Source organism: Pseudanabaena sp. PCC 9330 (assembly GCF_055795045.1).
Map to the genome: position 1 here is coordinate 1 of NZ_JAYFES010000096.1, position 52,906 is coordinate 52,906.

General features: G+C 58.0%; 56 protein-coding genes. 16 read left to right on the forward strand and 40 right to left on the reverse strand.

Annotated features, from left to right (window positions below; all coding sequences use genetic code 11):
- Positions 1-434, forward strand: a 434-nt coding sequence (locus AC0QKW_RS10180; RefSeq protein WP_473150956.1) for a photosynthetic reaction center family protein, incomplete at its 5' end; no start/stop codon positions are given.
- A 345-nt stretch (positions 435-779) separates the two neighbouring features.
- Here the strand turns inward: AC0QKW_RS10180 and AC0QKW_RS10185 are convergent.
- The 9 genes from AC0QKW_RS10185 to AC0QKW_RS10225 form a co-directional block, all read right to left on the reverse strand.
- Positions 780-2,345: a mercuric reductase gene (locus AC0QKW_RS10185; protein WP_473150957.1), complete on the reverse strand. Its 1,566-nt coding sequence runs from the start codon at positions 2,343-2,345 to the stop codon at positions 780-782.
- A 206-nt stretch (positions 2,346-2,551) separates the two neighbouring features.
- Positions 2,552-3,226 (reverse strand): response regulator transcription factor, encoded by a 675-nt coding sequence (locus tag AC0QKW_RS10190; RefSeq protein ID WP_473150958.1) that lies wholly within the window; start codon positions 3,224-3,226, stop codon positions 2,552-2,554.
- 34 nt (positions 3,227-3,260) lie between these two features.
- On the reverse strand, positions 3,261-3,650 hold the full coding sequence (locus tag AC0QKW_RS10195; protein WP_473150959.1) for an ATP-binding protein: 390 nt from the start codon (positions 3,648-3,650) through the stop codon (positions 3,261-3,263).
- Between the two features lie 108 nt (positions 3,651-3,758).
- Positions 3,759-4,325 (reverse strand): hypothetical protein, encoded by a 567-nt coding sequence (locus tag AC0QKW_RS10200; protein ID WP_473150960.1) that lies wholly within the window; start codon positions 4,323-4,325, stop codon positions 3,759-3,761.
- Between the two features lie 215 nt (positions 4,326-4,540).
- Positions 4,541-5,713 (reverse strand): molybdopterin-synthase adenylyltransferase MoeB, encoded by a 1,173-nt coding sequence (gene moeB, locus AC0QKW_RS10205; protein WP_473150961.1) that lies wholly within the window; start codon positions 5,711-5,713, stop codon positions 4,541-4,543.
- Positions 5,714-5,782: 69 nt separating this feature from the next.
- Positions 5,783-6,301 carry a M67 family metallopeptidase gene (locus AC0QKW_RS10210; protein WP_473150962.1) on the reverse strand — a complete coding sequence of 173 codons (519 nt, stop codon included), beginning with the start codon at positions 6,299-6,301 and terminating at the stop codon, positions 5,783-5,785.
- A 45-nt stretch (positions 6,302-6,346) separates the two neighbouring features.
- Positions 6,347-8,002, reverse strand: coding sequence for a TolC family protein (locus AC0QKW_RS10215; protein WP_473150963.1), 1,656 nt, complete (start codon positions 8,000-8,002; stop codon positions 6,347-6,349).
- Between the two features lie 203 nt (positions 8,003-8,205).
- Positions 8,206-9,615 (reverse strand): TIGR03279 family radical SAM protein, encoded by a 1,410-nt coding sequence (locus tag AC0QKW_RS10220; RefSeq protein WP_473150964.1) that lies wholly within the window; start codon positions 9,613-9,615, stop codon positions 8,206-8,208.
- Positions 9,616-9,657: 42 nt separating this feature from the next.
- Positions 9,658-10,584 carry an undecaprenyl-diphosphate phosphatase gene (locus AC0QKW_RS10225; RefSeq protein WP_473150965.1) on the reverse strand — a complete coding sequence of 309 codons (927 nt, stop codon included), beginning with the start codon at positions 10,582-10,584 and terminating at the stop codon, positions 9,658-9,660.
- A gap of 389 nt (positions 10,585-10,973) precedes the next feature.
- Here AC0QKW_RS10225 and AC0QKW_RS10230 point away from each other — a divergent pair, with 389 nt between their 5' ends.
- From AC0QKW_RS10230 to AC0QKW_RS10240, 3 genes are all read left to right on the forward strand, one after another.
- Positions 10,974-11,681, forward strand: a complete 708-nt coding sequence (locus AC0QKW_RS10230) for a DUF3120 domain-containing protein (RefSeq protein WP_473150966.1) — start codon at positions 10,974-10,976, stop codon at positions 11,679-11,681.
- A 136-nt stretch (positions 11,682-11,817) separates the two neighbouring features.
- The gene (locus AC0QKW_RS10235; RefSeq protein WP_473150967.1) at positions 11,818-12,807 is read left to right on the forward strand and encodes an FHA domain-containing protein; all 990 of its coding nucleotides are present in this window, start codon (positions 11,818-11,820) and stop codon (positions 12,805-12,807) included.
- Positions 12,808-12,845: 38 nt separating this feature from the next.
- On the forward strand, positions 12,846-13,817 hold the full coding sequence (locus tag AC0QKW_RS10240) for a YhjD/YihY/BrkB family envelope integrity protein (RefSeq protein WP_473150968.1): 972 nt from the start codon (positions 12,846-12,848) through the stop codon (positions 13,815-13,817).
- 65 nt (positions 13,818-13,882) lie between these two features.
- Here the strand turns inward: AC0QKW_RS10240 and AC0QKW_RS10245 are convergent, their stop codons facing one another.
- Complete coding sequence (locus AC0QKW_RS10245; protein ID WP_473150969.1) at positions 13,883-14,347, reverse strand: hypothetical protein; 465 nt, start codon at positions 14,345-14,347, stop codon at positions 13,883-13,885.
- Between the two features lie 230 nt (positions 14,348-14,577).
- Between AC0QKW_RS10245 and AC0QKW_RS10250 the strand changes: the two genes are divergently transcribed.
- Entirely contained in the window at positions 14,578-15,534 is a 957-nt protein-coding gene (locus AC0QKW_RS10250; protein ID WP_473150970.1) for a PRC-barrel domain-containing protein, read from the forward strand.
- Between the two features lie 193 nt (positions 15,535-15,727).
- On the opposite strand, the gene AC0QKW_RS10255 is transcribed toward AC0QKW_RS10250, so the two are convergent.
- The 6 genes from AC0QKW_RS10255 to AC0QKW_RS10280 all read right to left on the reverse strand — a co-directional run bounded on the left by AC0QKW_RS10255 (position 15,728) and on the right by AC0QKW_RS10280 (position 19,382).
- Entirely contained in the window at positions 15,728-16,036 is a 309-nt protein-coding gene (locus AC0QKW_RS10255; RefSeq protein ID WP_473150971.1) for a DUF3181 family protein, read from the reverse strand.
- A 17-nt stretch (positions 16,037-16,053) separates the two neighbouring features.
- The gene (locus AC0QKW_RS10260; protein WP_473150972.1) at positions 16,054-16,335 is read right to left on the reverse strand and encodes a 2TM domain-containing protein; all 282 of its coding nucleotides are present in this window, start codon (positions 16,333-16,335) and stop codon (positions 16,054-16,056) included.
- A gap of 29 nt (positions 16,336-16,364) precedes the next feature.
- Positions 16,365-16,883, reverse strand: a complete 519-nt coding sequence (locus tag AC0QKW_RS10265; RefSeq protein ID WP_473150973.1) for a TrmH family RNA methyltransferase — start codon at positions 16,881-16,883, stop codon at positions 16,365-16,367.
- 325 nt (positions 16,884-17,208) lie between these two features.
- Positions 17,209-17,856, reverse strand: coding sequence for a DUF3386 domain-containing protein (locus tag AC0QKW_RS10270; RefSeq protein WP_473150974.1), 648 nt, complete (start codon positions 17,854-17,856; stop codon positions 17,209-17,211).
- A 498-nt stretch (positions 17,857-18,354) separates the two neighbouring features.
- Entirely contained in the window at positions 18,355-18,591 is a 237-nt protein-coding gene (locus AC0QKW_RS10275; RefSeq protein WP_473150975.1) for a CDGSH iron-sulfur domain-containing protein, read from the reverse strand.
- Positions 18,592-18,665: 74 nt separating this feature from the next.
- The gene (locus AC0QKW_RS10280; RefSeq protein WP_473150976.1) at positions 18,666-19,382 is read right to left on the reverse strand and encodes a pirin family protein; all 717 of its coding nucleotides are present in this window, start codon (positions 19,380-19,382) and stop codon (positions 18,666-18,668) included.
- 346 nt (positions 19,383-19,728) lie between these two features.
- Here AC0QKW_RS10280 and AC0QKW_RS10285 point away from each other — a divergent pair, with 346 nt between their 5' ends.
- On the forward strand, positions 19,729-20,607 hold the full coding sequence (locus tag AC0QKW_RS10285) for a LysR family transcriptional regulator (protein ID WP_473150977.1): 879 nt from the start codon (positions 19,729-19,731) through the stop codon (positions 20,605-20,607).
- A gap of 5 nt (positions 20,608-20,612) precedes the next feature.
- Here the strand turns inward: AC0QKW_RS10285 and AC0QKW_RS10290 are convergent, their stop codons facing one another.
- Positions 20,613-22,823: a lytic transglycosylase domain-containing protein gene (locus AC0QKW_RS10290; RefSeq protein WP_473150978.1), complete on the reverse strand. Its 2,211-nt coding sequence runs from the start codon at positions 22,821-22,823 to the stop codon at positions 20,613-20,615.
- 277 nt (positions 22,824-23,100) lie between these two features.
- Between AC0QKW_RS10290 and AC0QKW_RS10295 the strand changes: the two genes are divergently transcribed.
- The 4 genes from AC0QKW_RS10295 to AC0QKW_RS10310 all read left to right on the forward strand — a co-directional run bounded on the left by AC0QKW_RS10295 (position 23,101) and on the right by AC0QKW_RS10310 (position 28,019).
- The gene (locus tag AC0QKW_RS10295) at positions 23,101-24,579 is read left to right on the forward strand and encodes a leucyl aminopeptidase (RefSeq protein WP_473150979.1); all 1,479 of its coding nucleotides are present in this window, start codon (positions 23,101-23,103) and stop codon (positions 24,577-24,579) included.
- 157 nt (positions 24,580-24,736) lie between these two features.
- Complete coding sequence (locus tag AC0QKW_RS10300; protein ID WP_473150980.1) at positions 24,737-25,051, forward strand: RNA recognition motif domain-containing protein; 315 nt, start codon at positions 24,737-24,739, stop codon at positions 25,049-25,051.
- A 194-nt stretch (positions 25,052-25,245) separates the two neighbouring features.
- Complete coding sequence (locus AC0QKW_RS10305) at positions 25,246-26,727, forward strand: YcjF family protein (protein ID WP_473150981.1); 1,482 nt, start codon at positions 25,246-25,248, stop codon at positions 26,725-26,727.
- Positions 26,728-27,047: 320 nt separating this feature from the next.
- Complete coding sequence (locus AC0QKW_RS10310; RefSeq protein ID WP_473150982.1) at positions 27,048-28,019, forward strand: SDR family NAD(P)-dependent oxidoreductase; 972 nt, start codon at positions 27,048-27,050, stop codon at positions 28,017-28,019.
- Between the two features lie 277 nt (positions 28,020-28,296).
- On the opposite strand, the gene AC0QKW_RS10315 is transcribed toward AC0QKW_RS10310, so the two are convergent.
- The 6 genes from AC0QKW_RS10315 to AC0QKW_RS10340 all read right to left on the reverse strand — a co-directional run bounded on the left by AC0QKW_RS10315 (position 28,297) and on the right by AC0QKW_RS10340 (position 32,761).
- Entirely contained in the window at positions 28,297-28,530 is a 234-nt protein-coding gene (locus tag AC0QKW_RS10315; protein WP_473150983.1) for a CP12 domain-containing protein, read from the reverse strand.
- Positions 28,531-28,705: 175 nt separating this feature from the next.
- A complete protein-coding gene (locus AC0QKW_RS10320; protein WP_473150984.1) occupies positions 28,706-29,332 on the reverse strand; it encodes a ribonuclease D in 627 nt (208 codons plus the stop codon).
- Between the two features lie 7 nt (positions 29,333-29,339).
- On the reverse strand, positions 29,340-29,837 hold the full coding sequence (locus AC0QKW_RS10325; RefSeq protein ID WP_473150985.1) for a DUF29 domain-containing protein: 498 nt from the start codon (positions 29,835-29,837) through the stop codon (positions 29,340-29,342).
- A gap of 74 nt (positions 29,838-29,911) precedes the next feature.
- Positions 29,912-31,156 carry a tryptophan synthase subunit beta gene (trpB, locus tag AC0QKW_RS10330; protein WP_473150986.1) on the reverse strand — a complete coding sequence of 415 codons (1,245 nt, stop codon included), beginning with the start codon at positions 31,154-31,156 and terminating at the stop codon, positions 29,912-29,914.
- A gap of 62 nt (positions 31,157-31,218) precedes the next feature.
- The gene (locus AC0QKW_RS10335) at positions 31,219-31,743 is read right to left on the reverse strand and encodes a gamma-glutamylcyclotransferase (RefSeq protein ID WP_473150987.1); all 525 of its coding nucleotides are present in this window, start codon (positions 31,741-31,743) and stop codon (positions 31,219-31,221) included.
- 253 nt (positions 31,744-31,996) lie between these two features.
- Positions 31,997-32,761 carry an SDR family NAD(P)-dependent oxidoreductase gene (locus AC0QKW_RS10340; RefSeq protein WP_473150988.1) on the reverse strand — a complete coding sequence of 255 codons (765 nt, stop codon included), beginning with the start codon at positions 32,759-32,761 and terminating at the stop codon, positions 31,997-31,999.
- A 182-nt stretch (positions 32,762-32,943) separates the two neighbouring features.
- Here AC0QKW_RS10340 and AC0QKW_RS10345 point away from each other — a divergent pair, with 182 nt between their 5' ends.
- Both AC0QKW_RS10345 and AC0QKW_RS10350 read left to right on the forward strand, forming a co-directional pair.
- Positions 32,944-33,156, forward strand: coding sequence for a high light inducible protein (locus AC0QKW_RS10345; protein ID WP_473150989.1), 213 nt, complete (start codon positions 32,944-32,946; stop codon positions 33,154-33,156).
- Positions 33,157-33,321: 165 nt separating this feature from the next.
- On the forward strand, positions 33,322-33,465 hold the full coding sequence (locus AC0QKW_RS10350) for a high light inducible protein (RefSeq protein WP_473150990.1): 144 nt from the start codon (positions 33,322-33,324) through the stop codon (positions 33,463-33,465).
- 259 nt (positions 33,466-33,724) lie between these two features.
- Here AC0QKW_RS10350 and AC0QKW_RS10355 read toward each other — a convergent pair whose 3' ends face one another.
- Positions 33,725-34,054, reverse strand: coding sequence for a hypothetical protein (locus AC0QKW_RS10355; RefSeq protein ID WP_473150991.1), 330 nt, complete (start codon positions 34,052-34,054; stop codon positions 33,725-33,727).
- 348 nt (positions 34,055-34,402) lie between these two features.
- Positions 34,403-35,362 carry an orange carotenoid-binding protein gene (locus tag AC0QKW_RS10360; protein ID WP_473150992.1) on the reverse strand — a complete coding sequence of 320 codons (960 nt, stop codon included), beginning with the start codon at positions 35,360-35,362 and terminating at the stop codon, positions 34,403-34,405.
- A gap of 338 nt (positions 35,363-35,700) precedes the next feature.
- Here AC0QKW_RS10360 and AC0QKW_RS10365 point away from each other — a divergent pair, with 338 nt between their 5' ends.
- Both AC0QKW_RS10365 and serS read left to right on the forward strand, forming a co-directional pair.
- Positions 35,701-35,940 (forward strand): NifU family protein, encoded by a 240-nt coding sequence (locus AC0QKW_RS10365; protein ID WP_430710925.1) that lies wholly within the window; start codon positions 35,701-35,703, stop codon positions 35,938-35,940.
- Positions 35,941-36,207: 267 nt separating this feature from the next.
- The gene (serS, locus tag AC0QKW_RS10370; RefSeq protein WP_473150993.1) at positions 36,208-37,485 is read left to right on the forward strand and encodes a serine--tRNA ligase; all 1,278 of its coding nucleotides are present in this window, start codon (positions 36,208-36,210) and stop codon (positions 37,483-37,485) included.
- A 4-nt stretch (positions 37,486-37,489) separates the two neighbouring features.
- Here serS and AC0QKW_RS10375 read toward each other — a convergent pair whose 3' ends face one another.
- The 13 genes from AC0QKW_RS10375 to AC0QKW_RS10435 form a co-directional block, all read right to left on the reverse strand.
- A complete protein-coding gene (locus tag AC0QKW_RS10375) occupies positions 37,490-37,906 on the reverse strand; it encodes a hypothetical protein (RefSeq protein ID WP_473150994.1) in 417 nt (138 codons plus the stop codon).
- A 125-nt stretch (positions 37,907-38,031) separates the two neighbouring features.
- The gene (locus AC0QKW_RS10380; RefSeq protein WP_473150995.1) at positions 38,032-38,418 is read right to left on the reverse strand and encodes a DUF2358 domain-containing protein; all 387 of its coding nucleotides are present in this window, start codon (positions 38,416-38,418) and stop codon (positions 38,032-38,034) included.
- A 510-nt stretch (positions 38,419-38,928) separates the two neighbouring features.
- Positions 38,929-40,251 carry a DUF58 domain-containing protein gene (locus AC0QKW_RS10385; RefSeq protein ID WP_473150996.1) on the reverse strand — a complete coding sequence of 441 codons (1,323 nt, stop codon included), beginning with the start codon at positions 40,249-40,251 and terminating at the stop codon, positions 38,929-38,931.
- The gene (locus tag AC0QKW_RS10390) at positions 40,251-41,225 is read right to left on the reverse strand and encodes an AAA family ATPase (RefSeq protein WP_473150997.1); all 975 of its coding nucleotides are present in this window, start codon (positions 41,223-41,225) and stop codon (positions 40,251-40,253) included. The genes AC0QKW_RS10385 and AC0QKW_RS10390 overlap by 1 nt, the downstream gene beginning before the upstream one ends.
- Positions 41,218-42,393, reverse strand: coding sequence for a DUF4350 domain-containing protein (locus AC0QKW_RS10395; RefSeq protein WP_473151010.1), 1,176 nt, complete (start codon positions 42,391-42,393; stop codon positions 41,218-41,220). Before AC0QKW_RS10395 ends, AC0QKW_RS10390 begins: the two co-directional genes overlap by 8 nt.
- Positions 42,393-42,980, reverse strand: coding sequence for a DUF4129 domain-containing protein (locus AC0QKW_RS10400; RefSeq protein ID WP_473150998.1), 588 nt, complete (start codon positions 42,978-42,980; stop codon positions 42,393-42,395). The genes AC0QKW_RS10395 and AC0QKW_RS10400 overlap by 1 nt, the downstream gene beginning before the upstream one ends.
- Positions 42,981-43,078: 98 nt before the next feature.
- Complete coding sequence (locus AC0QKW_RS10405; protein WP_473150999.1) at positions 43,079-43,552, reverse strand: hypothetical protein; 474 nt, start codon at positions 43,550-43,552, stop codon at positions 43,079-43,081.
- Positions 43,553-43,778: 226 nt separating this feature from the next.
- Positions 43,779-44,402 carry a sigma-70 family RNA polymerase sigma factor gene (locus tag AC0QKW_RS10410; protein WP_473151000.1) on the reverse strand — a complete coding sequence of 208 codons (624 nt, stop codon included), beginning with the start codon at positions 44,400-44,402 and terminating at the stop codon, positions 43,779-43,781.
- Positions 44,395-44,703, reverse strand: a complete 309-nt coding sequence (locus tag AC0QKW_RS10415; protein ID WP_473151001.1) for a hypothetical protein — start codon at positions 44,701-44,703, stop codon at positions 44,395-44,397. The genes AC0QKW_RS10410 and AC0QKW_RS10415 overlap by 8 nt, the downstream gene beginning before the upstream one ends.
- Before the next feature lie 205 nt (positions 44,704-44,908).
- Positions 44,909-45,142 (reverse strand): NfeD family protein, encoded by a 234-nt coding sequence (locus tag AC0QKW_RS10420; RefSeq protein ID WP_473151002.1) that lies wholly within the window; start codon positions 45,140-45,142, stop codon positions 44,909-44,911.
- 393 nt (positions 45,143-45,535) lie between these two features.
- Positions 45,536-46,771 (reverse strand): SpoIID/LytB domain-containing protein, encoded by a 1,236-nt coding sequence (locus tag AC0QKW_RS10425; RefSeq protein WP_473151003.1) that lies wholly within the window; start codon positions 46,769-46,771, stop codon positions 45,536-45,538.
- Between the two features lie 242 nt (positions 46,772-47,013).
- Entirely contained in the window at positions 47,014-47,685 is a 672-nt protein-coding gene (locus AC0QKW_RS10430) for a hypothetical protein (RefSeq protein ID WP_473151004.1), read from the reverse strand.
- 92 nt (positions 47,686-47,777) lie between these two features.
- Entirely contained in the window at positions 47,778-48,203 is a 426-nt protein-coding gene (locus AC0QKW_RS10435; RefSeq protein ID WP_473151005.1) for a nuclear transport factor 2 family protein, read from the reverse strand.
- 105 nt (positions 48,204-48,308) lie between these two features.
- Here AC0QKW_RS10435 and AC0QKW_RS10440 point away from each other — a divergent pair, with 105 nt between their 5' ends.
- The gene (locus AC0QKW_RS10440) at positions 48,309-49,214 is read left to right on the forward strand and encodes an ABC transporter ATP-binding protein (RefSeq protein ID WP_473151006.1); all 906 of its coding nucleotides are present in this window, start codon (positions 48,309-48,311) and stop codon (positions 49,212-49,214) included.
- Positions 49,215-49,228: 14 nt separating this feature from the next.
- On the opposite strand, the gene AC0QKW_RS10445 is transcribed toward AC0QKW_RS10440, so the two are convergent.
- Positions 49,229-50,428, reverse strand: a complete 1,200-nt coding sequence (locus AC0QKW_RS10445) for an MFS transporter (RefSeq protein ID WP_473151007.1) — start codon at positions 50,426-50,428, stop codon at positions 49,229-49,231.
- Between the two features lie 24 nt (positions 50,429-50,452).
- Complete coding sequence (locus AC0QKW_RS10450) at positions 50,453-51,742, reverse strand: glycosyltransferase family protein (protein WP_473151008.1); 1,290 nt, start codon at positions 51,740-51,742, stop codon at positions 50,453-50,455.
- 506 nt (positions 51,743-52,248) lie between these two features.
- Between AC0QKW_RS10450 and AC0QKW_RS10455 the strand changes: the two genes are divergently transcribed.
- Positions 52,249-52,659, forward strand: coding sequence for a hypothetical protein (locus AC0QKW_RS10455; protein WP_473151009.1), 411 nt, complete (start codon positions 52,249-52,251; stop codon positions 52,657-52,659).
- Positions 52,660-52,906: the final 247 nt, after the last annotated feature.

Here is a 52,906-nt window from a genome sequence, read left to right on the forward strand (position 1 = left end):
TGGTGACCTCTTCGCTAGTGCGTGAGACCACCGAGACCGAGTCTCAGAACTACGGCTACAAGTTTGGCCAAGAAGAAGAGACCTACAACATCGTTGCAGCCCACGGCTACTTCGGTCGGTTGATCTTCCAATACGCCAGCTTCAACAACAGCCGCTCTCTGCACTTCTTCTTGGGTGCGTGGCCTGTGATTGGCATCTGGTTTACGTCGTTGGGCATCAGCACCATGGCGTTCAACCTGAATGGGTTCAACTTCAACCAGTCCATCCTTGACTCTCAGGGTCGAGTGATTGGCACCTGGGCTGACGTCATCAACCGGGCCAATCTGGGTATGGAAGTAATGCACGAGCGCAATGCTCACAACTTCCCCCTCGACCTGGCATCTGCCGGTGAGGCGACCCCTGTGGTATTGCAGGCTCCTGCAATAGTCGGCTAGGTGATGAACGGTGTGGGCGAGGTTTGCACCTCGCCCATCTTGTAACGAGGTCGAAGTAGAGTTGACGGAAAAATTGGCGCGTATTGGATAGCGTCTTGTTTGTTAGACCAGCGCTCGATCGCCCATCGCTGCTCATTAAGGTCGGGTTTAGCGCTAGCGGCAGGTCACTACCGGCATAGCCCAACTGGCCTTGAACGGTGCTGCTTAAACACCTGAAGAAAGTTCAGGCGGGGCCGTTGCAGACGTAGCTGATGCCAGAGCTCTCAGTAAGCTTGATTGCCTATTGTGGGACAGAGGGCAAATCGTCGGATAGCAGCAACAACCGGAAATGCATCAACGCTGCTGCTAGCTAAATTTAGTCAGTAGCTTTAGCAGCGATTTTGTGCGTGGGGTCAGCAGGGTACGGCGGTAGGCATCGGCGGCTTTTTTAATCGCCTCGGCCTGGGTCGGGTAGGGGTGAATTACCCCGCTGATGGCGCTTAGACCCTGCCCTGTGACCATCGCTAGAGTAATCTCGCTAATCATCTCTCCAGCATGGCGGGCAACGATAGTGGCTCCCAAAATCTTGTCGGAGCCTTTTTTGTGGAGAATTTTTAAAAACCCTTCGCTTTCACCGTCGACTAAGGCGCGATCGACGGTCGAAAATGGAATCTCAATGGTGTCTGTTTCAATGCCCTTCTGCTTAGCCTCGTGGTCATACAGACCCACATGGGCAATTTCGGGGTCGGTATAGGTCACCCAAGGCATCACCAGGTTGCTGAGCTTGCTACGGCCCAGACCAAAGGGTGAAAACAGGGCGTTTTTAATCACAATGCGGGCGGCAGCATCGGCAGCGTGGGTAAACTTCCAATCCATGCAGATGTCGCCGGCGGCAAAGATGTTGGGGTTGGTGGTTTGCAGATGGTCATTGATTACCACGCCCCGGCGACGATCGTACTCGACCCTGACGGCTTCTAGATTTAACCCATCGACGTTGGGCACTCGGCCTGCTCCCACCAAAATCTCATCGACTTCGACAGTCTGGATGTCTGAGGTAGAGCCGTTCTGGGGGTCATGCTGGCGGTAGTGCAGCCGTTTGCCCATGTCTGTGGTTTCGACCTGCTCAAGCTGGGCATCGAGCACCAGATGGAGCTGTTCTTTAAGCAACTGCCGTTGTACGACCTCGGCCGCCGCCGCATCTTCACGGTTGAGCAGGTGGCCGTGGTTGTGCAACAGCGTTACCTCACTGCCCAAGCGGTGAAAGGCTTGGGCCAGCTCACAGCCAATGGGGCCGCCGCCAATCACAGCCAGACGGCGGGGCCGCTCGGTGAGAGAAAAAACGGTTTCATTGGTGAGGAATCTGGCCTCGGCCAGCCCCGGCACCGAGGGCCGATGGGCGCGAGCGCCAGTGGCGATCACGGCTTTTTTGAAGAGTAGGCGCTGCTCTCCCACCTGCACCGTTGCGTCATCGACAAAGCGGGCCTCACCCAAAAATACATCAATGCCCAAGTTGCTGAAGCGCTCTACCGAGTCGTGGTGGCTGATGTCGGCGCGAATTTGGCGCATGCGATCCATCACGGCAGCAAAGTCAACCTCAATCGACTCTGGCGGCTGGATGCCGAAGGGGGCGGTCGCGCGCATGTCGGCCACCACCCGCGATGAGCGAATCACGCATTTTGAGGGCACGCAGCCCACGTTGAGACAGTCGCCTCCCATCAGGCTTTTTTCGACTAGGGCGACCTTGAGGCCCAGGTCGAGACCCGCTGCCCCAGCCGCCACCACCAGGCCCGCCGTCCCGGCTCCAATGACCACCAGGTCGTAGCGCGGGGCGGGGCGGGGGTTCACCCAGTCTGGCGGGTGAACGTAAGCTTGTAAGGTTTGGTTGGGGCCAGTGAGCGGCACCAGGGCGGGTTCGAGGGAGCGGGGTGTCATAGGTTGGGAGACGTAAGGGTTGGTGGTACAGTGTGCTGCAATGTATACCGGAGGCGGCGAGCGATCGCCAGGATGACAGCAGCAGTGGCGAGTAGCCCTAAACTATGAAACAGGCCCTAGGTGATCTGGCCTGGGGGAATGTTGGACTGACTACCAAGATTGGCAACATTGCCCGTCAAAGCGCCGAGGTAAACATACCTAATGTTCTACTCCCGCAACACGTACCCTACTCCCCGCACCGTCTGAATCAACCGCTTCTCCTCTCCGGCCTCTAGCTTCAGCCGCAGATAGCGGACGTAGACCTCAATGATGTTAGAGTCGCCCATAAAATCATAGCCCCAGACTTCTTCGAGAATGCGATCGCGGGTAAGCACCTGGCGTGCATTGGTCATCAGATAGTCGAGCAGGTCAAATTCTTTTGCTGTCAGCTCAATGGCGCGCTGGTTGCGGCTCACCTGGCGGCTTTTGCGGTCTAGCACCAGGTCGGCATAGACAAGTTGCTCGGCTTCCTGAGGGTGGAGATGGCGCAGGTGAGCCCGCACCCGAGCCATCAGTTCTTCCAGGCTAAAGGGTTTGACCACGTAGTCATTGGCCCCAGAGTCTAGCCCCTCGACCCGATCGCTGATCTCATCCCTGGCCGTCAGCAAAATCACTGGCGTATTCGATCCCGTCTGGCGCAGGCGACGGCACACTTCCACTCCGCTCAGCCCCGGCATCATCCAATCGACGATGATCAGGTCAGGCAGCTGATCACGGGCGGCCATCAGCCCAGAAAGACCATCGTGAGCCACGTTGACCTCGTAGCCCTCATAGGTGAGTTCAAGCTGCACAAACTGGGCCAGCTTGACTTCGTCTTCAACCATCAAAATCCGAGCGCTCATAGTGGTTCTCCTAGTATTGGTGCTCAGGGGGTAACTAGATTGGCAGGCTCATGGTGAATGCGCCGCCCTGGTGGGGTTTTGATCTTAGACTCACTTGGCCTGCCACCGTCTCTACCCGCGATCGCACGAGAGTCAGCCCAAGCCCGTTGCCGCCGGAGCGGTTTCTATCCATCCGGTAAACGAGGTCAAACGCCGCCGCCTGGAACGCTACCGGAATACCCTTCCCGTGGTCATAAACCTGGACCAGGGCCAGGGATACACCATTGCAACGACAAAGCCAAAACGATCTCTCAGGGAAACCCCCACAATTCAGGAGCCACCCTCTAAACCTAACAACCCCACCTGAGAAATTGCTGATAAAGCCTAAAGGCGGCCTCTCAAGTTCATGACTGAGTCGATCGTGCTTATCGGCGCGATCGCGCAATCACTATCGGTCGCAGAGGAACCTCGTTTACCCGTCTTTTCGACGTTCAACCGGCCGCTGAGCACCGCCGCATCAATCCAGAACGTGAAGACTGACCCTATCTCTGAACTAAGGCTCTAGCCGGGCTTGCAAAGCAGGCAGATCGTCTTTGAGAAAGACGGCCATACGGCCCAGGTAGGCGGTACCAGCGCGATCGTAGGCAATCTCTTGCCAGTAGGCAAAGCGATCGCCCTCTCGCACCTCCCCCCGCAGTACCACATTTTGCCCCGGCGCGGGTCTAGCCCCCCGAGCCGGGTAGCGCATTAGCACCATCGCCTGACGGTAGTCGTTAAAGATTTCTTGACCATAGATGGCGCGGAGCGACTCATTGAGGCGATCGCTCGTAATCGGGTTGGCGTGGTCAGCAATGCTAAAGCGCTCGGTGCGAATCTGGCGGCGGTTTTCGTCAGGGCTGACCCCACTGATAGGGAAAACCGACGCTTGAAAGGTGAACCGCTGGCCAGGAGCCACCAGCCGATTAATCGTTAGGCGTTCGTTGGCGACAGGGCGCAAAGTAGGGTTGTTGCGAAACCAGGTTTCAGCCAGGGTCACGGTTTGCCCTGGAATGGCTCTGGCAGGGCAAACAATCAGTAGACTGGCGGCGATCGCCCCGCCCAGATAGCAACACCACTTCATCGACACCATCTCCCAAGAAACCCGTGCCCGATGATAGCAACTGTAGCGACCGGCAACTCACCTGAGCCCAGTTCTTTTAGGGGCTTTAACCGATCAATAGGGTTGAACGCCCCTGCCAACGTCAAATGCCCCGATGGCATCATGTCCATTGGGGCATTTGGCGAGAGGGTGAGCAGTCTAACTGGAGCGGATGGGGGCAGTGTCGACCCTAGGGTCTAATACTCGGGTACAGACGCATCGACCTCTTGGCTCCAGGCGGTGATACCGCCTTTGACGTTGGTGCCCTCAACGCCGTGCTGCTTGAGAATGCTTAGCGCCTTGGCCGATCGCCCTCCCATTTTGCAGTGCACGATCAAGCGATGGCCGTTGAGCAGCGATTTGACCTTCTCCACACCGTCGCCGTTTTCGATATCGGGCAGAGGCACCAGCACCGAACCAGGAATGCGGGCAATTTCGTACTCGTTGGGGTTGCGCACATCGAGCAACAGCACGTCGTCGGCACCGCTGTCGAGCACCTGCTTGAGCTCGGTCACAGTCATCTCGGCAAGACCGGCCTTTTCCTTTTCAGCTTCCATCTGGGCTTGGGGAATGCCGCAAAATTCTTCGTAGTCGATCAGTTTTTCAATCACAGGGCGCACCGGGTTGGGGCGCAGCTTGAGTTCTCTAAAGGTCATATCCAGGGCGTTGTAGAGCAGCAGACGACCGCTGAGAGTCTTGCCTGTACCCAAAATCACCTTGATGGTCTCGTTGGCCTGGATCACGCCGATAATGCCCGGCAGCACCCCCAGCACACCGCCCTCGGCGCAGGAGGGCACCAGACCCGGCGGCGGCGGCTCGGGGTAGAGGTCGCGGTAGTTGGGGCCATCCTGGTAGTTGAACACCGTGGCCTGGCCCTCAAAGCGAAAGATCGAGCCGTAGACGTTGGGCTTGCCTAGCAGCACACAGGCGTCGTTGACCAGGTAGCGGGTAGGAAAGTTGTCAGTGCCGTCTACCACCACGTCGTAGGGCTCAAAAATACCCAGGGCATTCTCGGCGCTGAGGCGAGTTTCGTAGAGATCGACCTGGCAGTGGGGGTTGATTTCAAGAATGCGGCTCTTGGCCGACTCGATCTTGGGCTTGCCCACCCACGACTCGCTGTGGATCACCTGACGGTGCAGGTTGGACTGATCGACGATATCAAAGTCGACGATGCCAATGCGGCCAATGCCAGCGGCAGCCAGATACAGCAGCAGGGGCGAGCCCAGCCCTCCGGTACCTACACAGAGCACGCTGGCGGCCTTGAGCCGTTTTTGCCCATCGAGGCCCACTTCCGGCAAAATAATGTGGCGGGAGTAGCGCTCGTACTCCTCCTTGTTGAGCTGAATGTCGTCCAGGTTTGGGTTGAGCATGGCCTCGGCAGAGAAACTGTGGCGGTGAAAACAAAAACCGGCCAGGCCGGTTTTTCACATCATTTCAGCTTAGGACAAGAATGGGGCTTTGTTGGCGGATGATCCAATCATTTTCACAGGCTCATGCTGGAACTGCTGCTGGTTGTCAAGCTGCCAGCTTTTCAGCTCCACAACCTGTCCTTGCGATACAGAGGCAATCACGTAGGAGTAGACGGGCCAGGCGAGGCGGCGATCGCACTCCGACGGCACCGCCGGATGGTCAGGGTGGGAGTGGTAAATGCCAATGATCTCCAGACCCTGTTCTCGGGCTGACTTTTGCACCCGCAGCAGATCGGCAGAGTCAATGGCATAGCGATCGCGATCGCTATGCCCATCCCCTTGTCCGCCACCATCTAGCCCCCCAGGTTCCCAGGCATTCTCCATAGCCACCACGGCCACCACCTGCCGATGGTCTTCTTGGGCCTCAGCCTGAGCTCCTGCAAAAACACGCTGCCCCACCAACAGCCCGCAGCACTCGCTGGGGTACTGGTCTACGGCAGCCTGGGCAATGGTCTGCCAATGCTCGAAGCTCAGGTAGAGGCCTGCCATGGTGGAATTTAGAGGAGAGCCTATAGACTTGCTGCGATCGCGGCCCTAGGGCAGTTCAGCGGTGGCGAGGTTGCTAACCTCGCGCTCTAGCTGGGCCAGCGCCCGGTTGTAGTTGAGCACCGCCGAGACCAGGTTGCCCTGGGCCTCAGCCAGTTCTCGGGTGGCGGTGAGCACATCGATCTGGGTGCCCACCCCGGCATTAAAGCGCAGGTTGGCCAACTCCAGCGCCTCTTCGGCCTGGTTGACCGCCACCGAAGCGGTATTGATGTTGGCCTGGTTGGCCACTAGAGTGTAGTAGGCCTCTTCAACCCGCACCCGGATGTCGTTGCGGACACTCTCAAACTCGACCTCGTCAGTCTGAATGTCTATCTCGCTCTGGGCTGCCCTGGCCCTGGCGGCACCGCCATCAAACCACCGCCAGGTCATTTGTGCCCCGACCGAAAAGCCATCGTTAATATTGCCCGTGGACAGTCCGGCTGGAGCCGTGAGCAGGGTTTGGGCATCGTACTGGGCAAACAGCCCTAGGCTAGGCCGCACCTGAGACAGCTGAATCTGCCGCTGCGAGTCGTTTATCTGTCGTTCAACCAAAAACTGCTCTAACTCAGCCCGATTTTGAAAGGCGAGCACAATGCTCTCCTCTAGGGAAAGGGGCCAGCTACCAGCAATGCCCACCGCCAGGGTGGTGAGATCGATCGACGGCGGTACATTCAGCCGACGGGCCAGTTGCCGCTGAGAAATTTGCCGCTGGCTGGTGGCCTGGGTCAGCGTTTGGCGGGCATTGGCCACCTGCACCTCGGCCCTTAGCACATCAAAGCGAGTGCCTACGCCCACCTCTTCGCGCAGCTGGGTGTCGCGCAGGTTGCGCTCGGCTTCGTTCAAAAACGCCTGGTTGATGCGAATTTGCTCGATCGCCTCCTGCACAGCGTAATAGTCGGTGATGGTGGCCAGACGCAGCTCTTCGCGGGTTTGCTCGACCTGTAGCTCTGCCACGCGCAGCTGGTCTTCTGCCGCGCGAATGCGGGCCGATCGCTCTCCAGAAAGGCCCAAATCATAGTTGGCACTGACCCCAGCGCTGAGGCGAGTGGCATTATTACTCAGGCCAGCACCGCCAGCGGTCTGATTGGTGTTTTCTAGGGTCGCATTGAGATTTGCCGTGGGCAAAAGCAGGGCTTGCTCGGCTCGCAATCCTTCCTGGCTGCGCTCTAGCTGCAATAGAGCAAGACGCAGCTGCTCGCTGTTGCGGTAGGCCAGATCAATCGCCGTTGCCAACGATAAAGGCTGAGTGCCCAAAATTTCCACTTCTTCTGGGCGGGTGGGCAACAGCAGCGGATTGGGGCTCGGCGTCAGGTAGTCGGGCGGGGTGTCAAACCCCTGCTCGGTGGGGCGCTGCGATTGGGGCACGGCGGGGCGCGATCGCTCTCCCGAATTCACGCCTTCTACCTCTTCTGGGGTTAGAGGGCTGGCCTCTTCGCCAGGCTCCAACCTGAAGGTGGCTGGCCCAGTGGCCGGGGCATCTGTTTGGGCGACAGCGGCATCGCCATCAGTCGGGTTGTCAGCGTCAGAGCCTGACGTTGCCTCAGCTGCGTTGACTGGGGGAAGGGCGTCAGGAGCAGCCCAGCCAGTCCCCGTCCAGCCAGCTATAACAAGCCCCAGGCTCAGCGGTACCAGGCGGCGGCAATGGGAATAAAGCATAGAAACCATGGGCTATCAGCAGCGAAATTGAGTCACTAACGGGAAAAGCGAGCGTTTTCTGCCACAGCTTTTTAGCATATCGGCATCCGAGAACTACTGTAGCCGTCCTTAGCCCGATCTACGTCTTCAGACAGAGCCTGCCCCAGCAACCAAACGACTGCTTGGGGCAGCGACCTAACCCATAGCCTAGCAAACTAAACGGTTTAGTACAATTAGGAGGGAGCCCAGTAGCCCACAGCGGGCTGTAAATGGGCAAACGTGTTGGTCGGCAAATCGCCACAGCAGGCCCGCACCAGGGCATCGGTATCATCCACAGGCAGTACCGGGCAGTTTAAGTGGTGGCTGACCTCAGCCACGCTCATGTCGTCTAAAAAAACGGTATCGTTGGCGTCGCCCGAGTCGCTGGGCTTGAGCATTACCGTAGGCAGCAGCAGGGCGTCACCCAGGGGCCGATTCCTAAGACCCAGTAGTAGATCGTGCCCCGTGAGCAGCCCCGTCACCGTCATCTCTCGCCCCCAGTAGTCGCTGGCCAGGGAGGCCAGGCGTACCGTTAGCCCCTGTACCTGGTTGAGGCGATCGATGATGGGCTGAAAGGCATGCTCAACCGCGTTACCCACCACCCAGGTGAGGGTGCGAGGTGGGCTCACCTCAGCTGGTAAATGAGCCTGGGCCGATTGCTCAAAAGCTTTGAGAAACTGGCGAATCGACCCTACCCCATTGCCTAGCTGAGGGTAGTCTTCATAATGCCTCTCGGCGGGGACTGCTTGCTGGGCAATGAGAAACCACTCATCGGCTAGCCAGACAAAATTAGTGCCAAACCGCTGCCGACACTCGGCTTGAAAGGCCTGCACCTGGGCGATCACCTGGCAGGCCTGGGCCTGGGTCACCGGGGTTAGTTCATCCTGGTCGGGGCGAAATCGAGTGAGGCCAACGGGCACCACGGCGGCGGAGGCTACCGCTGGCACATCTCCCCTGTGAAACCGGGCGAGATCTCTCAGGGTGGTTTCTAAATGTTCGCCGTCATTGATGCCGGGACAGACCACCACCTGGGCGTGAATTTGCAGCCGCTGGGTCTGGAACCAGGCCAGCTGATCGAGAATTTGACCAGCCCGGGAGTTTTTGAGCAGGCGCGATCGCACCTCCGGCTCTGTGGCGTGCACCGACACGTACAGGGGCGACAGCCGAAGTTGGGCAATGCGCTCCCACTCCTGGGGTAGCAGATTGGTCAGGGTCAGGTAGCTGCCGTAGAGAAAGCTCAGGCGATAATCATCGTCTTTTAAATACAGGGTGTTGCGCTTGCCCGGTGGCTGCTGGTCGATAAAGCAGAAGGGGCAGGCATTGTTGCACTGCATCAGCCCGTCAAACAAGGCCGTCTCAAATTCCAGACCCAGGTCTTCGTCAATGTCCTTCTCAATTTCCACCCGGTGGGTCTTGCCCCTGGCGTCAATCACCTCTAGGGCCAGATCTTCATCGGCACAGAGAAAGCGGTAGTCGATCAGGTCGCGGGGTTTTTGGCCATTGATCGCCACCAGGGCATCACCCGGCTCAAAGCCGATTTCCTCAGCGATCGAGTCGGGCAGTACGCGGGTAATGCGGGCGGGGCGAGTTGCCGGGGCAGCCATAGCTGAATTAACGCTTCAAGAAGTAGGATAAGCCTTCTTATCTTAAATGTTTTGCATTTTGCCCGTGGCCAGAGCCACTAAAATCGCCGCTCCAAAGGCCAGCCGATACCAAACAAAGACCCAGGTGCTGTGCTGCTTCAAAAACCGAATTAGCCAAAAGATCGCCAGGTAAGACGACACTAGGGCAGCAAGTAGGCCACCGATTAGAGGCCCTAGGCCAATAGCCCCCAAGCCGCTTTCTAGCAGTCCATTGAGCTCCACCAGCCCAGCCAGGGTGATAGCCGGCACCCCCAGCAAAAACGAAAACCGAGCTGCCGTCGATCGCTCCAGCCCCATGAATAAACCCGCCGTTAGGGTAGACCCCGATCGCGATACTCCCGGAATCAGCGCCAGAGCCTGGGCGAGGCCCATCAAAACGCCATCCTTGAGATCGAGCGCCTCAAAGGTGCGCTTGCGGCTGCCCATCAGCTCACCGGCAGCCAGCAGTACGGCCATTACCATCGAGACCACGGCGATCGTGGCGCTACTGCGCAGCGGGGAGTTGTCAAAGTCAGGAATAAACGCCTTAATCGCCAGCCCACCTAGAACGATGGGGACAGTGCCCAGTAAAATTCCCAGACCCAAGCGAAAATCTGAGGAATCAAACTGTTTCGCCATGGTGGCTTTGACCATACCCAGGGTCACCTGGCGTAAGTCATCCCAGAAGTACCAGAGAATGGCGGCAATGCTGCCGAGCTGAATCACCGCTGTAAAGGCCACTCCTGGGTCGCCCCAGCCCAGCACAACAGGAATCATTTTGACGTGGGCAGTGCTGCTGATCGGCAAAAACTCGGTGAGCCCCTGCACCACGCCGATAACAATGGCCTGCCACAGCGACATATCGGTCAAAATAGAAGCCTCCTCGCCACTGGTTGCCTGGGCCAAGCAGGGTAGCCCGCTAGCCAGGCCGATTGCTAGAGCCATAGTCATAGTGAACTTCTCTCATACAAATTGTTTTAGATTGCCCACGACTGGGCCAGACATGCCTCCCGCTGAACCAAAGCCCACGCATCCTACAAGGCGGTTAGGAGCTGATGACGGCGCGTAGAGTGGAAAACTTTACAAATAACTACCTATACTGAAACGGCTGGCCATAGTAAGGACGGGTGAAAAGAGCGATCCCATTCAGTCCTGTGCGGCATTCTACAAAACCCTCTTGCTGACTTAGGTTAAGAATCTAAATTCTTTTTGCACACTTAATCACTCGGCTGTCTGTCCTTAACAGGCTCTGCCTTAGGTCTGATTGAGGTTTCAACTCTGTGCATGCCCCTGGGGGGCATGCTATGTTAACAACAATTAACTCAGCACTCAGGATTCCATTGAGTCTTTCCTATCCCAGAAAAGCGTCAGTATCGTGGTGGGCCGCAGCATCGAGCTGGGTAACTGCTTCGCGATCGCAGCTTCAGGTCTTTGCGGCATCTCTCGCTCTGGTCATTTTGCCGGTATTTGTCCAAGCTCCCCTGGTGCGGTACTTTCCCTGGGTCAGTTTAGCCATGACTCCCCTCTGGCTGGGGCTGGGTGCCTGGATGATGAAGCGCCCCCGCCTGCACCTGTGGGGCGATTTAATCGTCGGCTTTGGCTGGATCTGGCTAACTGGTTCGCTGTACTGGGGCTGGTTTCGATGGGAGCCGGTGGTACATCTTCCCATTGAGGCCCTGGGGCTACCGATCGCGTTGCTGTGTTTGCTCCAAGGCTGGGGTCGGGTAGGCAGCTACTTTTTCTTGGGTTCACTGCTGGGTACAGCCGTTACCGACCTCTACATCAACTGGATGCATCTTTTTCCGGTCTGGCGGCAGATTATGACCACTAGTCCTGATCTAGCCCCTTTGGTATTGCGCTCTACTAGCGCGGCCTTAGAAAGTGATGTGGCCGCCTGTCGAGCCCTAGTGCTGGTGATCTTTTTGCTGGTAGCGACGGCGATCGCCCTGACCACTTCGCGTCAGCTAGCCTGGTGGGCCTTTGGTGGCGCTGTGTTTAGTACTTTAATTGTCGATGGTTTGTTCTTTTTGACGGCAGCTCTGGCGTAGCTAGCACTGCGGCTGGGTATCTCTGGCATAATAGACGCAGATTCTAGATGCCGTTTTGACGACTTGCTACAATGCAGGGCTAAGATAGCGAGATTGGTATCTTTAGCAGCCTTTATTTGAGCCTTACTATACCTTCGTGACTTCGTTATCTGGCCCTTACCTTGTGCTCAAGATTGCGTCGGGCGATCGCCAGCTTTCTCTAGTGGGTGGCAACTACTGGACAGTGGGGCGCGGCGATGACAACAACTTTGTGCTCCCCGATCGCTGGATCTCGCGCAACCACGCTATGTTCCAGGGTACTGATCACGGGCAGTTTTATCTAATTGACCTCGGCAGCCGCAACGGCACCTTTGTCAACGGACGACGGGTAAGCGTGCCAGTAGTTTTAAAGGATGCCGACCTGATTACCTTCGGCCAGACTGAGTTGCAGTTTTTCTCACCTCAAGCGGTGCCATCGGTAGCGGATATCGCCATTGGCGGGGCTGTTTCGACTGAGTCGACCGCCACGGCTGTGCTCAATCTGCGTCGACTGATCTCAGTGATGGTGGTCGATATTCGCGATTTTAGTGTCTTGGCCCGCCAAATCGATGAAAAGGTGCTCTCTGAGGCCATTGGCACCTGGTTTCGCCGGGCTGGAGAGATCATTGGCCAGTACGGCAGCTGTGTCGACAAGTATATTGGCGACGCGGTGATGGCCGTGTGGGTGCATGGCCCAGAGGGAGCCGACCCCGCCAGCATGGTGCGGATTTTGCAGGCGGTCAGCACCCTGGCCAAGATGACCAACCAGCTCCACGAACAGTTTCCGCTCCCCTTCTCACTGCGGATTGGGGCAGGCATTAACACCGGCTACGCCATGGTAGGTAACACAGGTAGCGGCGATCGCCCCGACTACACGGCCCTGGGCGACACTGTCAATGCAGCCTTTCGCCTGGAGTCGGCAACCAAAGAACTGGGGCTCGACCTGGCCATGGGGGAGACTACCTATGAGTATCTGCACAAAGTTGGAGCCGATGACCAATGCTTTAAGCGGTTTATCGTCGAGCTCAAGGGCTACGAAGAGCTGATCACCACCCGAGCCAGTACGTTCACTGACCTAGACAAATTTTTGACTGACTACGCTTCATGAGTTACGTTCTGGGGCAGTGCCATGGCCAGATCTAGCAATTGCAAGACCATCCAACCCGTGGCGGCTATGGCACTATAGGGGCCATGGTGAAGCGTTTCCTATATCGGTTTAGTCCCCCAGCCTGGATGCCTGCCCTAGCGATCTATGGCAAGGGTCGCCTTTGGCGGGAGCTATGGCACCAGGCGCGGCGATCGCGCTGGGCAGAAGGTGCAGCTGCGGTGGCCTTTTTGTGGCTACTCGGGCTACTGCTCAGCAGTTTTTGTGTACTCCACCTAGACCAGATCCAGGGCGTTTGGCTACCGCCGGGGGCGCTAGAGGGGGCTCGCTCGATCCAATCTGGGCTGGCGATTCCCTCGGCTGAGGCCGGGGGTGAGCCGATTGGCCGCTGGGGCCTGGGGCTGGTGGGGCTAGGGGCCTGGGTGAGCTGGGTGGCCGGCACCCAAAAGCTGTTGCGGTGGGTGGGCGAGGTCTACGGCGATCGCCCCGAGATGCGGCAGTCTTGGCGATCTAGGCTGCTGCCCTGGGGCGTTACCCTACTGGGCCTGGGACTGGGGGGGGCGATCGTTAGCTTAGTAGGCCCAGCTAGCGCTCTAGCCGGGGCGGGGCTGGCTCGCTGGGGCGAGTCTCTGGCTCGCTGGGGGGTGGCCTTGGGCAGCCTCGCTCTGGGGCTAGCCCTGGTATATCGCTTTACCCCTCGGCGCTGGCGGGCCGGGCTGCCCCTCTGGCCGGGTGTGCGACTGGCCCTGGTTTTGGGCTTGGGCATCTTTGTAGTGCGAGGGTGGGGGATGGGATGGTTGACGGGTCAGACCATGGCCTACGCGCCCTTGCTCACCCTGGCGCTCAACCTCTTGACGCTCTACGGCCTGATTGTGTTGGTGCCCGTGGGGGCGCAGGTTAACCTCAGTGCATTGCACCATCACGGTCTAACCCCCCAGCGAACCTGGGGATCGCCCTCATCTATGGCCCCGCCCCCCTCCTTTGACTCGTTCAAGATCAAGCGGCGAGATTAGTTCGCCAACTTGGGCTGCTAGATAGGGAACACCCCATAGCTAGCTCTTATTGTGGCCCTAGTCAATTAATGGGCTGACTGAAACCGGTAGCCGGAGGCGTTGGGTAATTTTGCCCAGCGGTAGGCCACTAGATTGAGAGCCAGGCCCACCAAAAACAGCAGAGCCATCAGAGCTATCTGATACCAGGCAATAGGCGGAATGGTCAGATCGATAACCAGGTGCGCCAAATTTAAGGCTGAGTAAACCACTGTCAGCCAAAAATGCCCCACCCGATAGCGTCGTGAGTCAAAGAAACAGTTGCCCACCATAGCGACCAGGGGAATCGCGAAAAACGCCAGCATGGCCCATAAAATGGTGGAAATCGCGCTGAGGTCTGAGGCGACCTGGCCGTGGGGTGCCAGCACGCTAAGACCGTGAAATAGGGGGATCAGCGCCAGCTGAGTGTGAAAAACCGTGCCTAACAAAAACACCGTCCAAAGCGTCATCATCTGCAAAGCAAAGGATGGTCTATCTTGAGATTGGCTCGCCATTACCCGACCTCCCTGGCAATATAGCTGAGCTGGTGTCGTTCTTTGCTAATTATCGTCGGTGGGGCGATCGCAGCCCGCCCATCGCCACGTTTTTTTAGACTTCTCAATGCTCTGCAATGCTATGACATAGCCCAAGCGACCGATTTAGATCAGCTACCATTAAACACAGACCTCACCTAGATCGAAGACATATTGGGGGTGAGGTTAACGATCGCAGCCGGAGTGCCGCCATGTCAGGTTCATCCCCCACCACTATGCTCAAGAGCGATCTCATCCACCGCCTCGCCATCAACCTCGACACCGCCGAAGAGTTTGGCCCGATCGCCGAAGTCTGGGTCAATGGCCGCACCCACCAGGTCATGGGTCTGGGCTGTAGTGCGGGTGGGCTGCTCAATCGCCAGAGTCGACGGTTTTTGCTGTCTCAGATTGGCTCCATTGGGCACGATGGGGTGGTGGTCAAAGCCGGGGCCCAAGCCGAGGCCGTAGATGAGCATCTGCAAGACTGCCTGCCCCTGGGCGAGCTAGAGCTGTGGTCTGACCACGGCGATCGCATTGGCCAGCTGATCGACTACCGCTTTGACCCCACCAGCGGCAACATTCTTGAATACCTGTTTATCCCTGAGGTCACCAGCGACCTCCCCCCCGGTGTTTACGCCCTCGACCCGATCGCGGTGATCAGCACCGGTCGCCGCCGCATGATGGCCGAAGATGCTGCACTACGAGCAGCGTTGCTCGTGCATGAGGGGCTACCTCAGCCTCCAGAACCCACAGCTCAGAGGTCTCCCTTCGATCGCATTCCCCTCGATCGCATTCCTCTCGACAAGGTGCCCGACCCTCGACGCGGGTGGGAGGCTGCCGTCAAGGGCACCCAAACCATGCGCGACCAGGTAAGCGAACAATTTCAGGAAGGTCGCCAAAAGCTGGGGGCCGAGGCCCAAGATCGTCGTCACAAGCTCCAGGCCGAGGCCCAAGACCGGCTGGGTGGTCTGCTCGGCAACGTTAAAAAGCGCACCCGCCACCTGCGCCACCAGCTGCGCGAGGCCGTCAGCGATGCCACCGCCGGGCTGCCCTCGGGGCCAAACCTGCGCGATGACAAAATGCCTACCATTGATGTGGATGCCATGGAGCTGTGGCCCGAGGACGACCTGCCGCCGGAGCGCCCGCTTCGTCGTCCCGATCATCGTTAGCTATAGCTAGAAGCACCGTTGGGTGGGCACTGGCCACCCTTTAGGAAGCCGCTTGCCAGAAACCTCCTTCGGGACGGGGGTTTATTAAAGTGCAAGTCTTGGGCAGGGGCGCAGTCGCAGCCAAGCCATAGGCTTTACGCTTGTTTGCCCTCACAGAGAATCCAGCCGTTATAAGTGATTGAATCCGCGATCTTTAGAGATCGCGCTGGTAGTCGGCGATCGCATCCAGCAGATCCGCCTTGCCCGCCGATGGGATCAAATCTGCCAGAGTGACGGTCTTTTGGCCACCGCCAATGGCCACTGACGTAGCCGCCAAAATATCGGCCACCGCTGCCTCCGTCACCTTATCTCCAACCACGAGGGGATAGAGCTTTTCGGCCAGGGGCGTGTGCAGCTTGGCATCGCCCAGGTACAGGTGCCACTTGGCAATATCGAGATAGACCTTATCGCCAATGGCGGCGGCCAGAGATTCGATGGCGCGGGCGGTAGAGGCATCAGACATGGCTCGGGTTCTCCTTATTAAGGCTCGCCAGGGTCAGGGTCAGCCGTGGGCGATAGGGGCACTGGGGAGTAGTCTGCGATCGCAAAAATATAGACTGCGTTGGCAATCAGCACCGGCAGCCAGGCCAGGGTCACCTTGCTCACCCAGGGCACCCATTCAGGATTCAGCGTATGGAAAAACCACAGACCAGAATTGACGGCAATAAACGCCGCCACATGCACCGCAAAGTTAATGCGATCTTCGAGCTTGCGGTAGGCAGGATCTTCGCGGGTGGGTTTACGGGGCCAACGGGGCGGCATAGGCCAAAGTCACAGTTACGCTACGTTTCTTATTTTAGAGGGGCAGGGGTCATTCCCCACTGACAAATGTAGGCATAGATGGCCATCGCCGCCGCCGCATGCACGTTCAGCGACTGCACCACCCCATACTGGGGAATCATTACCGCCTGATCGCACGCCGCGCTAACAGTGGCAGGAATGCCCGTCAGCTCGCGCCCCAGCACCAGCACGGTTCGCTCAGGAAAACGCATGTCGGCGAGGGAAATAGCCTGGGGCTGAAGATCGAGGGCGATCGAGGTATAGCCCTGCTGCCGCCGGTCTGATAACCACTGGGGCAGCTGCTCCACAGTACATTTTGCCATGGGCTGCCACTGGTGGGTCGCCACCGCTACCTGGCGAAACTTACGGCCTTTAGCCAGGGCCAAATCTTGCAGCACCAGCGCTTCGAGGCGAAAGGCTTCCGCCGTGCGGCAGAGCATTCCCAGATTCATCGGATTTTCTACCAGCGACGCGCACAGCACCAGAGAATGGCGCGGCAGATTGGGATATTGGGTACGAAACAGCGCCATGGGCAAAAGCCAGCTAATTTTCCTCACCCAGGAGGAGCTAGAGGTAATTTCCTCTAAGCAGGGGCAAGGGGTAGGTCAAGCTGAGATAAACAGTCCTGCTTGCGGTATTCAGGAGCTGGCTTGCCGTCGTCATTTTGACTCACCCCGCCCTCCGGGCACCCCTCCAAGCAGGGGATGGGGCCGACTTTTCTATGGCATGGGAATTCATCGAATTGACTGCTAGCAGAAAAGATCCCAGCTTTAACCCAGCGACGGTAGCCGCCGTTGGGTGGGCTTTGCCCACCCGTTTGGGAAACTATTGCCTCACAGTCGCTTTGACCCTGCCCTAGGCCTCTAGCAGAGCGATGTTAGAAAACACAAACTCCTGCACGTCGGTGCCGCTGTCGGTCGCGGTTTCAATGGCGCGGCGAGAGAGAATGTAATATCCGCCCACCTCGGTGTACTCGTCTTCAAAGTTGCTGAGGCCGCCTTTTTGCTCGCCAGTTTTGGGGTCGTGGTAGACCGAGTCGTAGCGGTGCGACAGATAGCCCGCCCCGGTGTCGTGGCTGCTAAAGGTGTGAATGGTCACCACCACGCCGTGGATATGGCGATGCACCATTGAGACTTCGTTGTCTTTGATCTCGTAGCGATCGCCCTCAGCCTTGCCACCCATTAAAATCTCTACCGAACCGTCGGCTAGGGTCTCGCCGTAGCGAAAGGTGTTGTTGCCGTGGCTGTCTTCAAAACCACGCCGCACCCGGTGAATGGATACTTCAAACAGTTGCCCTTGCACGGCCTTTTGGGCTGCTTCGTCGGCAATGCCGGTCACCTCTTGCTTGAGCTCAGCCGTGACCTTAGCCTGGCCGGTATAGGTTTTGCCGTTGTGGGTAAAGGTCACATCGGCAGTATACCCAGGAAAAGCAGCATCCCAGGTGTAGCGGTTTTCGTAGGCGGCCCGAAAAAAGTCCCGTGGGGCCAGTTGAGTTCCAACCATCTAAAAAAATCTCCGGTTAACGGTGATGCACAACAGCAAGCAGCTATTGCGCTGGAGCTTCTCTAGCATACCGATTCTAGCCTCCGGTGGCCTCAGCCCTGGCCAAAATGGCCGCGCTTTAGCTGTCTGGCAAACTAAAAAATGCCCATAAAAATGTGCTCTGACTAACAGTGTCAGCCAATAGGCTCCTCTACCATAAAAGGCCCGGCGCGAGAACTCATCACAAATGCGCGACGCCAGATTGAAGGCGACAGCGCGTGCTCACAACTGCTGCTGCTGCGCGAACGGCTTGACCAGATTGTGGGTAATCAGTTCTGAGTTTTCCACAGGTTGTTTTGTTCGGCTTTTTTCACTGCTTTTGCCAAAGCGCTGCGGCCTAAAGCCTTTCAAGATCAAAAACTTTTTGAATTTGCTGAGTTTGCAAGTTATCCACAGTTTTTGTCTCGCTGTGGATAACTTGCAAATAGGTGCTATTGCCTATTAGCCTACCAGGCCTGCCTAGAGCTTAGTATGCGCCCCGTCGCAGAAGGGGGCATTGCCGGTGTGTTTGCAGGCGCAGAGAGCCACCTGTTTTTTCTCCTCTAGGGTGAACTTCATGGGGGTAAAGTCGGTGCCTTTGTGAGCCCCATTACAGAAGGGTTGATTGCTCGACTGGCCGCAGGTACACCAGTAATAGTCGCCAGCCTCAAGCTCCGTCACAACGGGTTTAGTATCAGCAATTATCGGTTCAGCCATGGGTTGCTCCTGACAAAGTAGTAGGTTTAATCGGTCATCCCACGAAAACAGGGCTAACTGTTTCCGCAAGCTTGTTAGGCGGCCATATCAAACAGCAGCACCTCGGCCCCAGCGGTGGCATCAGAGGCGGCACCTGTGAGGGTCAAATGGTCTAGGCCGCTGACGGCGGCTCCATCTCCGGCGGTCAGGCTGTGACCGCTGAGGTCAAGCGATCCCCGGGCCACCTGCACCCAGGCCACCCGTCCAGGGGCCAGGGCGTGATCTACGGCCTCGCCCTCGACCAGGGTTGTGGCATATAGGCTCACATCCTGGTGAATGGTGACGGAGCCATCGCGGCCATCGCGAGAACCCAGCAGGCGCAGCTGGCCTCGCTTGGCCTCAGGAGCCACCGAAATTTGCTCGTAGCTAGGGGTTAAACCTTCGCGATCGGGCACAATCCAGATTTGCAAAAAGTGTACTGGGTCGCGGTCTGAGGCGTTGAACTCGCTGTGGCGAATGCCTGTGCCCGCCGACATGCGCTGCACATCCCCCGGTCGAATCGCAGCGCCGGTGCCCAGGCTGTCTTTGTGCTCTAGAGTGCCATCGAGTACATAGGTGACAATTTCCATATCGCGGTGGCCGTGGGTGCCAAAGCCGCCGCCGGGGGTGACCTTGTCTTCGTTGATTACCCGCAGGCTGGCAACACCCATGTGCTTAGGGTCGTAGTAGTTGCCAAAGGAGAAGCTGTGGCGACTGTCGAGCCAGCCAAAGTTGGCGGCACCGCGTTCATTGGCAGGACGAATCGTAATCATTGGGGATACCTCCAGAGTCAATGAATTGGAGAAATCTGAATACATTCAGTCTATATTGGATTCAAAATATAGACAATAATCAATTCAAATGACAGATTGAATCCAAATAGAGGACAATCAGACAAAGGGATAGCGCTCCAAGATTCGTCTTCACTCGGATCCAAGTGAAGCTGAATCTCGCTACCCGGCTCTAACACCAAATCTGAGTTCCTTACCTCCGATTTCTACCAGGCCAGCTTGTAAAACGTTGGCGTAGCCTAGCCGGAGGCCTGACCGCCGTTCGCCCAGGGGTATCGGGGGTAGCCCAGCAGGATTCGGTATAAACCGTCCGTTTTCTCAAACCGCTATGGACAAACTCGAAAGTATGCGTGCCTTTACCCAGGTGGTAGAAGCTGGGGGCTTTGCCGCTGCCGCCCGCCAGATGGGGCTGTCGCGATCGGCGGTGAACAAGCTGGTGATCAATCTCGAAGAGCATCTGCAAACCCAGCTGTTGCACCGCACCACCCGTAGGGTGGCCCCCACTGACGCCGGGCGGGCCTACTACGATCGCTGCCTGGCGATTTTGGCCGATCTGGAGGAGGCGGAGCTGGCCCTTAACCGGCTCCATCTAGAGCCCCGGGGTAGCCTGCGGATCAACGCGCCAATGACCTTTGGCACCCTGTACCTGGCCCCCCTGGTAGTCGAGTTTATGACCCAGTACCCCGATCTGTATGTGGAGCTGGTGCTCAACGATCGCCGCATCGACCCGATCGAAGAGGGCTTTGATGTCACCCTGCGCATTGCTGCCGATCGCCCTGGCCCCGGCCTGATTGCCCACCCCCTGGCCCCCTGCCCCCTGGTGGTATGCGCTGCCCCCAGCTACTTAGAACAGCACGGCATCCCCTCTCAGCCTCAAGACTTGGGGCACCATGCCTGTCTGCACTACGGCCATCGAGCCCAAGAAAATAGCTGGATCTTGGGGGGCGATGAACTCCAGGCGATCGCCATTCAGGGACCGCTGTGCAGCAACAATGGTGAGGTGCTGCGGGCCGCCGCGATCGCCGGGTTGGGCATTGCCATGCTGCCAGAGTTCATTGTGGAGAGCGATCTGAGGGACGATCGCCTGCGCCCGGTGCTCAGCGCCTACCCTCCCCCGGCGATCGAGATCTATGCGCTGTACCCGGTGAATCGGCATCTGTCGGCCAAGGTGACTCGGCTGGTGGAGTTTTTGGCGGCGAGGCTGTAAGAGCGCTACTTAAAGCCACGATAGCGACTTTGCAGGGTGGCGACCTGCTCTGCGATCGCCGGATCGTAGAGCCGTAGGTAGTTCCAGTAGCCGCCAAATACCGATCGCACGTAGCCCTTGGTCTCCGGGTAGGGAATCTTTTCGGCAAAGTCGTCGGCATCGACGAAGCCACCGCGATTGATCCAGTTGGCTACGGCACCGGGGCCGGCATTGTAGCTAGCCACCGCAAACAGCGAGTGGTTGTCGTATTCCGAATGGGTGTAGTCGAGGTACCAGGTACCCAGCTTGACGTTGTCTGCGGGGTCGTTGAGGTCGTAGCTCTCTAGCCCAGCCTGGCCCTTGATCCATTCGGCGGTGGCGGGCATCACCTGCATCAGGCCTGCGGCCCCCACCCCCGAGCGAATCTTGTGCTCAAAGCGCGACTCTTGACGAATTAGGGCTGCAACCAGCAGCGGGTTGAGCTGGCGCTCGGCTGACCAGGTGGTGATCAAGTCGGCATAGGGCAGGGGGTAGACCCCATGCCCAAAGTCGGGTCGCTGCTTGAGATCGGCGATGGTGGCAATGTCGTCTGGGTCATCGGCCAGATCGAGACTAGAGATCTGGTAGATGCCGTTAATGTTGTCGTTGGCCACCAGGCGCAGCTTGCCATCGGTAAACTGCTCTGCCGGGGAGGGGTCTTGGTAGTTGACATACTCTAGCTGCCACTGCTCCCAGGCGCGCTGATCTTGGCCCAGCAGATACAGCTCTTGCAGGGTGTCTGAGCCAGCCGGTAGTGGGGTGCGGCGGGTAGGTGGGGCCACGGCAGGGGTCTGCGATCGAACCGTTTTAAAGTCGCCCACGTTCCAGCCCAGGGCTACCGCCGCTCGCCAGGCGTAGTACGACTCGGGGTGGTTGGCGATCACGCTCTCGAGAGCGCTCTGGGCCACCTCGGCCTGGCCGAGGGTGCGGGCCCACTTGCCCACCCAGAAGCCCGCATCAGCCGCCGCGTCGCTCTTGGGGCTATACCTGAGAATGTCGCTGCCCCAGCTCAACGCCCCAGCCAGATCGCCCTGATCGGCCGCAGCCAGAGCATTTTTGAGGCGCAGACTAGCAGCGGCATCAGAGTCGCCATAGTCTTTGAGAATCAGGTCGCGCACGGCCTGGGCAGAGGCGGCGCTGTTGAGCTTGTCGAGAATGTCGGCCCGCATTAGCAGAGCCTCGGCGGCGCGATCGGGGAAGCGGCTGACCACCTGGTCGAGCACCCCGAGAGATTGCTCATCGGGCAGGCTGAGGGTCAGCCGCAGCAGGCCGGTAGCGGTCTCGGGCGCGTCGGGAAACTGCTGATCGAGCTGGTTGTAGAGGGCAATGGCGCGATCGCGCTGCCCACCCCCCACCTGGAGCCCCCGCGCTGCCCGATACAGGTTGCGGGGGGATGGCGGTGCTAGGGCGTAGGCAGCCCCGGCGTCGCCGTAGCTGTCGATGCGCCAAAAACCAAAGCCCACGGTCTGCCAATCTTCGGGGCTGAGCTGGCTGCCAAACTCATTTTTTAGCCGCAGCAGAGCCGCCCCAGCGCTGGGGTGATGCAGCCCTGATCGGGCCATAATCATCAGCAGCGGCAGGGTATCGGCACGGTTGGGGTCAGCGGTGAGGCGCTGGTGGGCCACTTCCACCGCCTTGGGATGATCGGGGAACCGCTGCACCAGCTGATCCCAATAGGTGGGGTCTTGCTGGCCTAGCTCAAACAGCAGGGGGGCGATCGCCCCCTGGTCGCCATAGTCATTTAGGAGCCTAGCTTGAGTTTGCTGGGCTGCCTCCGCCTGCCCTGCCGCCCGCTGCGCCTGGGTCAGCGCCACGGCAATGTGGGGGGCCATAGCTTCGTACTCTTTCTCCAGGTCTGCCAGCAGGGGAATGGCGCTGCCGCCCCGGTCTTGGTTGATCAAATCTACCGCCAGCAGGTAGCTGGCCCGCTGGCTGCTGAGAGAGCCTTGCTCCTCGGCGGCAGCAGCCAGGGATTGCTGACGCTCGGTGGGGGGCTGGAGCGCCAGACTGAGCACTGGGTCATCGGCGTCAAAGGGGTCACGGCGGCCCAGCCCCGGCAGCAGCGACTCCTCCTGCACCACCGAGGGGTCAACCGGAGGCGAGACCGTATTCACTACGGCGGCTACCATGCCCAGCGATAGGGCGCTGATTCCGGCGATCGCCAGCAGAGGAAGATTTGGCTTAAACCGTTTCACCATGACATGTCCACAAACTTGATTCCTATGGGCGCGATCTCTAAATTCTCTCGCTTTGATTCTCGCTTTTATACCAATCGTCCATGTCGCCAAGGCGACCCCCTAAAGGATGACCCAACCAGGGTAATTTTCAGAGCAAGTCCAGTTTAGGATCGGTAGCTTTTCCTTTGCCGTCCTAATACTAGCGAACCCATCCCATTGTGTTGCACCCCATAGCCAACTCCGCCCGGGATGGTGCTCTGGGTTTATAGTAAACAGAGAAAACTAGCCCCAAGGTTGAATGGAATTTCACGCATCTGGTACCTCCCATCTAGACTGGTCTGGCGACGCTCTGATCATTGGTTTTAGCGAAGAGGCCCTACCGCTAACGGGCACCCTGGCTGATCTCAATAGCCGCGTCTCAGGGCTCCTGCAAGAACTGATTGACGAGGCCGAGTTTACGGGTAAAGAGGGCACCACCGCCGTCGTTCGTGTGGGGCCAGGGGTTGGCTTTCGCAAACTGGGCATCGTTGGCCTAGGGGCAGCCCAGGCCATCACCTTTGAAACCCTGCGCCGAGCCGCCGCCACCGCCGCTCGCCTAGCAAAAAAAGAAAAGTGTGCCTCCCTGGGGCTGAGCCTGCCCATCGCCAAAGACGATGCCGCCCTCACCACCCAGGCTCTGGCCGAGGGGGTCACCCTGGCGCTGCACCAGGACAACCGCTTCAAGTCAGAGAATAAGCCTAGCAAAGTCAACCTAGATCAGATTCACCTGCTGGGGCTACCCGACCAGGAGGCTAGTCTGGCCGTTGCCCATGCCATCTGTGACGGGGTGATTTTGGCTCGTGAGCTGGTGTCGGCCCCGGCCAACGTGGTCACCCCCGCCGCCCTGGCCCAGGCCGCCCAAGACATCGCCACCGCCCATGGTCTAGAGCTGGAGATTCTCGAAAAAGATCAGTGTGAAGCCCTTGGCATGGGGGCCTACCTGGGGGTGGCCAAGGCCTCTGACCTACCGCCCAAGTTTATTCACCTCACCTACCGACCGTCTGGCACCCCCACTCGCAAACTGGCGATCGTGGGCAAAGGTCTAACCTTTGACTCGGGCGGGTTGAATATCAAGCCCACCGGCAGCGGCATCGAGATGATGAAGATTGACATGGGTGGCGCAGCGGCCATTTTGGGGGCGGCCAAGGCGATCGCCCAGCTCAAACCCAGCGCCGAGGTGCACTTTATCAGCGCCGCCGCCGAGAATATGATCAGCGGCAGCGCCATGCGCCCCGGCGACATTCTCACGGCATCAAACGGCAAGACTATTGAAGTCAACAACACCGATGCCGAGGGTCGCCTCACCCTGGCCGACGCCCTAGTGTTTGCTGAGAAGTTGGAGGTCGATGCCATCGTCGATCTAGCCACTTTGACTGGAGCCTGCATTGTGGCGCTGGGCGACGACATCGCCGGGCTGTTTAGTGAACATGACCCGCTGGCTGGGGCGATCGCCGCCGCCGCCGAGGCCGCTGGCGAAAAGTTTTGGCGACTGCCCATGGAAGAGAAATACTTTGACGGGCTCAAGTCGATCGTGGCCGACATGAAAAATACTGGCCCCCGCCCCGGCGGGTCGATCACCGCCGCCCTGTTTCTCAAGCAGTTTGTGGTGTCGACCCCCTGGGCGCACCTCGACGTCGCTGGCCCCGTATGGACCGAAAAAGAAGCGGGCTACAACAACCCTGGGGGCACCGGCTTTGGGGTACGCACCCTAGTGCAGTGGGTGCTAACCGAGCCCTAGGAACTGCTCTAGGTGTGAGATGGGCTACCGCCAACCAATATTGAATCGGCTATTATGGCATGCAATTCTTGAAATTTACAGTGTCTAGAGTTGGGCTTTGGCCTGACTAGGCCAGGGTTTCAGGAATCCATAGATCGATTTTGGTTCGGAGAGACTCGTGACTATCTACATTGGTAACTTGTCCTTTCAGGCATCTGAGGACGATATCAAAAGTGTCTTTGCTGAGTACGGCGAAGTCACCCGGATTAGCCTGCCCATAGATCGTGAGACAGGTCGCAAGCGCGGCTTTGCCTTTGTCGATATGGCCGACGAAACTAAAGAAGATCAGGCAATCTCTGAACTAGACGGGGCAGAATGGCTGGGCCGCGAACTGCGGGTCAATAAGGCGCGCCCCCGCACCGATGATGGGGGCGGCGGTGACGGCGGCGGACGGTCTAGCCGCAGCAACCGCTTTTCCCACAATCCTCTCTAGTCTTAGGATTGCGCTTTACTTCGCCTGGGCCATTGTCAGAGGCCGAGGACAGTCTTCTGCGGCATAGGCATCTATCAAATGCCTATGCCGCAGCGCTTTTATGGAGATCATTGACTGATTAACAGAGAGCTTTTTTGCGCTATTCTGCACGGATTGCCCTGGGCTAAACCGATCGCCCAGGAGAGAGAGTAGACATGGCACGGTGGCGCTGGGGGCTGATTTTTGTCGGGCTGCTGCTAGGTCTGGGGGCGGTGGCCATCTTGGCCGACTCGCTGCTGCGTCTGTACGGTGGGCTGGCGCTGCTGTCGCCCCTGCTGGCGCGGCTGGTGTTGGGTTCCCTGCTCGCCGCACTAGCCGGGGCAGTGGGTTATGGTCTGTACCACCTGCGGCCTTTTTTACGACCCCGGCGGCGACAGCGATTGCCCAGTGCCCCTCGCGACCGGGCGACAGCGGCGGCGGCGAGCCTGGATGCGGTACACGATCAGGTGGCCCAAATTCAAGACCAGGTGGCACGGGAGGCACTGCGTCAAAAGGCCCAAGCCCTCAGGGTAGCGGCCCGCGATCGCGACCTCACTATTGCTGTTTTTGGCGTGGGCTCTGCTGGTAAAACGGCGCTGATCAATGGTTTGCTGGGGCAGCCTCGGGGCGAGGTGGGGCCGACCCTGGGCACCACTCAAACCCAGCAGAGCTACTCTTGGCAGATTCCGCAGGCTCCCAGGGCCATTCAGCTGATCGACACCCCCGGCATTGAGGAGGTGGGGGTGGCGGGTACCGAGCGCGAGGCTGAGGCCCGTGCCACCGCTGCCGGGGCCGATCTCATACTCTTTGTGGTCGACGACGATCTGCGCCAGGCAGAGTACGTGGTGCTGCGATCGCTGTTGGCCCTGGGCAAGCGTCTGCTGCTGGTAATCAACAAGGCCGACCGCTACCCCACCGCCGATCTAGAAGTGCTGCTAGAACGGCTGCGATCGCGCGTCATGCCGCCCTTGGGTGCCGACGATGTGGTGGCCGTAGCGGCCCAGCCCCAGCCCCTCCCCCAAGTGGGCGGCGGCTGGCTGCAAATGCGCCCCAACCTACAACCCCTGCAAGCGCGCCTCGCCGATGTGCTCCGCCAGGAGGGTGAGACGCTAATTGCCGACAACCTGCTGCTGCAAACCCAGCAGATCGGCGACAATGCCCGCCAGCTGATCGACCGCCAGCGCCAGGCCGAAGCCGAGGCCATCATCGATCGCTATCAGTGGCTAGGAGCAGGGGCGATCGCCATGACGCCCCTGCCCGGCCTCGACTACCTGGCTACCGCCGCCATCAACGCGCAGATGGTGGTCGAGCTGAGCCAGATCTACGGCTGCGAGGTCAGCATTGAGGAGGGCAAAGCCCTGGCTCTGTCAGTGGCCAAAACCCTCACCGGCCTCGGCCTGGTCAAAGGTACCTTAGACCTGTTGGCCCTGGGGCTGCAAACCAACCTGGCCACGGTACTGGCCGGGCGCGCCCTGAAGGGAGCCAGCGGTGCCTATCTCACCCGCATTGCGGGCAAAAGCTTTGTAGAATATTTTCGCCAAAACCAGAGCTGGGGCGACGGCGGCATGAGTACCGTGGTTGAGCAGCAGTTTCGCCTCAACCAGCGCGACGCCCTGCTGAAGGCTTTTCTAAAAGAGGCGATCGCCCGAGTTACCTAGCCGACTCACCTGCTGCCATCCCCCTTGGGCAGAGCGGATTTCTTCGCGCCTGAGTTGCCCACCCAGGCGACAATTTCATTCCTTAATGACGCAGGATCTCTACGGACATCAATCGTAAAGGCTAGACTTGGCCTCGCACGAGTTGCTCAGTAGCCCTACCTTCACCCAAAAAGGATCGGACAATAGAGGGGCCGCTTTCCCAGAGACTGCTCTATGTCCGGCCCTGATGTTCGCCATCTCCTTTGCCGTTGGTTTTGCCCTGTCTATGCCGATGTACAGGCGCAAGCTGGCCGAGTTGACTGTTGCTACTGGAGAATCAGATGAAACCGCTTGAAGGAAAGATCGCCCTGGTGACCGGAGCTACCCGTGGTCTGGGCAAAGGCATTGCCATGGGCCTGGGCGAAGCGGGGGCCACGGTCTACATCACCGGGCGCACCCTGACGGCATCGCCGGAGGCCACCGGGTCGCTAGAAGCAACAGCCGCAGCGGTGGAGCAGGCAGGCGGGGTGGCGATTCCGGTGCAGGTCGACCACAGCGACGATGAGCAGATCAAAGCGCTCTGCGATCGCATTCAAACCGACCAAAACGGCCAACTCGATCTACTGGTCAACAACGCCTACGCCGGGGTACCCGCCCTCAGAGCGGCCTACGGCAAGCCCTTCTGGGAGTCGGAGCCAGACTTTTGGGACGCCTGCAACGGGGTAGGGCTGCGGAGCCACTACGTGACCAGCGTCTATGCGGCCCGGCTGATGGTGCCGCGTCAGCGGGGGCTGATCTGCACCCTGTCCTCCTGGGGTGGGCTGTCCTACATCTTTGGGGTGCCCTATGGGGTGGGCAAGGCAGCCTGCGATCGCCTGGCCGCAGACATGGCCATTGAGCTCAAGCCCCACCAGGTCACCTCTCTCTCGATCTGGCCGGGCATTGTCGGCACCGAGTTGATGACCCAGTTTGCCGCCGAGATGGGACTAGGGGATGGCCCCGGTGGGCAGGCCGAGGCCATCCAACAGCACTACAACTGGGAAACACCACTGCTGACCGGGCGGGTCATTGCGGCCCTAGCAGCAGATACCACCGTGATGCGCCGAGCCGGGCAGGTACAGATTGTGGCGGAGCTGGCCAGGGAGTATGGGGTGGTCGATGCAGAGGGTGAACGGCCTGCGTCGCTCAGGTCACTGCGATTTGTGCTGCCCTACGCAGTGCCAGCCCTGAGGCAGTACGCAGGCCTGGTGCCTGACCTAGAGATGCCCTGGCCCTTCTTGCTGCTGGGGCCGCTGGGCTCGCCCAAGGCTTGATGGTGGGCCTATAGGGTAGAGTGCCAAGTTGCCACCGCATAGGCTTGGCGAGACAGGCCGCTGGTCTGCTATTGGGCCTCTGATCTCAGCTGCGTCAGCCCCAGAATTCTCAGGAATTCTGGGGCTGACGATTCCATAGGCTATACCGTCACAACCGGCAGATCGCTGTTCCTATACCGCATCCAAATTCCATACCCCCGATTTCCAACCGGCCAACCTGTAGGAGCAAACAGCGGTTCGCCCTGCCGAATCGGGGGTAGGCGAGCAGGATTTAGGATTAGGTATCGTACATCAGCCCTTCGGGGGCTTCAGGGTTTTCTTCGAGGTACTTGTCAAAGCCAGTCTTCTTAGGGACCTGGTGCTGGTGCGAGACCTCGGCCCGCATTTCTTCAACCACATCCCAGGCGGCGGCGGCTTCGGGGGAGGTTTCGCCCTTTTCGGTGGTGATCTGGTGGGCGTAGTCGATCGCCTTTTGCAGCTCGTCTTGGAAGTCTTTGCTATCTACGCTCATGGTTGCTCTCCTCTGGTGAGTAGTCATAGAGACAGACAACCCCATCGTACCGGGCTGAGAGTGTTCTAACTAAAACTTGTCTGAAATCTCAAGGCAACCGACCCAGTGGCTCAAGCTCGCGCCCTGCAAGGGGCTATTCTTTTGGTTAGGATCCGCTGAGACATCTCTGTTGCAATCAATGCTCAAATACCCCCTGGTACTGCAACAGGTCAAGGGCGACAAAGGTAGGCAGGCAGTTAAAACAGTCTTGGGCCAGCTCCCAGCGGCCTTCGCGCTTGAGCATGGCGGTGAGGGTGCTGTGAATGCTGTGCAGGTAGCGCACATCGTTGGCGGCGTAGCGGAGCTGCTCGTCGGAGAGATTCATCGCATTGCCCCAGTCAGAGCTTTGGGCGGTTTTGTCGAGTTCGACGCCCTCTAGCTCTTTAACCAATTCCTTGAGCCCGTGGCGAGGACTGTAGGTGCGGCTCAGCTTACTGGCAATTTTGCTGCAAAATACTGGAGCGACGGTAATGCCCAGGTTGTGCTTGAGGGTGGCCAGGTCAAAACGGGCAAAGTGAAACAGTTTGAGAATGCCGGCGGCTTCGAGCAGCTCTTTCAGCAGAGGGGCATCGGTTTGGCCCAGCTCGATGCGCACCACCGAGACATAGCCCTCAGAGTCAGAGAGCTGCACCAGACAGAGGCGATCGCGCAAAGGCAGCAGGCCCATGGTCTCGGTATCGCAGGCGATCGCACTGGCCTGCATGTAGCGAGCCAGCAGATCGGGGGTGAGATCGCGATCGCAGATTTCAAAACCGTCGGCCATGGGGTTCCTATTCTGTAGTTTCTGAGTTTTTTAATTCAGGCTGCCAGGGCAACCAGTCGGGGTCTAGCACCTGCTCTAGGGTGAACCAGGGCTGCTCCGGAATGGTTTCTTTCTTCAAATCACTGGCTTTTAGAAAAATCCTACGCGCACTGCTGTAATCTGCCAGAAAGTTTTCTTCCAGGTATCGTTTCAGACTTGGGCTATTTCTCAAGATGAGGTGCATCCTGACGCGGAAATTAGCAATCTCCAAATCCCAGCCGCGAAAGCAGCGATCGCGGTCAAACTCCCAATAGCACAGCTTAAAGAAGTGTTCACAGAGCCGCATTAGGTAGCTGCTCAGCGATCGCTTATCGCTTCCACCCAAGCTTTCAATTTCCTCAATCAGGTTCTCCAAATCGAGCGCGTCAAAGTTGCGAGATTGCAGATAGGCAGCGGTCTCATCTAACCAGAGCTGGTAGTCCTGGTCGTAGAGCGACTTGGGCTGGACGTTGGTGTCTGCGCTCATCTGCAATCCCATCCCTGATTGAAGCCGTGATGTGGACTGAATCCGTGGTCTAAACCATCCAGCCGGGGCAAGCTCTACTCCAGCCCGCCCAACGCCTTAGCTACCGTATTCACATCCTTGTCGCCCCGGCCCGAAGAGTTGATCACAATCCGGGGATTGCCCGTTAGCTGAGGGCAGAGGGTTTCCAGATAGGCGAAAGCGTGGGCGGTTTCGAGGGCGGGAATAATCCCCTCCAGGCGCGACACCCGCTGAAAGGCATCTAGGGCCTCCTGGTCGGTGACGCTGTAGTACTCGGCCCGGCCCGCATCCTTCAAAAAGCTGTGCTCGGGGCCAACGCCAGGGTAATCAAGCCCGGCGCTGATAGAGTGGGCCTCAATGACCTGCCCCTCGCCGTCTTGCAGCAGGTAGCTCATCGCCCCGTGGAGCACACCGACCCGGCCCTCGGTCAGTGTCGCCGCGTGCTTGCCGCTGGCCACACCGCTGCCCGCCGCCTCAATGCCAATCATTCGCACAGTGGGCTCATTCACAAACTCGTGGAACAGGCCCATGGCGTTAGAGCCGCCGCCGACGCAGGCCATCAAAATATCAGGCAGACCGCCAAACTTCTCTTGGCACTGGGCGCGGGTCTCTTCGCCGATGATGGCGTGAAAATCGCGCACCATCATCGGGTAGGGGTGCGGCCCGGCGACCGAACCAAGAATGTAGTGGGTATTTTCTACATTCGTCACCCAGTCGCGGATGGCCTCGGAGGTGGCGTCCTTGAGGGTGCCGGTACCTGCCGTGACGCCGCGCACTTCGGCCCCCATCAGCCGCATGCGAAACACGTTGAGCGACTGGCGCTCCATATCTTGCACACCCATGTAGATGACGCACTGCAAGCCAAAGCGGGCGCACACCGTAGCGGTGGCCACCCCATGCTGCCCGGCCCCGGTTTCGGCAATGATGCGCTGCTTGCCCATGCGTTTGGCCAGCAGCACCTGCCCCAGGGCGTTGTTGATTTTGTGCGCCCCGGTGTGGTTGAGATCTTCGCGCTTGAGATAGATATCGGGGCCGCTGCCGTGGGGGCGGCGGTAGTGGGCCGTGAGCCGCTCGGCAAAGTAGAGCGGGGTGGCGCGACCCACATAGTCTTTGAGCAGACCGTTGAGCTCGGCCTTAAAGCCAGCCTCATCGCGGTATTGGTAAAACGCCTGCTCTAGCTCAAACAGGGCGGGCATGAGAGTCTCGGGCACGTATTTGCCGCCAAACTGGCCAAAACGACCCAGGGCATCGGGGCGAGGGGCGGTGACGGCGGGGCGAGGCGAAAGCGGCGTCTGGGTCACGGGGATGGTGGGGGTGAAGGGTTAGAATGTGCCCTCATTATAGGGAATGGCCCGACCCGATGCTAGGCAGTACGGCGCATTGGCTCGGCGGCCTGTTGCCGCTGGAGCGAGTGAATGTGGTGAAACAGGTTCCAGCAGTATTCCTCTGGCAGGCCGCAGGTGGCGGCACCGCGCAGCACCACGTTGGTATACCACTCGTTGGGGGCGATTTCGGCGTGGGTTTTATGAATGACAGAGTAGGTGCGGGTTTCGGCATAGGCCTGCCCGTTGTGAAGCACGGTCACCCGCTCGTGGCAGTAGCCCTCTTCGCGCCGGTCAAGGGCGGGGCTGAGTCGCCAGGGCAGATGGTATAGCACGCCCTGAACGGTGCTGCCAGGGTGGGGCACCACATCGAGGACGCCGCAGTCGCGCAACTGCGATCGCCTAAAGAAACCCAGTCGATAGCCTTTTAATATGGCTGGCCCAACGACGTAGGCGTGAGTGCTCTCGCCCAGAGAACGCTTCAGATCTACCGGGCACATGCAAGACCCGTAGGCGAAGTAGTAAAAGCGATCGCCTGAACCGTGGGAAGACGTAAGACTAGCCATGGGTATTTATGATCTACGGTTTCCCAAGTGAGATACCGGTGGTTGAGCTGTTACCTTCGTTTATATCACTCTATTCTTGGGGGAATAGGTTTCTTAACTAAGCCTTGACAAGTCTTTAAGAGCATCCTTCTGAATCAACCTCCCCTTTGGGTTGATCGAATTAGCCCGTTGGGCCTGGTGCCGTCAATATCTAGCCTAAGCAGTGCGTTGGAACGCGCTACCCCCTTTTATATCCAGTCTCATGAGAGTAGGACTAATGAAAATACGACGCCCCGTTGACGTCAAACGTCGCCCCCGTCGCGTGGGGCGCTAGCCCCGCCACCAAAAACGCCACCAAATTGGCAATATCCTGCGGCTCCGCCGGTGCCCCCATAGGAATATCGCGCGTTACATACTCTGCCCCCCGCTCAGCCATCACCTGCTCAATGCGATCGGTACGCACAAAGCCGGGCGCGATCGCATAGGCCCGCACCCCATCTGCCGCAAACCCCCTGGCAATGGAGCGCGTCAGACTCACTACCCCGCCCTTCGACGCCGCGTAGGCCATAAACTCCGGCCCGTCGCCACGAAAGGCGGCTCGGCTGGCCAGGTTGACAAGGGTACCGCCGTCCCTAGTTTGAAAATGCGTGATCGCCTCACGGCATAGGTCTGCCATCGCCATCAGGTTGACCTGAAGCGTATCGTGCCAGGCCGCCGCCCACTGGTCCCACTCGGCGGTGATAGGGGCGGCGGGCATCGTGGCGGCATTGTTCACCACGGCGCTAATGTCGCCGCGCCAGGCGAGAGATTGCTGCCACAGCGATCGCGCCGCCCCCAGCCGAGCAAGATCCGCCTGTACTAAATGGGTGCGATCGCCCCCCAACCGAGCAGCAAGCTGCGTCGCCTCAGCCTCACCCTGGCTGTAGTGGAGAATAACGGCGGCCCCAGCCTCGTGCAGAGTGCGGGCGATCGCAGCCCCAATCCCCCGAGAAGCCCCGGTCACCAACACCGTATGGTCATGCAAATCAATCAAGGTCATAGCTACCGCCGCGAAACCATCATTCCCCAGATTAGCCTGGGGCTCAGCCTAGCCCGCCTGGGGATGCCAAGCACCTAGACGCAGTGCTGCGCAGTGATCAAAACCTTCGTTTTGCAAACAGACTCGTAATATTTGTTTACAGTGCGTTACAGTAGAGTTACAGAAGCAACGGAGAACCCCCCATGACCACTAACGGTTACACCACCGAAGAAGGCGGTCGTCTAAATAATTTCGCCGTCGAGCCCAAAGTCTACGTTGACGACAGCCAGCAGTTTGGCTTCAACGAGTATGCCGAAAAGCTAAACGGTCGTCTCGCCATGATTGGCTTCGTGTCTGCCCTGTTGTTTGAAGCGGCCACAGGCCACGGCATTGTTACTTGGTTAACCAACCTGTAGCCAAAAGATTGGATCCGGGTGCGTGAAGACAACCAGCATTGGGCGATTAAATCTTAAGCATCGAATAAAGTCATCGTTTCCACACCCACGCCCCCCAAAAAACATGTTACGTTAAGTAACAGGATATTGATTTCTGCCCCTCTATACACCTAGGAGATATCCACCATGGAAACCAACGAAACCAAGTTCGGCTTTGTCAACTTTGCAGAAACCTGGAATGGCCGTTTGGCTATGCTGGGCTTCGTGATCGGCGTCGCTACCGAGTTCATGACCGGCCAAGGCATTTTGTCTCAAATTGGCCTGATGTAAGGTTCTGACACAGCACCTAGAAATTAAATAAAAAAAAGGGAGAGTGGCATTCACTCTCCCTTTTTTAGTCTATGGTCTCAGGCTTAGGCAGGTTGCCCCCCTTGGCTCCCTATCTTTGGGGATAAGAATTTCGCTAAACCTGCATTTTGTAGACTGATTACCCTGTCTGGCTGTGGACAGCCGAAACGGCCAGCCCAAATGGTTAAATGCTTTGCCCTGATCTCAGGCATCCCGTTTCCGCCATCGATCAAACCAACGACTACATCATGCGGGTTAGGGCGGTTATCTTAGAGAGCTTTAGGGTGTCTAGCCCCTCTAGATCACCTAGGCTGAGCCAACCTTCTTTGACCAGATCAGCAAACACAAACAACAGCGCCGACTCGCGCTCGTCGTACTTGCCATCGAGTTCGTGGCGACGGGCACTGAGAAAGTCGTGCAGCCGCCAAACATCCTCGGTACTAGCCAGAGAGCTGGCTTGGTCGCGCACCAGCTGCACTAGCGCCTGAATTTCTCGGCCATAGGCTTTATCGAAGGCATTCTTAGCAATGGACTGCTCCTGGGCGGTCCACTGGAGTTCACTGGTCTGCATGATTAGAGATTTGAAAAAAGAGGATTGAAAACGGCTACAGGTAGCTAAACAAATCCTTGGACAGCAGCATGGCTACTCAAGGCACAGTGACCACCTAGGGCTAACCCTAAGTGGTTGCCAACCCTCGGCTATGGCGGTCTAGCGACCATCGATGTTTCTCTATATTAAGGATATATTACAGAATTTTGCAAACTCTCATAAACCACAAGCCACCCCCAGATTGAGGGTGGCTTGTGGTTTGTGCCCGGCCAGATTGACTAAACTACCGGGCCAATGGGCTGCGATCGACCCAAACTTGCAGTCATGGCTCCAGCAGGGGCGCATTTCTCGCTATGAAGCGCCAATGCTCTATCGCACTAGATTCAGCAGTTCTTTGGGGGAGGCCAGCAGGTCAATGGCGACAAAAAAGATCTTGCCCTCGGGGTTGATCAAAAATCGCCAGGCAATATTCATACCGACCCCAGCACCAAACCAGGGGGTTTGTACCTTGCCGGTCACCTTGATCTGGGTAAACCCATCGGCGGCGGGCTCGACCACCCCTCGCTCAGGAATCAGGCTGAGGTTTTGGCAGTCTTCTTGAAAGAACCGCAGCACGTTGGTTTTGCCCACAATTGGCCGCTGGAACGGGGGCTGTAGAGCACCGTCGTCAGTAAACAGCTCAATTAAGGCGTCAAAATCGTTGGCGTTGAGGTTATTCATGTAGGCCAACACGGTGGGGTTATCGACCCCCTCGATGGTGACCTGGCGGCGTTTGTCGGTGGCTATAGGTGGCACTACCGGCTCGGCCACGCGGGTGTAAGCCCCCATCTGCTTGGGGTCAAAGCCCATATCGACCACGGCATTGCGCAGCACCGTAATCTGCTGGCCCGACTCTAGGTTGCGAATCGATTGCAGCACGGCTGAAGCATTGGCAGATAGCTGATAGCCCTCGGGAATGGGAGCCACAAAGCCTTCTTCCATCCACTGACCGAGCTTGTACCAGAACCCCAGCTTGATATTGGGCGACCAGGTGGAGTAGGTGCGGCCAATGGGGGTGTCAGCCCGGTTGGCTAGGTCACACATAGCCTGGGACTGCTCTTGGAACGACATGGCGCGAATCTCGTTCATGGTCGCTTCGGCAAACTGCATGCTGGCCGCGCCAGGGGCCGCAATGGTGATGCCCTTACCCATATCGAGGTAGGCGAACCAAATTAATGCCAGCTGATCTTCGGCGCTTAGCTGGGTGAAGCGGGCTATGGTAGCGGGTACCGCATCAGCAGTCAGGGTGCTGGGAAAGATGTTGCGGGCTGAATCGAGAGTAAACGGCATAAAAAAGTTCTTCCTTGGGGGCTTGGGGAGCGTGATGCACAGGTGCCAATGAAGCTGAGATTTTTGACGATCTAAAGCTTCGCCTGTCTAAGATTCAGTCTAAGGAAGAAGGGGACAAGCTGCCGTGAAGAAATGAGAAGCGCGATCGCATTAATTAGAGAAATTCAGGCAAATGCCCCGGGGAGGGATATGTTTTGTGCTCTTCTAGGCTCTAACCTGCTCACCGAATTCATCTATCTCTGGGAACTAATGGCAACGATTCGATCTGATACTTTGATTTGGGGTCAAAATCCCTAGAATAGAAATAGTTCACAATTGTGTTTGGCGGATATAACCCTATGGAAACCCTTGCCCTGACTGCCCCCAATGTGGAGCAAGTGCTCGACGAGCTGCGCCCCTACCTGCTGGCCGACGGCGGCAATGTGGAGCTGGTCGAAATCGACGGCCCCGTGGTGAAGCTGCGCCTGCAAGGGGCCTGTGGCTCTTGCCCTAGCTCTGCCATGACCCTGCGCATGGGCATTGAGCGTCGCCTGCGGGAGTTTATCCCCGAGATCGCTGAAATTGAGCAGGTGTTTTAGGGAAATTTTCTCCGACGGCAATTCTACGTGAATCATGCCAATCCCTAGGGCGGGCGTCTCGCCTGCACCGACAAGATGCCTGCCCTAACGGCATGAATCACCTCAGGTTGCCATATCTCACCCTCGTAGATCCTCCATCCCCCGATGAGAATGCGCCCTTGCCATGTCGGGGGATTCACTGTATTTGCTGATATTCTTTTGTATTGGCGACGGAGTTGCCTAGGTTGATAGGCCCTACGTTGATAGATCGCATTTAGGGAATTTGCAGTGCTCGATCTAAAGCAAATACGAGAAAACCCGGAGCGGGTGCAGGCAGCACTGAGCCAGCGGGGTGGCTACGATCTCACGGCTCTGTTGGAGCTAGATCAAGCGCAGAGAAAGCTGGAGACGGTGCGATCGCAGCTTCAGGCCCGCAGCAACGAAATTGGCAAACAGGTAGGTCAAACCATCAAAGCCGGAGCCGCCCCCAACGGCCCTGAAGTCGCCGCCCTCAAAGATGAAGGCAACCAGGTCAAGGCCGAACTACAAACCCTAGAACCCCAAGAACGCGAGCTCAAAGCCCAGATCGAAGCGATTTTGCTGGGCCTACCCAACCTGCCCAGCGACACCACCCCCGTCGGCAAAGACGAAACCGAGAATGTCGAAGTGCGCCGCTGGGGCGACGAGTATCTGCCCCAGCAGCCCGCCAAACCCCACTGGGAAATTGGCGAAACTCTTGGAATTCTTGACTTTAAGCGCGCCGCCGAAAAAATTGCTCAGAGCCGCTTTGTGGTGCTCAAGGGGGCAGGGGCAGCCCTAGAGCGAGCGCTGATCTCCTTCATGCTCGATCGCCACACCAAGGCGGGCTACGACGAGATCAGCCCTCCCTACCTGATCAACTCTGCCGCGCTCACCGCCTCGGGCCAGTTGCCCAAATTTGCCGAAGAGAGCTTCCAGTGCCTCAACGACGACCTCTGGCTGACCCCCACCGCCGAGGTGCCCCTCACCAACCTGCACCGCGACGATATTCTCACCAGCGATCAGCTGCCCATTCACTACTGCGCCTACACCCCCTGCTTCCGTCGCGAGGCAGGCAGCTACGGCAAAGACACTCGGGGTCTGATCCGCCTGCACCAGTTCAACAAGGTGGAGATGTATAAGTTCGTCCACCCCGACCATTCTTTTGACGAGCTAGAAGCCCTGGTGAGCGATGCCGAAGACATTTTGCAACAGCTGAAGCTGCCCTACCGGGTATTGGCGCTCTGTACCGGCGATCTGGGCTTTGCTAGCTGCAAGACCTACGACCTTGAGGTGTGGATGCCCTCTTCTGAGAACTACCGGGAGATCTCTAGCTGCTCGAACTGTTTAGATTTCCAGGCCCGCCGCGCCAACGTGCGGTTTAAAGCAGCTGGTCAAAAGGGCACCCAGTACGTGCACACTCTCAACGGGTCGGGCCTAGCCATTGGCCGCACCATGGCCGCCATTTTAGAAAACTACCAGGAGGCCAACGGCTCGGTGCGCGTGCCTGAGGTGCTGCAAACCTACCTAGGCCGTGAGTATCTCTAGACCGCTACAGCGGAAAGCGGTAGACAATTGCCCCAGTATCTTTGACATCAAAGGATGCGTTGAGCAGCTGGGCTTTTTGATCGAGAAACGCCTTGGCCTGCTCCACAGGTATCTGCGCTGCCGCTGCAAATTGAACAATGGTGAGGTCGCCTGACTGACTTTGAAGCAGCTGTAAAAAAAGTTGCTCCTGCTGGAGCGCCAGCGCTTGAGATGATTGCTGGTTATTGTGGCGTAGATTCCACGCTAGCCAACTGCCTAGGGCTGTGGGAGCTAGGCCAAACAGCACCAAAGCAGCACTGGCCTCAGCCCGATCCTCCCAATCGTCATCGTCGGAGCCAATCAGTTGGGTGGTCGCGAGTAGCGTGATCGATAGCCCAAATAGCAAACAAGCCCCAGCCAGAGCCTTTTGTAACATCCGCATAACGGTATCCTCTTCCGGTCTATCTCGATTTTGGCAGTAACTGCGGCGATCGCCTCTCCACCTAAACCGCAGAGATTAGCTACTTTACCCTCTTTATAGTGCCAAGCAGCCCAGCCAGCCATGGCCTAGCTTTTTAAGCTAAATACCTGCTTCAACACCGCCAGTCGTGAACAATCCCAATAGTCGATGTGGGAGATGACCTTGCCGTCTTCGCCTAGTCCTAGTTCGCTCCGGCCGGGAATGCTCATGCGCGGCTGCCATGGCACCGGGGCCACCCAGCTCAGGGTCCAGTGGGTGGTGATGTGGCTGGGGCTGACATATTTAATATCGTGCAGTTGCAGGTCAACATCTTTAAACCAGCGGCTGATAAAGCCAATCATATGCCGGTAGCGATCGACACCACGAAACTTATTTAGCGGATCTTGAAAGTACACGTCATCGGCGTAGAGGTGGTAGCTTTGGTCATGGGGAAAGCGCTGATAGTCAAGGCGAATTTGGTCGATTATGTCCATTGATTGAATTTAGCAGGAGACAATTTTCAAAATGGGCGATCGTAGCGCTGATCTCTAACCTAAACGGCAGGAGAAATTCGTGAGCATTCTTCCTCCTCATTGGTGACTCAGCAGTGTAACGACCAAGATAAGCGGCAATAGATAACGTTGGCAACCTCACCAAGATCCCTCAGCTGTCTGCTGTATGGACTTGTTGTCTGCATAATTTTTGCAAGCTCTATTCCCTAAAGCAGGGACGCAATCACTGACGTTTACGTCTGATACTCAATCAACATTTGGCTCAAGTATCTGCTCAATCAATTCCTGGCCAGAACTACATTTATTGATCAAATGTTCTAGCAATTGACAAATGCCTTAATATACATCGTCGGCTAATTGTACTTCCGGTAATCATTGGCTCTGCTGGCATGAATATGCTGAAGGAACTGCTGCTATCCGGTGTTGTCAACTTTTCGAGACTGTCCGATTTTTCGAGCGAGTTAAGGTCATTACCCATAGATGCACTGCCCCCTACAGTTTGCCCTGGCTCTTGATGCGCAGGTAGCTCTCGACCAGAGGTTCTGAGATCTGGTGGGCGGGGGCGTCGAGCACCAGCACCCCGCGCCGTTTGAGGCGGGCAAAGGCGGCTTCCCGTTGACTGAGCAAGTCTAACGCAACGGCGCGCTGGTAGGCGGCATCGACCTCGGTGGTGGGCTGGTGGGCCTGGCGATCGATCGCCGGATCGCGCAGGGTAATGCAAAAGGGCAGGTGGCGGGGCCGCAGGCGGGCCAGGGCCGAGAGCAGTTCGGCGCTGGCAGTTTCATCGACAATGTCGGTGATGATGACCACCAGAGAGCGGCGGTGCTGCTGCTGGGCGGCGTGGGTGGCGGCGGCCAGGTAGTCAGATTCTTCGAGCACTGGCTCGATGGGGGTGAGGCGCTCGATCATCTGCTGAAAGTTGGCCCGCCCGCCCTTGGGGGGTAGCCAGGTGTGCAGGGTGCGATCGAACACGCCCAGGCCAACGCGATCGCCCCGTGACACCCCCGCCAGCGCCAGCGATAGGGCCGCATTCATACCCCAGTCGAAGCGGGTGAGGCCCTGCACCTGGGCGGTCATCAATCGACCGCGATCGAGCAAAATCAGCAGGGTTTGCTCGCGCTCCGGTTCTAACACCCGCACCAGAGGCTGGCTGAGGCGGGCAGTGGCCTTCCAGTCGATGAAGCGGGGGTCGTCGCCCGTGCCATATTCGCGCAGCTCGGCAAACTCGGTGCCCACGCCCATACGCCGCTTTTGCTTGAGGGTGCCGGTGGCTTGCAGGGCCAGTTTTACAGAAAGCTGATTCAGCCCGATCAGGTCGGGGTAGACGGCCACGGTGGCGGCGGCGGGCACCTGCCAGTCGGCCCAGGCCAGGCCCAGGGGGCTGCGCTGCTGAATGTGCAGATCGCCCCAGGGGTACTCGCCCCGCTGCTTGGGGTTGACGGTAAAGGTGACGGTCTCGGCGTCCTTACCATTCAGAGCAACCTCTAGGGGCATGGGGGTGCCGTCAAAGGCGGTGGGGTAGTTGTCGAACAGGCGCAGACGCACGGGGGTGGAAGCTTCCCCATGGAGCGAAATTGGATTATCGCGCCCGATCGACAGGCGGTGCAGCGGATCTCGCGTGATCGTGACGCGACGGGCTTTGACGCGGAACCCATCCCAAACCATCGCGGCTAGAACTGCGCCATCAAAGAGGAGCAGAGCGAGCAGGGCCACGATGAGGCGGTTAGGTGCGTCGAAAAAATTGGTCAGCAGGGTGACAGCCAGCCCGCCCCCCAGCAGCAGTCCGTAGGTGCGCCCGGTGGGGATGATCGCCATCAGCGGGGCACCGCGACGCTGTCGAGCACGGACTGAATGACGCGATCGCAGCTCAGCCCATCCAGCTGCGCCTCTGCCCCCAGCATCAGCCGGTGGCGCAGCAGGGGCAGGGCCACGGCTTTCACATTGTCGGGGGTGACAAACTCTTGGCCATTGAGCCAGGCGTGGGCTTTGCTGGCGGCCAGCCACTGCACGGTGGCTCGCGGCGAGGCCCCCAGCTCTAGATCGCCGTGCTGGCGAGTTTTGTGGGCCAGGGCCAGCAGGTAGTCGAGGATAGGTTCCTGCACGGGCATGGCCTTGACGGCCTGGCGGGCGGCGAGAATATGCTTGGCCGCAACGACGGGCTTGAGCTGACCCACATCCAGTCGTTTGGCCTCAAATCCACCCTGGGCATTGAGCAGCATTTGCTTCTCCGCCGCTGGGGCCGGGTAGCCGACAACGAGCTTAAAGAGAAAGCGATCGAGCTGGGCTTCGGGTAGAGGATAGGTGCCCTCGAATTCCAAAGGGTTCTGGGTGGCCACAACCCAAAACAGGTCGGGCAACGGGTGGCTGGTGCCGTCGAGGGTGACCTGCTGTTCTTCCATAGCTTCGAGCAGGGCCGACTGGGTTTTGGGCGGGGTGCGGTTGATCTCATCGGCGAGCAGCACCTGGGTAAAAACCGGGCCTTTTTTGAGGGTGAAGGTGCGGCTGGTGAGGTCAAAGACATTGGTGCCCGAGATATCTGACGGCAGAATGTCGGGGGTGAGCTGAATGCGGCCAAAGTCAGCCTGAATCAGCCGCGACAGCGCGCGCACCATCAGGGTTTTACCGGTGCCGGGCACCCCTTCGAGAATGACGTGCCCCCCGGCCAGCAGGGCCACCAACAGCTCCTGCACCAGGGATTCCTGACCCACCACCACGCCGCTGAGGGTGGTGCCGATGCGGGCGATCGCCGCCTGTAGATCACTTTGTTGCTCTTTCTGGCGCTCACTCATGTCCGCTGGTGTCTCCTGGGGTGTTGCCGGAGTAATGAAGGGATTGTACCCGCTGGAGCCAGTCGCGTAGCTGGCTTTCACCCCTGGGGATGGGCGGATTTAGAATTGCCGCCAGGTCAGTGGTAGAGCGACCGGACTGTTCATTCCAGGCGGCTTGCAGTTGCTCGTTAGGCACAGGCTTTTCCCCCAGGCCCAGGGATTTTTGCAGGTGAATGCGCTCGGCCTGGCTGAGGGTTTGCACCACAAAGTCGTGGCTACCGGCCTTGTGCAACACCCCGGCCAGGGCCTGAATGTAGGCCTGGCTGTTGTCCACGGTGGGGGTTTGCAGGGATCGCCGCTGGCCCAGCCTGCGGTTGAAGGCTAGCAGGGCGATTAGGATGACGGCTAGAGCTTGGGCAACCAGGATAATTAGCGGCGTGCGGGCCAGGTAGCTCAGCCAGTTGTCGGCGTTGGTTTCGGCGGCGATCGCTTCTTCATCCCGATAGCCGTGCAGGTACTCATCCACCCACACCCGGCCACCGGCCTCGGCGACCAGCTCCGTCAAAAAGGCAAAATTGCCCGGCTGGTTTTGGTAGGCATTGGCTCCGAGGTGAGGGGTTGCGGCCACCACAAACTGGCCCGATTCAAACGCCTGTCGCCACACCACCGCCCCGTAGTCATCTTCTAAAATCACCTGCTGGGTAGAACTGGCCCCATAGCGGCGGCGAGTGTCGATTTTTACCGCGCCTGCCTCGCTGGTCAGGGTTTGCGAAAAGGGAGCCGCCGTGGCTGGCGTCTTGACCCCCAGCACCACCAGCCGATGGCCCGCCTCCACCCACTGGGGCATCCAGGGTAGCAGCGACGGTAAATTTTGCTCATCGATAAACCCTGACAGCACCACAAGCAATGTCTCAGAGGCCGCAGGCAGATTTTGAATCAGGGTGACGGTGGTCTCCGCTGGGTCGCCCAATTGTTCCAATAGCGCCTCTACCGGGCGCTGCCAACGCTGTACGGCAATTCCCTGCTGTGCCAAGGATTCGTACCAGGCACTATAGCCTGCCGGGCCACGGTGCCAGGTCGAGCCGCTGTCTGATCGGCTAGTGGCGGGCGCACCCAAAATCAGCAAACCCAGCAGCAGGGCCAGGGCCAACAATCCCACCAAGAGGCGGCGCTGGGGGAGCGATCGCATCACGACTGGGCGATCTCCTGGTAGGCGCGGCAGCAGCGTTGGTAGGTCTCCTCCGTAGCTGGGGCGTCGCCGTAGACAATGCGCTCGTGGGTGCGAATCAGCAGTTCGTAGGGGCGGCTGGGGCTAGCGACTAGACAATCCAGGTACTCGCCGTCGGTGCGGCTGGGGCGGTAGAGCACCGTTTCGGTGTCATTGAGCCGGGCGAGCCCCGCCATGTAGAGGGCTTTGCAGGCGGCGGCATAGTCACCCTGCTGAGCCAGCCGCTGGGCCTCGCGCCACCAGTGGGCGGCATGCTTGAGGGCAGCTTCAGAAGGAGTGGAGCGTTGGGTAGGACGCACTCGCCGCTGACTCTGGCTGAGGTAGGCGGTGATACCTCGGTAGAGCAGCCATGCCGTACAGAGGGTAAGAGCGGCGATCGCACACCAAAACAACCCCTCTGCCACGGGCCGAAGCCAGGGCCACTGGGGAATGTCAGGGCTATCCACATCGACCTTAGAAAACTGGTACTCAAACCATTCCCCCAGGTTTTGAAACCCCTGGCGAATTTGCCAGGCTGGTGAATTGGCGCGGTGGGGCAGGTCAGGCATGGTCGGTAGGCGCTAAGTCTGGCCCCATTATGGCTGCTAACAAGCTCCAGAGATTAAGCCCCTTCTGATTTTTAGGGCAGCGCCCATACGATTGCCCCCTAGGGCTCTAGAAATGGAGCCTGCTGCAGGCTAGAGCTGTGGTCGCCATACTTAAATCCGCAGTGACTGCACCGCTGCTGTTGAAAACTAGGATCTTGGGGCTCTAGACCATCTCCCTGCACCACCACGTAGCCCTTCCCCTGGGGACACTCAAGAAAAATCGGCCCGTAGAAACTATCGTTTTGGGGAAATAGGTCAACCTTTTCGGTGAGATATTCGCTGAGGTAGGCCCGATTGGCTGCGGTAGGCAGATCGTTTTCATCTACGTCAGTGTAGAAATAGTCGATAAACTCTAGCCATTCAAGCAGGCGATCGTCATCTTCGGCACGCTTCCAAATTTGAGCAACTTGATCGATCTGCTCTTCAGAATCGAGATCTGGATTGGTGATCAACAGGTAATAGTTCCACACCTGGGCTTTTTGATCTGAGCTCAGATGAGAGAGAAATTGCTGATCCAGGGTGGGAGGTTTCATGGTGTTTAGCTGAACGCTCCGAGTGCTTGAGATATTGCAAGTAGGTCAAGAGATTAGACCACTTAACGATACTACTTACAAAGTTATGGAATGATTTTTTACTGTGAATCTTTGATGTTTCCTGAAGATACCTTTATCAACATGCAGACCAAGTCCAGATCAAGATCTAGAGTCATTCTAAAAGCAAGACTTTACCTCTGGACTTGGATCAGATTTGCCTACACATCTAGGGCGTTTGACTGGCATCTCCTTCGTACAGCTTTAGAAAGGTTTCTCTGAGCCGCATTAGAGCACGAGACTCTCGCTTTCTCAGTGCCTGAACCGTAGGCACTGAGTCACCCTGGGCCATCAGCTTATAGTGATGGCGTATTTGTTCGTAGGTTTTACGATGGAGAAACTTCATGCGAATGAGAGACTGATCTTCCTTAGAAAGCTGGTTGAGAGCAACCTCAAGATATTCCAGCTGCTCAATCAGTTCTGACTCGACTAATGGACTCTTGGCGGGGCTAGTGAGGGTAGTCAGAGCCACCACCTTACGTTCATCTTTAATCGCCGCATCGACCCGATTTCTGAGAATATTCAGACAGACCTGACGAAGCCAGGCTTCAGGCTTTTTGATCGGTTGATTGTGCTGGCGAATGTAGGCAATACCCCGAGTGACAGCTTCAACGATGACCTCATCAAGATCGACGTAGGGAATATGCCACTGTCGAGCAAACCGAATCAGAAACTTATACAGGGCAGTTCCTTTGAATTCGTCTGACATGAGTAAATAACTCACTGCCGTGACAAATTCATGAATCAGCTCATGGTCAGGCGTCTGCTCAGGACACTGCGGGGGCTTAGCCATGGTGGTTTCCTCGTAGGGTGAGCGGGGGGCTGACAGAAAAAAACAGATACCAGTCAGGATTGGTAGGGGTTAACGCAGCTGTATAGTCAAAAGTACAGTCGGGGCCATTGACCAAATCGCTCAACCCACTGCTTGGATTAAGCTGCGGCGGTGGCGGCTGACGGCGACTTTTTACTAAGGTGATGATGCTGTTTAAGACCTGTTGGGTAAAGCGAATTGCGATCGCAATCCATCCCCTAGAGCGCAGTCGATCGGAAATATCGACTACATCGGTATCTGGAATCGCAAAGTTGATAACCATCGGTCTATGTCCTCAACGAACGGGGTGCGTGATTAAACTGTCTGTGGGGTAGTGGGCGCTGGCACAAAAGTGTGACCGAGTTGGACAAATTTTCTTGCTGAGCGTCACACAATCCCGATTCAGAACCGATAATTTTTAGGGAGCATGGCATTGCAATGCCCCTAAAAACCAGGGGTATACAGACAGGATTTGGCCTTGAGCAAGATTAAATCCGCCAGGCTGGCTCGATCAGCAGGGTGTTGCCCTGGCGATCGATAGGGCGAATGGCATCCCCCGCTTGAAAGCTGTAGCTAGCCAAGGCCGACCGGGCCTTCCAGTAGACACCGTTGACGCGCACGACCCACTCCAACCCTGGCTTGACCACGGAGTGAATCACCCCCTCGCCGGGGTAGAGCTTGCTGTCTAAGACAGCTCTCATCGTCTGGTTAAAGATGGACATGGGCTACCACCTCCCGTTTTTCGCTTGTCTATTAGTGGAGAAAGGTGGGGATGTGTGACAGCTTGTAGTATGTTTACGTCAAATCCGACTGCCAAAACCCTAAGGCCCAAAGGGCCAACTCGTAGGGGCGAATGGCATTCGCCCTGCTGCATCAGAGGTGCTAGCCAGGATTCGATATAATCCCGATTCGAAGTAGGTGGATTGCTTAGGGGCCAACGGTATTGGCCCAGCCCAACCGGGGCTAGCCAAATAGTGACCCTGCGATGGTGCATCACTGCGCGGATGCACTCTAATTTTCATCCTTCGGGATGCTGCCGTGGCAGCCTGGACAATGGGTATCGCTGGGCGGTCTGGCAGATTGCCAGACCGTCGACAGCAGCTCTCTCCCTAGGCTTACTCCACGACCAGGCGAGACAGGCTGGTGCCGGGGTAGTAGTTGCCCAAAATTTGAGTGTAGTCGTAGCCCTTAGCGGCCAGCTCCATGGCCCCAGTTTGGCTCATACCAAAGCCGCCGTGGGCCGCCTGCACGATCGCCTCGGTGGCCGCATAGAGCGACTCTACAATGCCACCGTTGTGGCTGATAAACTCGCCTGTGGTACCAGCCACGGCGGCCTGGGTGGTGTTGGTCTCTTTGCCAATGCCCAGGTAGGCCTGGTAGCGCTGGGTGTTGTCGAGGTCGTAGGCGCGCTTGGCGTGGCGCACATGGTGCACCAAGGCGTAAGATCGGGCGGCGACGGCCTGGGCCTTGAGCGCCTCTAGGGGCCAGTTGACATACATTTCGCTGCCCACCACGCTGCTCAGGTAGTCGTGCATGAGCACAAAGTTGACCGCCATCAGCCCCGAGCCATCGGTGAGCAGCAGTACCCGTCCTTTGTACCAGCTGTCGCCCACGTAGACATAGCCGCCTTCGCCAGGTTCTAACCAGACGGCGTTACCGAGGCCACAGCCGCCCGCCGCCATGCCTGACCCCTGGGGTCGCACGACGGTGCTTTTTTGGGCGGGCAGGTTGCAGTAGTTCTGACCGTTGAGATCCATCAGGTAGCCGTCAACGGAGGTAGCGACCTCTAGATTTGAGGCATTTTTGGCGATCGCCACCCGCATTTCTAAGTTTGTGTCAATGGTTTTGCCGGGGTCAAAGGCAACACTGGCAGCGGGCCTGGAGGCAGGCGGGGTCGTCGGCTGAGGGACTGACCGATTACTCACGGCGGCATTGGTCGCCGAAGCAGCGCTAGGGGCGCTGGCAGCTTGAACGGGAGATGTACGAGGGGCGATCGCCGGTTCACCGTCGGTCACTGCTGCCCCAAGTGTCGCCTCAGGCTCTGCCGGCACCTGGGCCATCAATCGCCGCGCCCGGTATAAGTCGACAATCGACTGCCGCACCATGCCCGTCGATTGCCACAGCACAGGGCTGAGGGGGCGTGGCTCTGAGTTGCCCTTGGCACCCGCCGCGGCGATCTGCACCAGCAGCAACCCGCCAAAAGCCAGACCACCAAATACTTTGAGTCGGGGGTTGCCCATGCCCTGCCGCCAAGACGACTGTAGCCCTTCTAACCTGAGCGGCTTGAGCTTAACCGACTTGAGTCGCACGGGCTTCAGCTTGGGCAGCTGAGCCTTCCAGAGATCTCTCATGATGGTTTAACTCAACATCCAGACGCAACAACAAAGAGACAGGCAGCCTCTCCCTATTTAAGTCTAAACATTAACAAATGCGTCAATCAGGACACAATTTTCACATATATCACAAAAGAAAAGGGTGCAAAAGAAATGGGCTGCAAGGAAGAGTCTGCTTTCTGGCAGCGACCTCAGGGCAAAGCCGCCGCCAGAAAGACTGCCCTGTAGAACACAGGTATCAGAGAGCACCCAAGCGCAACTTAGATCTCAGCAACGGAGTTGAGGCCAACAATGTCTTCGTAGGCCGCTGCCACAATGCACACCGACATGGGAATGGTCACCAGTAGACCAATGCCTAGCAGCAGCGCTCCCCCCACATTGAGGAAGAAGATGGCCACCAGCAGTACAAAAAAGGAGAACCATTTTTTGGTGATCAGTTGGCGGCTGGTTTCCATGGCTTGCCAGAAGTCGGCACTCTTATCGATCACCAGCGGCTGCGCAAATAGGTAGGCCACAATGAGATAAATGCCCGGCAAAATCAAAAACACCAGACCGATGAATGTCAAGATACCTGAGACCAGTGCAGTCAGAAAAATAGGCAAAAACTTGTTGAAGCCCTGAAAGAAATCATTGAACTCGGCAGAGCGGCCTCGGGCTACTTGAAAGGCCACAAAATAGTAGCCAGCGCTCAACACCGGGGTGACAATGCTGTAAACAAAGCTGAGAATGCCGCCGCCCGGAGAATCTTCGCCGCCCCCAGCCCCCAGGGGAAAAGGCAGCACAGAGATCACCCCCTGAATCACCACCAGCAGCAGCGTAAATAAAACAAAGAGCGGAGCCTTGGTCTTAAAAATTTCCCAGCCACGGCTAAAGTAATCGCCGATTTTGACCTCGTAATCTCGATTCATCAAATCAGAGCTAAAGCTGCTCATCACCTGTCTCCTCCAGCCATAAATGGTTATGTGTAGAATATCGGCTCTACATTAACCGGGCTTAAAGTTGCGGCAAAAGTTAATCTGAGAGGTCAATCGACCACCGGGCTGCCGTGGTGATGAATCATATACCACTGCCCTGCTATGCGCTCAAACCCGTTGGTGGCCATCGATCGCGCCTCTAGCCGCCGGTCGCCGCCGCTAATTTGCAACACATTCTCAACCAGTACAACGTAGGCCAGGTCGCCACTGACCTCCACAGTGAGAATATCGATGTCAATCTCTAGGTAGCTGGTGTTTTGAAAGATGCTCTCCCAGGCGTCGCGGATGGCGGGCCAGCCTTTCAGGGCGTCGCGGCCAGGGTGAATGCAGAGACAGCCCATGCCCTTCGACCAGACTGCCTCTATGGCTTCGAGATCTTTTTTCTCAAAGGAGCGGTAGAAAGCCTTGTTTGCAGCCAAGACCAGGTCGCGATCGCCCGTCATAGAGTCGCCAGCCGCTACAGAATCGCCAGCCATAGAGTCCTCACTGATAAGATACAGGGGCGTTTCCCTGCCTCCTGTCTTGAGCATAGCTAACGGCAGGGGAAGCAACCACCTTCGGCCCCAAAGTTGTGCCCCCGCATGTTAAAGCTCGAAAATCTCTCTAAACGCTACGGTTCTAAGTCAGTCCTGCACAACCTCAGTCTGCACCTCCAGCCGGGGGAAATTTACGGGTTGCTTGGCCCCAACGGAGCGGGCAAAACCACGACCATCAACATTATCTGCGGGCTGCTCAAGGCCGACAGCGGTACGGTGACCATTGGCGATCGCCCCGCCGGAGAGGCCACCAAAGCCTGGGTCGGGGTGATGCCCCAGAGCAATCTGCTCTACGGCAGCCTGACATGCAGCGACAATCTCTTCTTTTTTGGTCGTCTCTACGGTCTGTCGCGCCAAGACTGCAAGCGGCGGGTAGATGTGTGCCTAGACTCGGTGAACTTGCTAGATAAGAAACATATCCCTGTGGAGCGCCTCAGCGGCGGCATGCAGCGGCGGCTGAGCATGGCGGCGGCCATGCTGCACCGACCCAAGCTGGTCATTCTCGACGAGCCCACCACCGGCCTCGATATCGAAGCCCGCCAGGAGCTGTGGCAGCTGATTCGCCAGTTTAAATCGATGGGGGTGACGGTGCTGCTCACCTCCCACCTGCTGGATGAGGTGGAGCGGCTGTGCCAGCGCATTGGCATTTTGCGCCAGGGCGAACTGTTGGCTGAGGGCACCCTGGCAGAGCTGCGATCGCGCATTCCCGCCCAGGAGGTAGTCACGGTGGAAACGCCGGATGTGGCAGGGGCGATCGCCCGCGCCCAGCGCCTCGGCTACCCCCACCGCATCTACGATGGCGACCTAGCCTTTTGGGTACCCGACAAGCTCGAACTCAAAGATCTGCTCGATCGCTTTGAGGGCATCCCCCTCGACTCGATCGCGAGGCACCCGGTCAAGCTAGAGCATGTCTATCTAGAGGTGACCCGCCAGCCCGCGGTAGTGGCGTAAGGGCAGGGCTGCCTCTACGCAATGCGACTGAGGCGTCCGCTGGCACCCACGCAGAGACCCGCCAGCAAAAACGCCAGGGCCGCGATCGCGGTAATAATCGTCGGCGCTAGCCCGCTATTGCTAAACACCCCGCCCCCCAAACTAGCCGCCAAAGCGCCGCCGCTGAAGTAGGTGCCCGTACCCAGCCCAGCCCGATCCGGGGGCACCATCGTCAAGGCAAAAGGCAGCGTGCCGTTAGACACCAGACTGAGAGCAGCGCCAAACAGGGCTGCCAGCCCCATTCCCACCGCTGTGCTAGAGATCGCGCCGACTAAAACCGCCAGCCCCGCCATGGCGCTCAGCCCCAGCACCATGGCCCGACGGTTGCCCAGGTGCGCGGCTACCCGCCCCGAGGGTATCGCCGTCACCGCCAGGGCGATAAACAGAGTGCCCAGCACCAGCGGCGTATTGGCCTCGGGCACCTGCTGGGCCAGGGCCATGGGCAGCGCCATCATCACCAGCCGAAAGCCCAGACTCACCCCCACCCCAGCGCCAAACACCAGACCTAGCCCGGCCCAGGGCAGCGGTGTTGCCTGCGAGTCAGCGAGGGAGTTGGGCAATCCTGCCGCTAGACCCTGGGGCTTGGCCCACCGCAGAGCCAGGGTCGCCAACAGCAGCACCCCAGACCCCAGGCCAAACGCCACAAACGGCCCCAAACTGAGAATAAACGGCCCCGCCAGCGGCCCCATCGCCCCCGCCAGCCCACCCACCAGGGTGAGAATGCTCGCCGCCTGGGGGAGCCCAGTGCCCCAGGCATAGCGCCCCAGCAGCGACAGCGCCGGGCTGCGAAACACCGCCATGGCCATGGCCCAGGCCACCATCAGCAGCGGTAGCCCCCAGCGCAGCGCCCCCTGCCCCCACACCAGCGCCGTAGGAATCACAAAAAATAAACCCGCCGCCGCGATCACCCCGAGGCTGATGATGGGTAGGCGAGTGCCAATCTGGTGCTGCATCTGGTCAGAAAACGTGCCAAACAGCGGCTCGATCGCCATAGCCAGCAAGTTCTCAACCACCAGCAGACCCACCGCCAGCCCCGCCGGAAAGCCCAGCTGGGTGAGCAACTGCACCAGGTAGAGGTTGTAGACCACCCACAGCAGAGCGATCGCCCCCTGCATCAGGGCTAGGCCCCACACCGGCCCCCAGAGAATAGACTTCGCCGCCTGTACTTTAGCCATGGCCTTATCACTCTGTTGTGGGTCTCAAAACCTTAGCTCTTCTACCACGATCGCCGCCAGTTTCGCCGAAGCGCCCGATTTGCCCCGCACCGATCGCAGATCTTGGCGAATAGTGGCTAGAGCAGCGGGTTCCTCTAGATAGCCCACCACTGTTGCCGCCACGCTCTGGGGGGTGAGCCGCCCGATTAGCTCCGGCACCACCTCGCGTTTAGCCCAAATATTGGGCCAGGCAAACAGCCGCCCTTCTTTAAAAATTTGCCGCAGCATCAGGGTATTGATCACCTTGGCAAGGCTGTCTCCCACCAGGGGCAGGTTGGCCAGCAGCCCCGGAATGCCATCCCAGGCTTTCATCACCTCTAGTTTTTGGGTGGGCAGCAGCACCACCATGGGCACTCCCAGCGACCCCAACTCAGCGGTGTTGGCCCCCACGGTGGTAATGCAAAACTGCATCTGGGCCATGACATCGTAGGCGGGGTGAGCCTGCCACAGCAGCACCTCCAGTCCGCTGGGGGTACGCAGCCGAGGCAGGGGCGTATCGGCCCCGACCAGCTCCGCCGTAGCGGCCCCCTCAAACAGGCGAATGTCGGGGTTTTGGGCAGCATCGGCAAACTGGGCCAGGGCCTCTAGCGACAGCATCGGCGCTACCGGAATCACAAACTGGGTTTGGGGCCGCCGCTGGTGAATGGCCTCGGCGGCCCCCAGGCAAAAGGGCAGACCCACGCTGAGCTTGTTTTTCTTCGACCCTGGCATAATGCCAATTAGGTCGTGGTCGGGGTGAAGGTGGAGGCGATCGCGCACCGTCTGCTGGTCAGCGCCATTGATTTGCACATCGGCCATCAGGTCGCCAATCACCTCGCACTTGGCACGAAACTGCGCTGGCGCTGCTTCGACAATGTTGGGGGTCATGCAGCCAAAGCGATCGACCCAGCGGTGCCAGCGAGCATCCCACTCGGCGTAGATCACGGTGCGGTAGCCCAGGCGCTTGCCGATCAGCACTGGATAAACCTGGTCGCCACCGAGGAAAAGCACCACGCCCTGGGGGTGCCAGTCCCAGTTTTCAGCGGTTTTGCCCGCCAGCAAGAAAGAGAAAAAGTGCTGGGGAGCCTGGACGCGATCGACCCCCGGCAGGGCACGGGCCATGTCGGTCTCACGACCGGAGGCATTGGCACAGGGCGACAGCACCACCGAAATGCGGGTTTGCGCGGGAACTTGCTCTCGCAACGCCTGCACCACCGGGCGCACCCAGGTCGAAATTTCCCCCGGCCCGTTGGAGAGAATCAAAATATCGCTGGGTGATGTATCTCTGGATAGCATCGGCAAAGCCCACCCGACAACGAGGCAAGTCTCTCTAGCTTAGGGCGTAATGCGATCGCCTTAGTAAAGGCGCAGGGTGCTGTTTCTGTTCCCAGTGGAGCTACATCATCCATCCACAGGGAACAGAATCCCGAGCTTCATCAGCTGGCTCTTCTACAGCCCCTTACTCAATCAGCAAGGTTTTCGTCAAAATGACCATCCACGTCATCCCCTCTGGGGAGGCTGCGCCTCCGGTTCCACCTGATGCACCGCGATAAGCACCCATCCAGAGGGCTTATCGAGCATAATTGACGGATAATACCCTGTCGTCAGGGAGTTAGACATCAAAAATGAGGGATAACACCCTACAGTCAGGGACTTATCTCGCAGATCTGACATTTAATACATAGTTGTGCCGCAAAATCTTTTGGCGATGGCAAGCTGAGTTAAGTTATTTGTCTTCGCTATAAGTTGTAAAGCTTGTTGAATCCTGGTCAAGATTCGCAGAATTAATAGTGAATTTCTAAATGGATCGGACTAAGAATCAGACGTATAAGCCTTGGAAAATAGGCATTTTACCCAGAGGTCGCTCTGATATGTGGTCTCTGACTGATGATTACGAAGGCTTAAAGATTGACTTAATTTTTCATGATACTGACCAGATTGTGACAGTAAAGTTTGGGATTACTGACGCATACCGCGTTATCGATGAAGGATACAGATTAAGACAGCTTCAACATCTACCTTTACCAATGGAAGAGAGCATCTATTCTGTTTCTCAATCAGACATGGTGCAAGAATTAGTGGATGAAGCTTGTGGGATGTTGATTGAAGATCAACTAATCCACTATTTCATCGTTACTGATAATGATTGTATTGATGTAATTGTTAGGGATGGTGGGAATGAGCCGCAGTTAGAGTATAGGAGTGCGGCATGAATCCTGTTCAGCAATTGCAGCACAACAACTCTAGTGCAGCGGGCTGCCAAGATTGATCCATAATAAGCGGAGCGTGGCTCACAGCCGCTGATTAGAAACGTTCTGTCGCTTGCGCGTGGCGTTACGATGAGTGAGACCTTCAGAAATGAGGAGGTGATGGGCTATGGGTTTGAATTACAGTTATCAACTTTATTTTCATCGTGACAAACTTTGGCCTGTTTTACAGTCTCTTGCAGGTTTTGCAAAT

Coding starts and splice junctions, on each gene's coding strand:
- AC0QKW_RS10185 (WP_473150957.1), bottom strand. CDS start 2,345: ATGACACCCCGCTCCCTCGAACCCGCCCTGGTGCCGCTCACTGGCCCC.
- AC0QKW_RS10190 (WP_473150958.1), bottom strand. CDS start 3,226: ATGAGCGCTCGGATTTTGATGGTTGAAGACGAAGTCAAGCTGGCCCAG.
- AC0QKW_RS10200 (WP_473150960.1), bottom strand. CDS start 4,325: ATGAAGTGGTGTTGCTATCTGGGCGGGGCGATCGCCGCCAGTCTACTG.
- moeB (WP_473150961.1), bottom strand. CDS start 5,713: ATGCTCAACCCAAACCTGGACGACATTCAGCTCAACAAGGAGGAGTAC.
- AC0QKW_RS10210 (WP_473150962.1), bottom strand. CDS start 6,301: ATGGCAGGCCTCTACCTGAGCTTCGAGCATTGGCAGACCATTGCCCAG.
- AC0QKW_RS10215 (WP_473150963.1), bottom strand. CDS start 8,002: ATGGTTTCTATGCTTTATTCCCATTGCCGCCGCCTGGTACCGCTGAGC.
- AC0QKW_RS10220 (WP_473150964.1), bottom strand. CDS start 9,615: ATGGCTGCCCCGGCAACTCGCCCCGCCCGCATTACCCGCGTACTGCCC.
- AC0QKW_RS10225 (WP_473150965.1), bottom strand. CDS start 10,584: ATGACTATGGCTCTAGCAATCGGCCTGGCTAGCGGGCTACCCTGCTTG.
- AC0QKW_RS10245 (WP_473150969.1), bottom strand. CDS start 14,347: ATGGCGAGCCAATCTCAAGATAGACCATCCTTTGCTTTGCAGATGATG.
- AC0QKW_RS10250 (WP_473150970.1), top strand. CDS start 14,578: ATGTCAGGTTCATCCCCCACCACTATGCTCAAGAGCGATCTCATCCAC.
- AC0QKW_RS10255 (WP_473150971.1), bottom strand. CDS start 16,036: ATGTCTGATGCCTCTACCGCCCGCGCCATCGAATCTCTGGCCGCCGCC.
- AC0QKW_RS10260 (WP_473150972.1), bottom strand. CDS start 16,335: ATGCCGCCCCGTTGGCCCCGTAAACCCACCCGCGAAGATCCTGCCTAC.
- AC0QKW_RS10265 (WP_473150973.1), bottom strand. CDS start 16,883: ATGGCGCTGTTTCGTACCCAATATCCCAATCTGCCGCGCCATTCTCTG.
- AC0QKW_RS10270 (WP_473150974.1), bottom strand. CDS start 17,856: ATGGTTGGAACTCAACTGGCCCCACGGGACTTTTTTCGGGCCGCCTAC.
- AC0QKW_RS10275 (WP_473150975.1), bottom strand. CDS start 18,591: ATGGCTGAACCGATAATTGCTGATACTAAACCCGTTGTGACGGAGCTT.
- AC0QKW_RS10280 (WP_473150976.1), bottom strand. CDS start 19,382: ATGATTACGATTCGTCCTGCCAATGAACGCGGTGCCGCCAACTTTGGC.
- AC0QKW_RS10285 (WP_473150977.1), top strand. CDS start 19,729: ATGGACAAACTCGAAAGTATGCGTGCCTTTACCCAGGTGGTAGAAGCT.
- AC0QKW_RS10290 (WP_473150978.1), bottom strand. CDS start 22,823: ATGGTGAAACGGTTTAAGCCAAATCTTCCTCTGCTGGCGATCGCCGGA.
- AC0QKW_RS10295 (WP_473150979.1), top strand. CDS start 23,101: ATGGAATTTCACGCATCTGGTACCTCCCATCTAGACTGGTCTGGCGAC.
- AC0QKW_RS10305 (WP_473150981.1), top strand. CDS start 25,246: ATGGCACGGTGGCGCTGGGGGCTGATTTTTGTCGGGCTGCTGCTAGGT.
- AC0QKW_RS10310 (WP_473150982.1), top strand. CDS start 27,048: ATGAAACCGCTTGAAGGAAAGATCGCCCTGGTGACCGGAGCTACCCGT.
- AC0QKW_RS10315 (WP_473150983.1), bottom strand. CDS start 28,530: ATGAGCGTAGATAGCAAAGACTTCCAAGACGAGCTGCAAAAGGCGATC.
- AC0QKW_RS10320 (WP_473150984.1), bottom strand. CDS start 29,332: ATGGCCGACGGTTTTGAAATCTGCGATCGCGATCTCACCCCCGATCTG.
- AC0QKW_RS10325 (WP_473150985.1), bottom strand. CDS start 29,837: ATGAGCGCAGACACCAACGTCCAGCCCAAGTCGCTCTACGACCAGGAC.
- AC0QKW_RS10335 (WP_473150987.1), bottom strand. CDS start 31,743: ATGGCTAGTCTTACGTCTTCCCACGGTTCAGGCGATCGCTTTTACTAC.
- AC0QKW_RS10340 (WP_473150988.1), bottom strand. CDS start 32,761: ATGACCTTGATTGATTTGCATGACCATACGGTGTTGGTGACCGGGGCT.
- AC0QKW_RS10345 (WP_473150989.1), top strand. CDS start 32,944: ATGACCACTAACGGTTACACCACCGAAGAAGGCGGTCGTCTAAATAAT.
- AC0QKW_RS10350 (WP_473150990.1), top strand. CDS start 33,322: ATGGAAACCAACGAAACCAAGTTCGGCTTTGTCAACTTTGCAGAAACC.
- AC0QKW_RS10355 (WP_473150991.1), bottom strand. CDS start 34,054: ATGCAGACCAGTGAACTCCAGTGGACCGCCCAGGAGCAGTCCATTGCT.
- AC0QKW_RS10360 (WP_473150992.1), bottom strand. CDS start 35,362: ATGCCGTTTACTCTCGATTCAGCCCGCAACATCTTTCCCAGCACCCTG.
- AC0QKW_RS10365 (WP_430710925.1), top strand. CDS start 35,701: ATGGAAACCCTTGCCCTGACTGCCCCCAATGTGGAGCAAGTGCTCGAC.
- AC0QKW_RS10375 (WP_473150994.1), bottom strand. CDS start 37,906: ATGCGGATGTTACAAAAGGCTCTGGCTGGGGCTTGTTTGCTATTTGGG.
- AC0QKW_RS10380 (WP_473150995.1), bottom strand. CDS start 38,418: ATGGACATAATCGACCAAATTCGCCTTGACTATCAGCGCTTTCCCCAT.
- AC0QKW_RS10385 (WP_473150996.1), bottom strand. CDS start 40,251: ATGGCGATCATCCCCACCGGGCGCACCTACGGACTGCTGCTGGGGGGC.
- AC0QKW_RS10390 (WP_473150997.1), bottom strand. CDS start 41,225: ATGAGTGAGCGCCAGAAAGAGCAACAAAGTGATCTACAGGCGGCGATC.
- AC0QKW_RS10395 (WP_473151010.1), bottom strand. CDS start 42,393: ATGCGATCGCTCCCCCAGCGCCGCCTCTTGGTGGGATTGTTGGCCCTG.
- AC0QKW_RS10400 (WP_473150998.1), bottom strand. CDS start 42,980: ATGCCTGACCTGCCCCACCGCGCCAATTCACCAGCCTGGCAAATTCGC.
- AC0QKW_RS10405 (WP_473150999.1), bottom strand. CDS start 43,552: ATGAAACCTCCCACCCTGGATCAGCAATTTCTCTCTCATCTGAGCTCA.
- AC0QKW_RS10410 (WP_473151000.1), bottom strand. CDS start 44,402: ATGGCTAAGCCCCCGCAGTGTCCTGAGCAGACGCCTGACCATGAGCTG.
- AC0QKW_RS10415 (WP_473151001.1), bottom strand. CDS start 44,703: ATGGTTATCAACTTTGCGATTCCAGATACCGATGTAGTCGATATTTCC.
- AC0QKW_RS10420 (WP_473151002.1), bottom strand. CDS start 45,142: ATGTCCATCTTTAACCAGACGATGAGAGCTGTCTTAGACAGCAAGCTC.
- AC0QKW_RS10425 (WP_473151003.1), bottom strand. CDS start 46,771: ATGAGAGATCTCTGGAAGGCTCAGCTGCCCAAGCTGAAGCCCGTGCGA.
- AC0QKW_RS10430 (WP_473151004.1), bottom strand. CDS start 47,685: ATGAGCAGCTTTAGCTCTGATTTGATGAATCGAGATTACGAGGTCAAA.
- AC0QKW_RS10435 (WP_473151005.1), bottom strand. CDS start 48,203: ATGGCTGGCGATTCTGTAGCGGCTGGCGACTCTATGACGGGCGATCGC.
- AC0QKW_RS10440 (WP_473151006.1), top strand. CDS start 48,309: ATGTTAAAGCTCGAAAATCTCTCTAAACGCTACGGTTCTAAGTCAGTC.
- AC0QKW_RS10445 (WP_473151007.1), bottom strand. CDS start 50,428: ATGGCTAAAGTACAGGCGGCGAAGTCTATTCTCTGGGGGCCGGTGTGG.
- AC0QKW_RS10450 (WP_473151008.1), bottom strand. CDS start 51,742: ATGCTATCCAGAGATACATCACCCAGCGATATTTTGATTCTCTCCAAC.
- AC0QKW_RS10455 (WP_473151009.1), top strand. CDS start 52,249: ATGGATCGGACTAAGAATCAGACGTATAAGCCTTGGAAAATAGGCATT.